Raw genomic sequence first — 57,671 nt, 5'->3', positions numbered from 1 at the left:
CAAAACCCGCCGCGTCTTCAGCGCGTTTCAGATGCACTTTCGCCCGTCGGATCACGCGGGCAACGCGGATGCAGAAAGCGACGCGATCGCCCAGGCCCTGCTCGATAAATACTTCCCACAATGAACGACTGGTTTCCGACACTGCGCGCGATCCACATGACATGCGCCGGCCTTTCCATCGCCGGATTCGTGCTGCGCTGGATCTGGATGCTGACGAATTCGCGCCTCCTCGCCGCGCGCGCGACGAAAATCCTGCCGCATATCGTCGATACGCTTTTGCTCGCGAGCGCCATCGCGCTGGTCGCGATCATCGGCTTTTCGGCGAACGCTGCGTGGCTCGGCGCGAAAATCGCGGGGCTCGTCGTCTATATCGTGCTCGGCACGTTCGCGCTCAAGCGCGGCCGCACGAAGGGCGCGCGCGCCGTTTATGGCGTGCTGGCGATCGTCGTGTTCGCGTTCATCGCGTCGGTGGCGCGCACGCACGATCCGCTCGGCTTCCTGCACGCGTTGGCATGATCCGCGAGGCCGTCGCCCGCGCTCCGATAAAATCTCAGTTTTCACCGATACAGCAGCACCGCTCCCATGACTCAAGACGAACTCAAGCAACTGGTCGGTCAGGCCGCCGCCGACTACGTGAACGCGAACGTGCCGGAAGGCGCGATCATCGGCGTCGGCACCGGATCGACGGCGAACTGCTTCATCGACGCCATCGCGAAGTCCAAGGCGCGTTATCGCGGCGCGGTGTCGAGTTCGCTCGCGACCACGGCGCGGCTCGAATCGCACGGTTTCAAGGTGTTCGATCTGAACGACATCGAAACGCTGTCCATTTACGTCGACGGCGCCGATGAAATCGACGCGAGCGGCGCGATGATCAAGGGCGGCGGCGGCGCGCTCACGCGCGAGAAAATCGTCGCGTCGGTGGCGGACGTGTTCGTGTGCATCGCCGACGCGAGCAAGCGCGTCCCGGTGATGGGCACGTTCCCGCTGCCCGTCGAAGTCGTGCCGATGGCGCGCACGGCGATCGGCCGCAAGCTCGCGGCGCTCGGCGGCGTGCCGATCGTGCGCGTGACGAAGGACGGCTCGCCGTTCATCACGGACAACGGCAACGAAATCCTCGACGTGAAGGGCCTGTCGATCACCGATCCGCGTGCGCTCGAAGCGCAGATCAACGCCTGGCCGGGCGTCGTGACGGTCGGTCTGTTCGCGGCGCGCGGCGCGAATATCTGTCTGCTCGGCACGGAGAACGGCGTCGAGCGCATCGACTACAAGTAAGTCACGCGCGCACCAAGCGAAAGGCCCGGCGATCCGAAAATCGCCGGGCCTTTCGCGTTTTTACGCCGATCAATACGCGTTGCGTCCGATGAATCCCTTGAACATCGTCATCGCGACGATCTTGATGTCGAACCAGAACGACCAGTTGTGAATGTAGAAGAGGTCGAACTTCACGCGGCTTTGCATCTTCTCGACCTTTTCCGTCGCGCCGCGATAGCCGTTCACCTGCGCCCAGCCGGTAATGCCGGGCTTGATGCGGTAGCGGAACATGTAGCCGTAGACGAGATCCTTGTACAGATCGTCGTGCTCGATCGCGTGCGGGCGCGGACCGACCACCGACATATGCCCGAACAGCACGTTCAGGAACTGCGGCAGCTCGTCGAGGCTCGTGCGCCGCAGGAACGCGCCGACCTTCGTCACGCGCGGATCGTTGCGCGTCGCCTGCGTCACTCGACCGTGCTCGCGATGCACGCCCATCGAACGGAACTTGTAGATTCGAAACGGCCGTCCGTCCGCGCCCTTGCGATGCTGCGTGAAGAACACCGGACCCTTCGAGGTCGTCTTCACGGCGATCGCGATCGCGATCATCAGCGGCGAGAGCGCGAGCAGCGCGGCCGCCGCGAACAGTCGGTCGAAGAGCATCTTCGGCCACATCTGCAGCGTGCTGATCGGAGACGTCGTCAGGTTGATGGTCGCGAGCCCGGCGACATCCGTCATCGAATGATTGAAGAGGGAAATGCTGCGCGTGTCCGGAATCAGCCGCAGATTCACGAAATCGTGCCGCAGCGCATGCACGAAGCGGTAGATCGTGTGCTCCTGCGACAGCGGCAGCGCGAGCCACACTTCGTTGATTTCCTCGGCGCGCACCTTCTCGACGAGTTCGTCGAAATCGTTCAGCACCGGCAAACGATTGCCGCCCATGCCGATCGCGGTCGTCGGCGTGGGCATGCCGCTGATGCCGCTCGCGTGCAGTTCCTCGTCGCCGGTCGTATCGAGAATGCACACCGGAGTAAAGCCCTGTTCGGGCGTGCTGCACAGGTGCGCGAGCAAGGTCCGCGAGAAACCCTGCGCGCCGACGATCGCCACGGTGCGCTGATTCAGGCCGCGGCCGCGCATCAGGCGCAAGGCCGAGTACACGATCAGCTTCGAAGCGATGATGAGCGCGCCGGAAATGAGCGTCGAATACGCGAACCAGAGTCGCGACACCGTATCCATGCGATGTAGCGTGAAGGCGAGCAGCAGGGCGCCCGCGACGACCGCCATCCACGCCAAAGTGACGCGCGCCAGCATCATGGCGAACGGCTTGCCGCGCCAGGTTTCATACACGCCGAAAGCAGGGAAGAGCAGGAGGGCGAGTGCGGAGTTGAACGCGATCAGAAGCCTTTCGATATCGCTGACGAAATCCAGCGACGAAAAGCGTACGTCATGCGCGATCAATCCGCCCGCGATGATGAGACAGACATCCAGAACACGCGCCAGCCATGAGAACAGATCGAGGTTTTTTTCTTGCATTAATCCTAGCCGTTAGACACTTGAGGCCGATATCGCCTCGGTTGCACGAAGACGCGGAAGTAGTCGGTCGAACTCCCGCTTGACGAGCCCGTAGCACTCGCATGCGCGTGCTTCCAGACCCTCGCGATCCACGACCTTGATGCAGCCGCGGCTGTGATGAATGAGACCCGCGTCGTGAAGCTTGCCCGCCGCTTCGGTCACGCCTTCGCGGCGCACGCCCAGCATGTCCGCGATCAGTTGCTGCGTGACCTGCAATTCGTTCGACGCCGTGCGATCGATTTCGATCAGCAGCCAGCGGCAAAGTTGCTTGTTCAGCGAGTGATGCCGATTGCATGCCGCCGTCTGCGCGACCTGCGTGAGCAGCGCCTGCATATAGAGCAGCATCAGGCGGCGCAGGAAGTCCGAGCGGCCGAACTGCTCGCGCAACGCTTGCGCGCTCATGCGATACGCGAAGCCCGGGCATTGCACCTGCACGCGGGTCGGCATCGTTTCGCCGCCGGTCAGAACCGGCACGCCAGTCATGCCTTCGCGTCCCACCGCGGCAATCTCGACCGAACCGCCGTCTTCCATCGTGTGCAGCAGCGAGATGATCGCCGTCGTCGGGAAGTAGACGTGGTGAATCCGTTGGCCGGAGTCGCACAGCAGTTGCTCGGTGCGCAATTGCACGAGTTCGAGATGCGGCGTGAGCGCCTGCCATTCGTGCGCAGGAAGCGCGCCAAGCAGATGATTGCCGTGCAGGTCGGACTGGAGGGTCAGCATGATTGTTCTCTCTCGTAACTTTCGCGCGTTGCGCTTCAATTTTTATTTACTGATGTGACCGTTTTCGAAGATTGCCGCTTGCGCCGGTTCCTCGAGGAAGGATGACATCAGCCCCGTAGCCGCCCGTTTCGTACTTGAATTGCTTTTGGTTGATCGCACTGGTCTGGGTTGCGTGCTTCTATTAGCGAGGACTGTGCCAATGCGGGCAATCGCAATGCTGGCGGGGCCTCATAACTCGTGCACTTTTTGTGATGCAGCGCAGCGCTGCGTTTTTGTTTCAGTCTTGAACATCGGTGGTCTTAGGAATACGTGCGTGCCCCGATGAGTTTCATCAGCGCATACCCCTCGAATGGCGGTTGAGGATTTTTTGACCACGGTGCGACAGGCCTCACGGGTCGACATCCCTTCGACATACCACCTTCTTTCGTAGGGACAATGGAAAATGATTCATCCGTGTTCCATCGGCTCCGTGGGCTGGCGAACGCGTGTTTATCCGAGCGCTGTTTGATTCCCCACGAAGCCTTGCCGGATAAGGCTTTGCCGGCATCGGGAAAAGTCTTCCGCGCGGCGTTGCGTGAAGCGGAAACGTTGCGCCCGTTGCACGAAGTGAAATCTGCGTGTGCGATTCCTCGCGCATAAGCGCCTCTTTAGCGCGGCTTTCGGCGAGGAATAGCCCACACAGGCCTTGCAGCGGCCCTCTCGCGAGTTCGGCATGCGACTAGCCGCCGTGAAACGTTTGCGCGTCATTCATCGGATTCATGGTCGGGCGCAGCGCATTTCAGTCGTGCGCGCGATGCCCTGAAATGTTTCATCGAGGACAATCTCATGCGGAACTCATTAACGCGGAGAAACCGGCGCGAAGAAATTCTCGCGGCGACATCACGAGGTCATAAAAACCCGCATAAGACGCGAAGGTAAGCGAGTGAAAAAACCCTTGAAACAAGGGTTGAAATGTGTCTTTTTAAACAGTCGCTGCCGAGATGAAAGCGCGTGCGAATCGCGGTTCGACATCAACGTTCAGCACACGATGTCCGCAAGCGGAGGAATCACGCGTTCGTACGCATCCTCGATCACGTCGAACGATGTCTCGCACAGCTCTCGTCGTCCGCGCGAAAGGGCGCGCGCGAGGCGGCACTGCATCACCATGGTTTCGCTCGCGATCTTGCGCGCGCCCGCATACGTCTGCACGGGAATGTCGAAGCCTTGTTCGCGCATCCACTGCAGATAATGCGCGAGCAATTCGAAGTTCGCGCCGAGTTGCCTCATCACGTTGAAGGCGTAATGACGCGCATACGATTCGCCGCGCGCAATCATCGTATCGAGATGCTCGGGAAACGCCGCGCGCCAACGCGTGATCGGATTGTGCATCGGACGCCGCAACAGATGCGCGCACAGCAGATCCGCCGATACTTCCGCGAGCGGCGTGCCCGACAGCGGCTCGCGCACGCGCTTGACAAACTCGACGTGCGGAAAAAGCGCCGGCTCGGGCGTCGCATTCGAGCGCAGCACGCCGTCGTAGTCTTCGCCGTCGAGAAGGTGATAACCCGTGTGATGAAAGTAGCCGAGACGCCGCGCATCGCGATCGATCACATCGATGCCGATGGTCGTCTTCGCATGTTCGCGGCGATACGAAGCCGTGCGCGTGTCCGGCAGATAGAACGCATCGACTTCGACGAGGACGATATTCGCGCGGCGCGTCTGCACGAGCGCGCGCTCTTCGAGCGAATCGAACACGGAAAGCTCCTGCACTTGCAGGCCGTAGAGTTTTTCGATGTCTTCGAACGGCAGCTTGCCGAGCGTGAACTGATCGGCTTCGAAGTCCTGAGCGACGGCGAACGCGAGCGCAGCGCGCGGTTCGAGCCCGTTGCCGTGCAGAATTTCGATCCACAGATCGACGGGCGCGACCGCTTCACGCCAGATGCGCTCGCCGCGATGCAGCGCGTGCGCGTGATGCCGCCGCGCACGCATGCGCAAGGGATCGAGTGACACGACGCGGGAACGACTTGCTCCTGAATCCGTCACACCGCTCGTATGGAACGCGCTCATGCCGTGACCTCGGGCCGGAAAGGCCGGCGTTCGATACCGCGTGCGCAATGGAGCGAATGTGCTTTTAATCGTGCGTCTCTATCGCGTTCGATGGCGGTATGCATTGTGATTTTCCCATGAAGGTGCCGTATTACGCGAGTGCTATCGACGCCATGCGACGCGCGCGCGGCAGCCCGCAACCCGGGCTGCAGCGCCGTCGCATTGATCGTCGGAAAGGCGTCTTTTTCCCCGGGACGCCTTTGTGCGTGTGGTCGAGCTTATTTGAAAGGCGCGCGCGTCATGGGTCGGTGCGATGGCGCACTGAATTCAGGCGGGTCGGCACGTAACGTTCAATCGTCGCAACGCCGGTAATTGCCGGTAAAGCATGGAGATAATCGATGAACTGGAAAACGCTGGATTTCGAACAACTCACTGCGCGGGAGCTTTATCTGATTTTGCGCGCGCGCAGTGCGGTGTTCGTCGTCGAACAGTCGCATGTCCATCTCGACCCGGATGGTCGCGATGAAACCGGCACGCACGTATTCGCCGCCGAGGACATGAGCCGTTCGATGCCCGTGCTCGCCTATGCACGCATCAACGAGGGCGACGCGGATGATCCGGAAGTCGTGGTGGACAAGATCTTGACGAGCCCGCTGCGTCGCGGCGACGGCACCGCGCACGCCCTGATCGAACGCGTGCTCGCGGTGACCGCCGAGCGTTGGCCCGGCCGCCGCGTGCGGCTGACCGCGCCGGTGAGCCTGCGCGGTTTCTACGAGGCGTTCGGCTTTCGCAAGACCGAAGGGCCGTTTCTCGAGCACGGCATGCCGTACATCGGTCTGACGAGAAAGGGCCGGCAATCGCGCGAAGCATCGGGCGCGAGCAAGGCTCCGTTCGCCGCGAGCGACAACGCCACGACGTACGAGTTGCTGTAAGCGCCACCAGAGACGCGCAGCGTGCGCCGCAACCGCGCGCGCGGCGAAAGAACCAACGCGGCAGTCAGCAGCATCGAAGGCGTGGACCGTCCGGGCATCGAGGCAATAACAAAGCGATAACAACGCGATAACAACGCGATCGGCGCGGCGCAGGCCGCTTCGAGACGCGTCCTCGAAACAATAAGATCGACGCCGCCGGCATGGGCCGGCGAGCGCACAAACAGCCTATCTCATGCGAATAGTCCATCTCGCCAATCACGCGCAGACGATCGGCAACGGCACCGTCAACATGATGGTCGATCTCGCCTGCATGCAGGCGCGCATGGGGCAGGACGTCGTGGTCGCATCGTCGGGCGGCGGCTTCGAGCCGCTTTTGCGTCGCCACGGCATCACGCATGTTTCGCTGCAGCAGTCGCGGCAACCGTGGCGCGTGCCGTCGATGATCGCGGGATTCAATCGCCTCATCGATCGTTTCGATCCCGACATCGTGCACGCGCACATGATGACCGGCGCGCTCATTTCGCGTTTCGGCAGCATGCGGCGGCGCTTCGCGCTCGTCACCACGGTGCATCACGAACTGCAGAAAAGCGCGGCGCTGGTGCGCGCGGGCGATCGCATGGTGGCCGTGAGCCGCGCGCTGGCGCTCGATCTGGAGGCGCGCGGCATCGGGCCGGCGCGGTTGTCGACCGTGCTCAACGGCGCCGTCGGCGCGCCGCGGCTCATCACGCGGCCGCCCGCGAAGCCGGTGCGGCTCAAGCATCCGAATATCGTCTGCGTGGCGGGGGTGTATCGCAGGAAAGGGATTGCGGATCTTCTGCAGGCGTTCGCGCAGGTGCGCGAGCAGTCCGCGAGCGAGCGCGAATTCATGGCGGAGCCGCATCTGTATCTCGTCGGCGAAGGCCCCGATCGCGGATCGATGGAAGCGCTGGCAGCCGAGCTCGGCATCGCGGAGAACGCGCACTTCACGGGTTTCGTCGCCGATACACGGCCGTATTTCGCGAGCGCCGATGTATTCGCGCTGCTCTCGCGCCAGGACCCGAGTCCGCTCGTGATCGCGGAGGCGCGCGAGGCCGGCTGCGCGATCGTCGCGACGCGCGTGGGCGGTATCCCCGAAATGCTCGACGACGGCGCTGCGGGTCTGCTCGTGCCCGCCGGCGACATCGGGCAGGCGGCGGCAAAACTGCGCTGGCTTCTGCTCGACCGGCAGGCGCGTGGGCAACTGGCGGCGCGCGCGCGTCACGGCCTGCACCAGCTTTCCGTCGAAAGAGTCTGCGACGAGTACCTCGCGGTGTATCAGCAAGCGCTTACGGAGCGCGAAGCACTGAAGCGCCGGCAGATCGATCTCGACGCGCGCACACCCCGAACGACAGATGGCGCGATTTAAGCATAGGGCTGACAAATCGCCCCGCTTGCACCGCGCCACGGTACTTTCGTCCAAACCATCCGATCATACAAAAGGCAAAAGCGAGCCGGCTTCCGTTCGCGTTCGCACAGAAAGCCTACGAGATGCTTGCTCAAATGGGTGCATGATCGGTCCGATGGCAACAGCGGGCCGCGAAAGAACGCACACGCCGCGACGCGACGCAGCCATTCTTCAGTTTCCCTGATGAATGCCTGCGCGCGCGCGGCGCGAGCGCAAGAGATGCACGTGAAGCGGTAAGAAGTAAAAAACGAAACAGTGACGTCGAAGCCAGAGGGATTACCCTGTCAGGAAATTCCCAACTGGCATTCGAAGCAACGAAGACGCAACGTATCAAGCACGACGAATGGACCTGTCGGGAACCCGTCGTGCCTTTCGCAGCCCGGGAAGCGAAAGCGATGCGCTCATACACACGGCTACGGAACAGGCGAGAAGGGGAGAAGCGAGATGGATGACAACAAAGAGCGATCGCTGGTGGCGAAGGTCATGGACGGACTCGTCTCAGGGATCGTCGAGCAAAAATATGGCGCGATACTGCCACCGCAGGACATCCTCTCGAAGGAGTTCGACGTGAGCCGCACCGTCATGCGCGAGGCGCTCTCGATGCTGCTCGCGCGGCACATGCTGGACGTGCGGCCGAAAACCGGCACGCGCATTCGTCCGATGAGCGACTGGCGTCTCATCGACGAGGACGTGGTGAGCTGGCGTTTTCGCGCCAAGCCGGATCAGACGTTTTTACGCGATGTAATCGAATTCCGCATGCTGATCGAGCCGCGCGCCGCAGCGCTCGCCGCCGCCCGCGCGACGCCCGACGAAATCGCCGGGATTCGCGATGCATTCGACACGCTGTCGCGTCTGCAGGTCGGCGAGCCGGAATATCAGGCGGCTGACGAAGTGCTGCATACGCGCATCGTCGCGGCGAGCGGCAACCAGTTCTTTCGTCAGATGACGGCGATCGTGCGCGGCGCGCTGGTGACGGTCAATCCGATCGTCGACGGCATCGAGTCCGTGCGCGAAGCGACGCTCGCGGCGCAGAAGAGCGTCGTCGAGGCGATCGAGGCGAAAGATCCCGCCGCCGCCGAAGCCGCGACGCGCGCGCTCGTCGACCTGGCCGCGGAAGAAGTCGGCCGCGCGTTCTCGCTGGAGCGCGTGAACAGTCAGCCTGCGTCGCCGAACGTGAACGCGTCCGCGGGGGCGTAGCGCGTCCTCGAACGCATCGGACGATCGAATGTATCGAGCCGGGACATGTCCCGGCTTTTTGCCGTCTGAGCCCGCCGCGCGCAGTCGTCATGCGACGCAATCAGGCACAATGCGTCGCACGACGAATCTGGCGCACGGAGGCAGGCTTGAGCAATACGAATATCGATGAAAAGACGATCCGCTGGGGCATCGTCGGCGCGGGACGCATCGCGCGGCGCTTCGCCGACAGTCTCACGCACGTCGAAGGCGCGCGGCTCGCGGGCGTGTGGTCGCGCCGCGAAGAACCGGCGCGCGCATTGGCCGATGCATTCGATGCCCGCGCATTCGCCGATTTCGACGCGCTGCTCGCCAACATCGACGCGCTCTACATCGCGACCTTGCAGGACAGCCATCCGGGGTACGCGTTGCGCGCGTTCGCGGCGGGCAAGCCCGTGCTGTGCGAAAAGCCCGCGGCCGTGAATGCGCGCGAGCTGCAACGCATGATCGACGCGGCGCGCGCGGCGAACGTGTTGTTCATGGAAGCGATGAAGCCGCCGTTCTATCCGCTGTATCGCCGCTTGCGCGAGCATGTGCAAAGCGATCCGATCGGTGAAATCGGTCTCGTTCGGGCCGGCTGCTCGATGGCGAACGTGCCGCTCGATCATCCGTCGTTCTCGCTGGACGCGGGCGGCGGCGCGCTGCTCGATATCGGCATTTACGAGGCGTTTCTCGCGGTCGACTGGCTCGGCGAGGCGCTCGACGTGCAGACCATCGGACGGCTCGGCGCGACCGGCGTCGACGTCTTCGCGAGCCTGAACGTGCGCCACGAACGCGGCATCGCGCAACTGTTCTGCGGACTCGATCTGCAAGGCCGCGGCGATGCGCTCATCGGCGGCACGCTCGGCACGGTGACGATCCACGAGAACTGGTGGAATCCATCGCGCGCGACGATCGCTTATACGGACGGAAGAAAGGCCGAACTCGACGAGCCGTTCTCGGGCGGCGGCCTCAACTACGAAACCGCGCATTTCTGCGAGCTGCTGCGCGCCGGCGAAACCGAGAGCCCGGTCATGCCGTACGCAACGTCGATGCGGATGATCGCGATCATCGACGCCGCGCGGCGCGATTTGAATCTCAGGTTTCCGTTCGAAACCGACTAATGCGAAAAAGCCGCTTTTCAGCGGCCTGTTTGCGATCAGTGCCGCCCCGGCAGCGCGAGACGCCGCTCGAAAATCCGCTGCACGAATTCGAGCACGCTGCAAAGAATCCAGTAGACGAACGCCGCCGCGAGATAAAGCGGCAACGGCTGATAGGTCGCCGCGATCACTTCCTGCGCGCTGCGCAACAGTTCGGTCACCGTGATGACCGACACGAGCGATGTGTCCTTGATCAGACTGATGAGACTGTTCGACAGGCTCGGCACCGCGATGCGCAGTGCCTGCGGCCCGATCACGTAACGCAGCGTCTGCGCGCGCGACAGTCCGAGGCTATAAGACGCGAGCCACTGCCCGGCGTGGATGCCGAGAATCGCGCCGCGCATGCTTTCCGACAGATACGCGGCCACGTTCGCCGACAGCGCGATCACGCCCGCGGGCGTCGGTTCGAGGGAGATGCCGAGGCTCGGCAGGCCGTAGTAGATGACGAAGATCTGCACGAGCAGCGGCGTGCCGCGCATCACGCTGACATAGCAGCGTCCGATCGCGACGAGCGCGCGGTTCTGGCTGATGCCCATCAACGCCAGTACGACGGCCGCGATGAGGCCGAAGAACATCGAGTAGAGCGCGAACTTGATCGTCAGCAGCGCGCCTTGCGCCAGCACGGGCGCCGATTGAACGAGCAGGGATGTCGTGGACATTTAAGAGACGCGTTGACTGAAACGGTGCTGAAGTGAAACAAACCGGCACATATTAAACCGAGCCGGCAAAAGAGAAGGGCGGCACCGTTACGATGCCGCCCTCGCGACGCCGGAAACGGCGCGTCTTATTTCGCCGGCTTCGTCACGTCGATGCCGAACCACTTGTCCGAAATCTTCGAGAACGTGCCATCGGCTTCGAGCTGGGTCATGGCGTCGTCGATCGCCTTGGCGAACTTCGGATTGCCCTTCTTGAACGGAATGCCGGACGGATTGCCCGCGCCGACATTCGCGCCGGTGCGCAGCGGCAATTGCGAATTCTTCAGCAAGTACGCGAGCATCAGGCGGTCGTTGAGCGCGGCGTCCAGACGCCCGGCGGCGAGATCACGCAGATACTCGGGCGCGCCCGGATACGTCTTCACGTCGATGCCCGGCACCGACTTCGCCATGTCCATATAGTTCGTGCCGAGGCCGACGCCGAGCTTCTTGCCCTTCAGTTCTTCGAGCGACTTGAACTCGCGCTTGTCGTCGCTGCGCTGGATCAGTTGCGCGTTCGAGTACGTGTAGGCGGGCGAGAAATCGAGCGTCTGCTTGCGCGCATCGGTGATGCCGACCTGGTTGACGATCACGTCGAACTTGCCCGCCTGCAGGCCCGCGATGATGCCGCTCCATTCGGTCGTGACGAACTCGGGCTTCACGCCGAGCTTGGCGGCGACGGCCTTGGCGATATCGACGTCGAAGCCGACGAGTTCACCGTTCGGCGCTTTCGAGTTGAACGGCGGGAAGGTTCCTTCGAGACCGACGCGCAGCGTGCCGCGCTGCTTGACCTGATCGAGCAGATCTTCGGCGTGGGCGGCGGTCGTGACGGCCGTGAATGCCGCGCCGATCAGGCTGGCGGCGACGAGCTTCTTGAGCGTGGACAGTTTCATCGTGTTGTTTTCCTCTTGATGGGCACAGCGTCTTTTTTCGATGCGGCGATCATAGTGAAAACGCAATCGCTGCGTAATATCGTTTGCTTATGTCTATATGCCGGATTGGGGCGTCACGCGAGCGCTTCGACGCACTCTTTCACGAGCGCGGGACCGCGATAGATCAGCCCTGTATAAATCTGCACCAGCGACGCGCCCGCCGCGAGCTTCGCGCGCGCGTCGTCGCCCGAGAAAATTCCGCCTACGCCGATGATCGGCACGTCGGTCCCGACCTCCGCGCGCAGCTTGCGGATGACCTCGTTCGACGCGTCGAAGACCGGACGCCCGGACAGGCCGCCCGCTTCGTCGCCGTGCTTCATGCCGGTCACGGCGGTGCGGGAAAGCGTGGTGTTGGTCGCGATCACGCCGTCGATCTTGTGAGCCAGCAACGTGCCCGCGATCGACTTGATCTGCTCGTCGTCGAGATCGGGTGCGATCTTCAGCGCGAGCGGCACGAGCTTGCCATGCAGATCGGACAGCCGCGCCTGCTTTTCCTTGAGCGCGCCGAGCAGCGAATCGAGTTCGCCCGCGCCCTGGAGCTGCCGCAGATTCTTCGTGTTCGGCGACGAAATGTTGATCGTCACATAGCTCGCGAACGGATAGACGCGCTCGAGGCAATACAGATAGTCCTCGGCGGCGCGTTCGATCGGCGTATCGGCGTTCTTGCCGATGTTCAGTCCCAGCACGCCGCGATAATGCGCGGCCTTGACGTTCGCGACGAACTGATCGACGCCGCGATTGTTGAAGCCCATCCGGTTGATGAGCGCGTTCGCCTCGGGCAGCCGGAAGATGCGCGGGCGCGGATTGCCCGGTTGCGCGCGCGGCGTCACGGTGCCCACTTCGATGAAGCCGAAGCCGAGCGCCGCGAGCCCGTCGATGCACGCGCCGTCTTTGTCGAGCCCCGCCGCGAGTCCGACCGGATTGCGGAACGTGATGCCCATGACGGTGCGGGGCGAATCGGGGCCGCGCTTGGCGAGCATGCCGGCGAGCCCGGTGCGGCCAGCCGCGCCGAGCATGCGCAGCGTCAGATGATGAGCGTCTTCCGCGTCCATCTTGAAGAGATGCGAACGCGCGATCGGATAGAGGGAACTGAACACGAAATGAAAGCCGGCGACGGCGAATTTTTTTAAGACCGCTATTTTAGCGGTTTCGGACGGCGTGCCGGTCCGGGCGCGCGGGAGGGACTTCGGCGGCTATTTCGGCTGGCTCGGGCCGTTGATGCGCCCGGGCATCGGCAGCGCGCCCGCGGAGTGAGTGTTCGCGGGATCGAGCAGCGTCCAGCGGCCGTCGATCAGACCTTCCAGCGGCCGGAAATTGGCCTTGTACGCCATTTTTTCGCTTTCGCGGATCCAGTAGCCGAGGTAGACGTGCGGCAAGTCGAGACTCTTCGCCTGCTCGATCTGCCAGAGGATGTTGAAGGTGCCGTAGCTCGTCTTCGGCAGATCGGGTTCGAAGAACGTGTACACGGACGACAAGCCGTCGCCGAGTATGTCGATCATGCTGATCATGCGCAGTTCGCCGGGCTCGTCCGGATGTCCCGGATGCGCGGGTTCGCGAAACTCGACGAGCCGCGAATTGATCCGGCTTTGCAGCAGGAACTGCTCGTACTGATCGCGGCTGTCGCGGTCCATGCCGCCGCCCGCGTGACGCGCCGACTGATAGCGCATGTAAAGCGCGTAATGCTCTTCGTCGTAATGCAGCGGCGCGACGCTCGCGATCAGATTGCCGTGCAGCTTCCAGACGCGCCGCTGCGCCCGGTTCGGCACGAAGCGCGCGACCGGCACGCGCACCGGCACGCAGGCGCGGCAGCCGTCGCAATACGGTCGATACGTGAAGACGCCCGAGCGCCGGAAGCCGGCCTTGACGAGTTCGGTGTAGACGTCGGAGTTGATGAGATGGCTCGGCGTGGCCACCTGCGAGCGCGCAACACGCCCTTCCAGATAACTGCAAGGGTAGGGCGCTGTTGCATAGAATTGCAGCGCGGAAAGCGGTGACAGCGGCAGCTCGTTCGGATGTGTCACGTTGGCGGCTCTCGCAGGCGTCGTCTCGTCGTTGCCGGCCGGCGCGCGAGATCGTCTTCAGGCGCGCGGCGGCTGCATTGCATGTGTCGCTCGGGCATCACGCGTGTAGCGTTTAGCGTGCCAGCACGTCGAGAAGGACGGATTTGTCGAAGCGCCAGCCGATCGCCGGTTCCGCCGTCGCCCGTCTCAGATGCGCGACGAACGCGCGGCGCGCGATCTCGCGGCCGCCCAGCGACGCCAGATGCGACGTGTTCTGCTGGCAGTCTATCATCTCAATTTGATTGCGGCGCAAGTGTCCGACGAGCGCCGCAAGCGCGATTTTCGACGCGTCGGTCTTGTGCGCGAACATCGACTCGCCGAAGAACATGCGCCCGAACGACACGCCGTACAGTCCGCCCACGCGCACGCCGTCGAACCACGTCTCGACGCTGTGCGCGTTGCCTGCGCGATGCAAGGTCGTGTAGGCATCCACGATATCCGACGTGATCCACGTTCCGCGCTGGCCGTCGCGTGGCGTGTCGGCGCAGGCGCGCATCACGGCGGGAAAATCGTCGTCGACGCGGATCTCCCAGACCGGATCGCGCACCACGCGCTTCAAGGTCTTGCGCAGCGAATCCGACACCTTGAACTCGGCCGGAAACAGCACCATGCGCGGATCGGGACTCCACCACAGCACGGGCTGGCCGTCGGAATACCACGGGAAGATGCCGCGCCCGTAAGCATCGATGAGCCGCGACGGCAGAAGATCGGCGCTCGCGGCGAGCAGGCCCGGCGCGCCGCTCGCCGCGCCGAGCGCGCGCTCGACGGGCGGGAAGGGATCGTCGTCGGCGAGCCAGGGAACCATGTTCTCGGGAGGGCGGCGTTCAGTGAGATTCGTCGGACAGCGGCGGAATCAGCCGTCGCGCAGCGTGCGGAAGATGTCGCCCGTATGCAGCGTGAAGTTGCCGGCGGCGCGATCGGCGAAGAAGAATCGCAGCGTCTGTCCGACCGTCGGAAAGGCGATCTCGTCCCACGGAATCTCGCTTTCCTCGAAGAGCTTCACTTCCAGACTCTCCTCGCCGGGATCGACTTCGATATCGAGCAGCCGCGCCAGATAGAACAGATGCACCTGATGCACGTGCGGCACGTTGAGCAGCGTGAAGAGACTCTGAATCTCCACGCGCGCGCCCGCTTCCTCGAGCGTCTCGCGCGCGGCGCCTTCGCTCGTCGTTTCCTGCATTTCCATGAAGCCCGCGGGCAGCGTCCAGTAGCCGTAACGCGGCTCGATCGCGCGACGGCACAGCAGCACCTTGTCGTCCCACACCGGCACGGTGCCCACGACATTGCGCGGATTCTGATAGTGAACGGTGCCGCAGTTGTTGCAGACGAAGCGCTCGCGGTTGTCGCCGGGCGGAATGGCGAGACCGACCTCGTGGCCGCAGAGGGAACAGAATTTCATGGAAATGGACGTGGGAAGTGTGCTGCGAGTGTATCACCGCACCGCCGCGGCTTTGAGGCGCGCGAATGGATTGCGGTATCGGTCGCGGCGCATGTCCGGCTTGCCCGGCGGCGAAGGTGCGACGCCTGCCTTCTCGCTACAATAGTTGACCGGAATTGCAATGTCCCTTTCACGATCAGGCCGCCGCGCGCGTCCCAACCGAACGCCATGTCATCCACGCCAGCCGCTTCAAGCCGTCCTCCGATGCTCGCCACCGCCGACGCGCTCGGCCGTCTGCTCGACGCCGCGCGTCAGGTCGACGCCCGCGAGCGCGTCGACACGCTCGATGCGCTGAACCGCGTGCTCGCCGCCGACGTGACCTCCCCGCTCGACGTCCCGCCGATGCACACCAGTGCGATGGATGGCTACGCGGTTCGCATCGCCGATCTCGCTGGCGCGAGCGAAGGCGCGCCGGTCACGTTGCGGGTGTCGCAGCGCATCCCGGCGGGACACGCGGCCGGGCCGCTCGCGGCGGGCGCGGCCGCGCGCATCTTCACCGGCGCGACGGTGCCCCCCGGCGCGGACGCCGTCGTCATGCAGGAAATGGCACAAGCGTCGGACGACGGGCGCGTCGCGTTCGGGCAGGCGCCCACGGCGGGCGAGTGGATCACGCAACAAGGCGCGGATATCCGGCGCGGCTCGGTGATCCTGCCCGCGGGCACACGCCTGACGCCGCAGGCGCTCGGGCTCGCGGCGTCGGTCGGATGTGCGCAGCTCGAGGTCGTGCGGCGCGTGCGCGTCGCGATCTTCTTCACCGGCGACGAACTGCGCATGCCGGGCGAGCCGCTCGAACCCGGCGCGATCTACAACTCGAACCGCTTCACGCTGCGCGCGCTGCTCGCGAAGCTCGGCTGCGAGGTGACGGATCTCGGCATCGTGCCGGACCGGCTCGATGCGACGCGCGAAACCTTGCGGCGCGCGGCGGCGGATCACGATCTCATCCTGACGTGCGGCGGCGTGTCGGTCGGCGAGGAAGATCACGTGAAGCCGGCGGTCGAGGCCGAAGGACGCATTTCGATGTGGCAGATCGCGATGAAGCCGGGCAAGCCGCTCGCGTTCGGCGCGGTGCGGCGCGGCGGTGCGGTTCGCGATGAGGCGTTTTTCATCGGCTTGCCGGGCAATCCGGTTTCGAGTTTCTGCACGTTCCTGCTGTTCGTGCGGCCGTTTCTGCTGCGGCTCGCGGGCGTGACGAACGTCGCGCCGCGCGTCTATTCGATGCGCGCCGACTTCAGCCAGAAAAAAGGCGATCGCCGCAACGAATTCCTGCGCGCGCGCGTGAACGCGTCGGGCGGCCTCGATCTCTTCGAGAATCAGAGCTCGGCCGTGCTGACATCGACCGTCTGGGGCGATGGTCTCATCGACAATCCGCCGAATCATGCGATCGGCGCGGGCGAGATCGTGCGCTTCATCCCATTTTCAGAACTGACGCGGTAGAGAAATGAAGATCGATTTGAGATTTTTTGCGAGCGTGCGCGAGGCGCTGGGCGTCGCGAACGAGACGGTCAGCGTGCCGGACACGGTGGTCAATGTCGGCGACGTGCGCGCGTGGCTGCGCATGCGCGGCGGCGTGTGGGAAGAGACGCTCGCGGAAGGCCGTGCATTGCGCATGGCCTGCAATCACGTGATGACGAGTCCGTCACAGCGCATCACCGAGGGTTGCGAAGTGGCGTTCTTTCCGCCTGTGACGGGTGGCTGAGATGAACACGCGTTCGAAAATCCGCGTGCAGGAAGCCGATTTCGACATCAGCGCGGAAGTGGCCGCGTTGCGCGCCGACAATCCGAAAGTGGGCGCGGTCGCGTGTTTCGTCGGCACGGTGCGCGATCTGAACGAAGGCAGCGCCGTCGAGACGATGGAACTCGAGCATTACCCCGGCATGACCGAAAAATCGCTCGAAACGATCGCCGATCAGGCGCGCGAGCGCTGGCGCGGCTCGGACGTGCTGATCGTGCATCGCGTGGGCAAACTCAAGCCGCTCGATCAGATCGTGCTCGTCGCGACGACGGCGATGCATCGCGCGGAGGCGTTCGAATCCTGCGCCTTCGTGATGGACTATCTCAAGACGCAGGCGCCGTTCTGGAAGAAGGAGAAGACCGAAGCGGGCGAACGCTGGGTCGACGCGCGCGAGTCCGACGATACGGCGCTCGCGCGCTGGCAGACCTGACCGGCGTCATTTTTCGTCGGCCGATTTGCCGATGAACTTCGCGGGAAACGGCTCGGCGTCGGGACGCTCGGGGAAGCGCGGCTCGGGCGCGCCGCCCGTGCGCTGCCGCTTCAGCGCCGCGAGCAGTTCCTGCTGCTCGACGGGAATCTCGTAGTCCCAGCCGAACTTGCTCAACTGCAAGCTCTGCGCGATGCGCAGCGCGGGTTCCATGAACTGCACGGCCGCAGCCGGCTCATAGCGCGACTCGACCGTGTTGAGAAACAGCGACAGCCAGCGCGCGAAGTGTTGCGGCTCGATATCGTCGATCGGGCGATGCGCTTCCTGCACGTTGCCGCGATATTGCTTCGATCCGAGCACGAGACTCGACCAGAAGGTGGTCATTTTGGAGAGATGCTCGTCCCAGCGGCCGGCGAGCGCGCGCGAAAAGATCGGCCCGAGGAGCGCATCGTCATCGACGCGCCGATAGAAGGCTTCGACCAGCGCGCGGACATTGGCTTCGCTGGGTGCGCATTCGCGCGGGGCATCGGCGGAAAGGTGTTCGGTGTTCGTCATCTTTGAAACAGTGAAGGCGGATCAGATAATTTCCGGCGAAGAATGTAAAGATGCCGCAAAATGGCGCATCCATGCGGCCGATTCGTCGACGCGCGTCTCAAGCCGTACGAAAAGCACGCTTGTACGGATTCCGTGCATTTTGGTACGACGCGGGCGAGCGGTGCGCCGATGGTAAGTCAGCCACGTCCGCTCGTGTCATCGTCCCTCGTCTTGACGCGGACTCCTTGACGATACGCGCGTTTCGTCGAAATCCCGAGGCGCTTTTGCATCCACTTTCTCCGCGCGAGATCATGCGACTCACCGATTACACCGATTATTCGCTGCGCGTCCTGCTCTATCTCTCGGTTCGACCTTCCGGCCTTTCGACGATTCAGGAAATCTCGGATGCATATGGCATTTCGAAGAACCATCTGATGAAAATCGTCCAGCAGCTTGGCGAACTCGGGTGGGTCGAGACCGTGCGCGGCCGCAACGGCGGACTGAGACTTTCATCGCGGACGAACGACCTCACGATCGGCGACATCGTGCGCAGAACCGAAAGCGATTTCGCGCTCGTGGGCTGCCTCGTGAATCAGCCGGCGGATCGGCAAGCCTCGTCGCACGCGCGCTGCGTCATTCAGCCGGCCTGCCGGTTGCGCGGCGTGCTGGCAACCGCGCGCGACGCCTTTCTCGCCGAACTCGACAAGCACACGGTCGGCGAGCTCGCTCAACCCGCGAACGATCTGGCGGCTCTGCTCGGCATCGTCAGCATCGCGCCGATTGCGGTGGGTGCGCCCGGGGCGCTTCGCGCGCCTTCGTGATTCCAGCCGGCACGCGTTGAACGAAACCCGGACGCCGTAGGTCAATTCAGAGCCTGGGCGGTTGGCTGCCGCCATTGTCGAAGAGCAAAAAGAGCACTTTCCGGCCCAAACGATGCTTGAAAGTGACAAAAAGCGCCTCATTTTGGTCGTATTCAGAATCGGAGCTTTTAAAAAATGAGAATCGACAAACTCACCACCAAATTTCAGGAAGCGCTGTCCGACGCGCAGAGCCTCGCGGTCGGGCGCGACAACCAGTACATCGAACCGGTGCATTTGCTTGCCGCGCTCATCGCGCAGCAGGACGGCTCCGCGCGCTCGCTGCTGTCGCACGCGGGCGTGCAGGTTCAGGCGCTGCAAACGGCGCTCAACGAAGCGATCAACCGTCTGCCGCAAGTCCAGGGCACCGACGGCAATGTTCAAGTCAGCCGCGAACTCGCGGGCCTGCTCAACGCCGCCGACAAGGAAGCGCAGAAGCTCAACGACACGTACATCGCGAGCGAGATGTTCCTGATCGCCGTCGCGGACGACCGTGGCGAAGCCGGCCGTCTCGCGAAGCAGCACGGCCTGACGCGCCGTGCGCTCGAAGCCGCGATCAACGCCGTGCGCGGCGGCGCGCAGGTCAATAGCCAGGACGCGGAAAGCCAGCGCGAGGCGCTCAAGAAATACACCGTCGATCTGACCGAACGCGCCCGTGCGGGCAAGCTCGATCCGGTCATCGGCCGGGACGATGAAATTCGCCGCTCGATCCAGATTCTCCAGCGCCGCACGAAGAACAATCCGGTGCTGATCGGCGAGCCGGGCGTCGGCAAGACGGCGATCGTCGAAGGACTCGCGCAGCGCATCGTCAATGGCGAAGTGCCGGAAACGCTCAAGGGCAAGCGCGTGCTCTCGCTCGACATGGCCGCGCTGCTCGCGGGCGCGAAGTATCGCGGCGAGTTCGAGGAGCGCCTGAAGGCCGTGCTGCACGACATCGCGAAGGACGAAGGGCAAACCATCGTCTTCATCGACGAAATTCACACGATGGTCGGCGCGGGCAAGGCCGAAGGCGCGATGGACGCCGGCAACATGCTCAAGCCGGCGCTCTCGCGCGGCGAGCTGCATTGCATCGGCGCGACGACGCTCGACGAATACCGCAAGTACATCGAAAAGGACGCGGCGCTCGAGCGGCGTTTCCAGAAAGTGCTCGTCGATGAACCGTCGGTCGAGGCGACCATCGCGATTCTGCGCGGCTTGCAGGAGAAGTACGAACTGCATCACGGCGTCGAGATCACCGATCCGGCTATCGTCGCGGCGGCGGAGTTGTCGCATCGCTATATCACGGACCGCTTTTTGCCCGACAAGGCCATCGATCTGATCGACGAAGCCGCGTCGCGCATCAAGATGGAAATCGATTCGAAGCCCGAAGAGATGGACAAGCTGGATCGTCGTCTCATTCAGCTGAAAATCGAGCGCGAGGCCGTGAAGAAGGAGAAGGACGAGGCGTCGCAGAAGCGTCTGCAACTCATCGAAGAGGAAATCGACCGGCTCAATCGCGAGTATTCCGATCTCGAGGAAATCTGGACTGCCGAGAAAGCGGCGGTGCAGGGCAGCGCGCAACTGAAGGAAGAAATCGAGAAAGTGCGCGCGGATATCACGCGTCTGCAGCGCGAAGGCAAGCTGGAGAAGGTCGCCGAGTTGCAGTACGGCAAGCTGCCGGAACTCGAAGCGCGACTGAAGCAGGTGACGCAGGCCGAATCGCAGGAGCAGAACAACCCGACGCGTCCGCGTCTTCTGCGCACGCAGGTCGGCGCCGAGGAAATCGCGGAAGTCGTGTCGCGTTCCACCGGCATTCCCGTTTCGCGGATGATGCAGGGCGAGCGCGAGAAGCTGCTGCAGATCGAAGCGAAGCTGCATGAGCGCGTGATCGGCCAGGACGAGGCGATCGGCGCCGTCGCGGACGCGATTCGCCGCTCGCGTGCGGGTCTCTCGGATCCGAATCGTCCGTATGGCTCGTTCCTGTTCCTCGGGCCGACGGGCGTCGGCAAGACGGAACTGTGCAAGGCGCTCGCGGCGTTCCTGTTCGATTCGGAAGATCATCTGATCCGCATCGACATGAGTGAGTTCATGGAGAAGCACAGCGTCGCGCGTCTGATCGGCGCGCCGCCGGGATACGTCGGTTATGAGGAAGGCGGCTATTTGACCGAGGCCGTGCGCCGCAAGCCGTACAGCGTGATTCTGCTCGATGAAATCGAGAAGGCGCATCCGGACGTGTTCAACGTGCTGCTGCAAGTGCTCGACGACGGGCGCATGACGGACGGTCAAGGCCGCACCGTGGACTTCAAGAACACGGTGATCGTGATGACGTCGAACCTCGGCTCGCAGGTCATTCAGGGCATGGTCGGCGAGCCGCAGGAAAGGGTGAAGGACGCCGTGTGGGAAGAAGTGAAGCTGCACTTCCGGCCGGAATTCCTGAACCGTATCGACGATGTCGTCGTGTTCCATGCGCTCGATCGCACGAACATCGAGTCCATCGCGAAGATTCAGCTGGCGCGTCTGCACGAGCGGCTCGCCAAGCTCGATATGGACCTCGACGTCTCCGATGCGGCGCTCGCGCAGATCGGCAAGGTCGGGTACGACCCGCTGTTCGGCGCGCGTCCGCTGAAGCGCGCGATCCAGCAGGAGATCGAGAATCCGGTCGCCAAGCTGATTCTCGCGGGACGGTTCGGGCCGAAGGACGTCATTCCCGTCGATGTGCGGGAAGGCCAGTTCGTGTTCGATCGCGTGGTGCATTGAGGGCGGTTCGGTCGTCGCGGTAGCGCGGCGGCCGTCGGGCGAAAAAGGCAACGGAGCGATTCGTTGCCTTTTTTGTTTCTATAATCTGTGCCATCGCACGGATTCCCGCGCGGAGCACGTGCGATGAATGAAAATCCATTCGATTGCATGGATTATCGTGATCTCATACAATGATTCGGTTTTATCCCTGCAATCGCACGGATTCAAATCATGGAAATCGATATTCGAACGGCGAGCGAAATCGGCGTCGCAGTGCGTGCGGCGCGCAAAGCGCAACGGCTTCGCCAGGACGATGCGGCCGGCAGCATCGGCGTCAGCGAGAGCTTTCTCGGCAAGGTCGAGAAGGGCGCTGAGAGCGTGCATTGGGGCAAGCTGTTCCAAGTGCTCGAAGGCTTGGGCGTGCGCGTGACGGTCGATATCCCGGACGAAGCGGGTGAGCTTTTCGCGGGAGAGGCGGTCAAGCGTTACGCCCGCGTCGAGCGCGCCGAGAAACGTCGTCGCGCACGAGAGGACGCGGATGAGTCCTGAGACCATCGCGACGCTCGAAGGCCGCCGCAATCTGATCGCGAGCATCAACGACGTCGAAGTGGGTGTGCTCAACGCCGACGACGACATCTGGTCTTTCTCCTATCTGCCGGCGTGGCGCGACAGCGTGGACGGTTATCCGCTGAGTCCGGCGCTGCCGCTGCAACCGAACGCGTTGCGCGACGGCAGCACGCGCCGCTCGGTGCAGTGGTACTTCGACAACCTCCTTCCGGAAGAAGGCCAACGCACGCTGCTCGCGCGCGACGCGGCCATTCGCAACGAAGCCGATGCCTTCGCGCTGCTCGCGCACTACGGTGCCGAATCGGCGGGTTCGGTGACGCTGCGTCCACCCGGTGCAAGCGACGAGCAACCGCCCGCCGAGCGCTTGCTGCCCGACGAAGCGTTGCAGGCGCGGATCGACGCGTTGCCCCGCCTGCCGCTCACGCACGACGCACTCAAACGCATGTCGCTCGCCGGCGCGCAGCACAAGCTGGCGGTGGTGTTGCGCGACGACGCGTTGTTCGAGCCGGCAGGCCGCACACCGTCGACGCATATCCTCAAGCCGAATCATCAGGACACCGATGACTATCCGCACTCGGTCATCAACGAATGGTTCGTGATGAAGCTCGCCGACAAGCTGCGCCTCGGCGTTCCGGGCGTGCATCGGCGCTACGTGCCTTCTCCCGTGTATCTCGTGGATCGCTTCGACCGCGAGTCGCGGGCGGGACAATGGCGCCGGCTGCATAGCATCGACGCTTGCCAGTTGCTCGACCTCGCGCGTACGTTCAAGTACGAGCAGGGCAGCGTCGAGCAACTCGCGACACTGGCCGCGCGTTGCCGGAATCAGGCGTCCGCACGCACGCGGCTCTTTTCGTGGCTCGTGTTCAATGTGCTGGTGGGCAATTCGGACGCGCATCTGAAAAACCTGAGTTTCCTCGTCTCGCGCCAAGGTATTCAGCTTGCGCCGTTCTACGACCTGCTGAGCGTAGCCGCATACGCGACGCCGTCGTATCAAAAGGACGCATGGCCGAAGCGGGCATCGTTCGCGTGGGACATCCTCGGCGCGCGCTACTACGACGACTTCGATCGCGCGTTGATGCTGCGGGCGGGCGAAGTGCTCGGTATCGCCAGGACGACGGCCGAACGGCTGCTGGATGCGCTCGCAGGTTCGATCGTGCGCGCGGCCGCCGATCTGTACGCGCGCGTCGAAGAGAAAAACGCGGCGTTGCTCGCCGAGCGGCCGGGACTCGCTGCGACGCTCGGCGGCGAGCTGATGTGTCTGCGTGTGATCCGCTACACGATCATCGAGGACATGACACGCAAGCTTGCAGCCGCCTGAAACACAAAAGCCCCGCTCGGCTCAACGCCGGCGGGGCTTTCGATTCAATGCGTGAAAGCGCGTTCAGCCTTGCTTGGGCTCTTCGCTCTTGCCGAAAAGACCTGCGAGGCCGCCAAGCGAGCCCAGAACGCCGGTCAGATCGAGCTGGCCTTCGGGCGGCACCTCACCGTTCGGCGTTGCGCGATCGACGATATGCGGCAGCACCGCCGCGAGCATGCCGGACAGTTGGTCGCCGGAGACGCCTGCTTTCTGCGCGAGCGCGCCGACGTTGTCCTGCCCGAGCACGTTCGTGAGCGTGTCGGGGCTGATGGGCTTGTTCTCGCCCGTGCCGATCCACGACTGGACCACGTCGCCCGCGCCGTGTTGCTGGAAGCGCTGGATCAGGCCCATGAGGCCGCCGGGCTGGCTGTTGACGAAAGCGAGCGCCGCTGCGATCAGCGCGGCCTGGCCGGACTGAGCCGGTTGGCCGCCCGGTTGTTGCGACGAATTGCCGAGGGTGGAGGCGAGGATATCGAGTAGGCTCATGACGGTCTCACTACGAGAGGTTGCGGGGTGGGTTCGCCTGTGCCGCCGCATTCGGCTCGGAACCGGTCGCGGCGGCGCGGGCATCGGCCGCGAGCGGCCGTTCGACGATGGTCATACGAAGGCAAGTTTCCTTCGACAAGGTTCCCCGAAGAATCACTGACTGGCAGCCGCGGCGCTGGCGGCCTTATCTTTCTTGCTGCGTTTCGATTTTGCGGGCTTCGCTTCGCTCGCGGCGGAAGGGCTCGACGCACTCGCTGCTGCCGACGCTGCGCTGTCCTTTTTCGATTTTTTCGACGCCTTCGTTCCCGATGCGGGCGTGGCAGGCGTCGTGGCCGGCGTCTGCGCCGTCGTGGCTGCGGGCGATGTCGCGCCGGTGGCCGCGGTCGACGACTTGACCGTCGAGTTCGGCGCGGCGCTGCCGCCTTGCGTCGACGGCGTCGCGGGCTTCGACGGTTTGCCTGTCGGCGGCAGCGACGAGCCGCCGATCGTCAGCCCATTCTGTTCCAGATTCGTCACGGATTTGGCGCCGAGACCCTTGACGCGAGTCGCGAGATCGTCGGCGTCCTTGAAGGGGCCGTTCTTCGTGCGCTCGTCGATGATCGCCTTCGACTTCACCGGCCCCAGACCCTTCACCGATTCCAGCGCGGCTTGATCGGCGGTATTGACATCGACCGCGGCGAACGCCGCTCCCATCGACAGCACGAACGCAAAGCACAGCATCAGCAGCTTTTTCAGCATGACGGCACTCCAGGCTTGAGAGAAAGGATGAATCGATAAGTTCGGGCCAATCGGGAAGATGCCGTTAAGGATAGGGCAAAAAACCGTCCCGAACGATGGCGCCCGCATTGTGCACGACCCCGCCGCGCGCACCGCGCCCGCGCACAATCTTTAACGTTGCAAAACGCTGCACGGATGACGTCGCTGTTTTAGCGGGCGTGCGCGCATCACTTCGATGTGCGCGCGGACGTCTTCGCGAAAGCGCCGCGGACCTCGAAGCCGACTTTATCGACGACTTCGCCTTTTGCATCGACCAGTTCGAGCACATGTCGGCCCGGCCACGGCAGCCATGCCGCTCGGGCGTCGTGACCGTAGGGTTTGCCGTCGAGCCGCCACGCGAGGCGCGCGCTGCCGTCCACGCGGGTGAACCACACGCGCTGACGCGCCGGCGGAATGTCAGGGTCGAGCGCGAAGATCGTGCCGTCCGTCGGTGCGCCGATGCGTGCGGCCCGCGCGTCGGCGTTCGCGCCGCGTGCCGCCTGCGCCGCGTTCGCCGTGAGGCCGATGGTGCTCATCTGCGTGCCGCGCACGAACCACTCGCTGCGCGCCGGTTCGATGTCGTTCTGATACGTGACGCGCGTCGTCACGACGCCCGATGGCGCTTGCGGCGCGCGGCTATCCGATCGCCGGTTCAGATAGTTGACGATCGCGTTCCACGCCGGCGCCGCGCCCGTCACGCCCGAAACGTCCCACATCGGCGCGCCGTCGGCATTGCCGACCCAGACGCCCACGGTGTAGCGCGATGTGAAACCGATCGCCCAGTTGTCGCGCATGTCCTTGCTGGTGCCGGTTTTCACGGCGCTGAAGGTGCGCGTGGCGAGCACGCTGTCGAAGCCGAACGTGCGCGTGCGTGCGTTGTTGTCCGCGAGGATGTCGGTGACGATGAAGCTCGCTTCCGGGCTGAAGACGCGCGTGCCCGCCTGCGCCGGCCGATGGTCCGCGAGATCGAAGAAGGGCTGTGCGACGCCGCCGTTCGCGAACGTGCGATACGCGTTGGCGAGCGTCGCCAGCGTCACGTCCGCGCTGCCGAGCGCGAGGGAAAAGCCATAGTAATCGCCAGCTTGCGACAAAGGCAGCCCGAGCGCGACGAGCGTCTTCGCGAAGCGATGCGGCGTGACCATTACGAGCGTACGCACCGCCGGCACGTTGAGCGACGAGCCGAGCGCGGTTCGCACGCTTACCCAGCCCTTGAAGTCGTGATCGTAGTTTTGCGGAATGTAGAGGCCGCCGCCGGTCGCGAGATCGAGCGGCGCGTCGTCGAGCAGCGTGGCGGCGGTGACGCGCTTTTCGTCGATCGCCTGCGCATACAGAAAGGGCTTGAGCGTCGAGCCGGCCTGACGTGCCGAGAGCACGGCGTCGACTTCCGGCGCGTTCGACAGGCCGCCCGCCGAGCCGACCCACGCGAGCACGTCCCCCGAACGGTTGTCGATCACGATGGCCGCCGCGTCGTGCACATTGCGCGGATGCGGGCGCGCGTTCAGTTCGGCGAGCGTGCGGGCGAGCGTATCGCGGGCGAAGCGTTGCAGGCGCGCGTCGAGCGTGGAGCGCACGCGCGCGCCGGCCTTCGGATGCACTTCGCCCGCGATGCGTCGCGCGAGATGCGGCGCGAGTGCGTCGTCGCCCTGAGCGAAGGCGGGCGCGGACGCGGTGCGGGTCAACGTGAGCTGCACGTAGCTGTCGAGATTGATGCACGGATCGACGCTCTGCGCGACGCCGTGCAGCGTCTGCATGTCGCGCAGAATCACGCACGCGCGCGCGGCGACCTTCGCAAAGGGCGCGTTCGGCGCGCGCACCAGCGCGGCGGCGAGCGCCGACTCGCGTTCGTCGAGACCGGAAGGGGCCTTGCCGAACAGCGTCTGCGATAGCGCCGACAACCCGACGATCTCGCCGCGAAACGGCACGAGATTCAGATACGCCTCGAGAATCTGATCCTTGCGCCAGGTGCGTTCGAGCCACAGCGCGCCGATTGTCTGCCCGGCCTTTTCGCCGATCGAACGGCGGCCGGCGCGCTTGCCGTCATCGTCGATGAGACCGGTGAGTTGCATCGTCACCGTCGATGCACCGCGCGTACGCGTGTTCCACAAATTGCCCCACGCGGCTGCCGCGGCGCCGCGCCAGTCGACGCCCGCGTGCTCGTAGAAACGCCTGTCCTCCGATACGACGATCGCTTCGCGCAAGGCGGGCGACACGTCGGACAGCGCGATCCAGTCGCCGCGCCGTGCGCTCTTGTCGACGCGCGTGCGCGCGAGCGGCTCGCCGTCGCGCGAGAGCAGCACCCAGTCGGAGCTGCGCCAGTTCGCGCGCACTTCGTCGAAGCCCGGCTGCGCCTGCGCCGGCATCGATAGCGCGCATGCGACCAGAAGGCAGGCGGCGCGTTTCATCGGATCACTTCGCGGCGAGCGGCTTGACGACCACCGGCGCATTCGGCAGCGCGCCGAACGCCGACGGCGCGTAGAGCGCTTCGACGCGCGTCGGCGGCAGGCCGAACGTGCCCGGATTGTTCAGGCGCATCGTGTATTCGACGCTCAGCTTGCCCTTCGGCAGATAGTCGTAATACGCGCGATAACCATCGAAGCCACGCTCGACGAACGCGGGCCACGCGCCGTCATCCCGCTTCTCGCCTTCGGTCGCCGCAGCCGAATCGCGTCCGAGACCGGAGCCGAGGATCGTCGCGCCCGCGGGAATCGGATCGTTGACGACGACCCACGTCATGTCGCTTTGCGCGTCGATGTCGAGATGCACGCGGACGATATCGCCGCGCGAAAGCACGCCTTTCACGGCGGGATCGATCGGCGTGACGGTTTTCGCGATGCGATAGCCCGCCGCGAACGGCGCCTTCAACGCGACAGCCGCGAGACTTTCGATCGTCGCCCACGGCTTGCCCGTGCCGTCCTGCGAGAGCGTGAGCGAACCGCTGCTCCACGGCAGCATCACGCTGCGCGCGTTCGCGTTCTTCGTCGCGGGCGTGGCCGAGGCGGGCGCGGGCGTGGACATGACAGCGGCGCTCCAATTCACGCTTTGCGCCGATGCGCCCAGCTGGATCGACGCGTGACCCGTCACCGGCGTGCTCTCGAAGAGTTGCGAGAATCGGCCGACGGCGAGCGCGCCCCACAGATTGGCGGTTGTCGTTTGCCACGCGCCGTGCTTCTGCAACGCGAGCAGGCCCGCGACGACGCGCGGCATCTCGTCCTTCCAGCCAGGCGCATCCGCGAAGATGAGCGCGGTGCGCGCGGCGTTGGTTTCCGTGCCGGTCATGAGCCACCAGAGATCGTCGTCGCGCTCGGTCGAGAACGTGAGTCGCGTGCCCTGATACGTCAGACGCGCGCGAATGATCTGCTCCGCCTGCGCACGCTTCTCGTCGCGATTCGGAATGCCGTCGACGCGCGACAGGATTGCGTAGTAGTCCAGCACCGCGGATGTCGGCCACTGATCCGGCGCGACCGTGATCGAGCCGAGCATGCGCGGCTGTGCAAGGCCATAGCGCGAGAGCGCTTCGATCGCGGCGAGCTTCCTATCGTCGAGATCGTTGCGCGGCGCCCAGAACTTGCGCTCGAGCTTGCCGTCGACGAAATTCGCGAGGCCCGCCGCCATCTGATTGCGCAAATCGTCGGGCAGCGCGAAACGGCGATCCTGCTTCGCGGCTTCATCGGTGACGGCGAGCAGATAGGCCGTGAGGGCGGGGCTGCCGGTCGGGCGCTCGTCGTCGGCGGGCGGGAAGTAGTTCGCGAGGCCGTCGCGATCGAGATACGACGGCATCCGCGCGAGCACGCCTTGCCAAAGCGCTGCGTCCATCAGGCCGAGCGCGCGCGAAGTCTGCTGTTCGAGGCAACTGTACGGATAGCGCTCGAACCAGCGACGCACGCCGGGCAGTCCTTCGGCGAGCTTCGATTGCAACGACACCGCGATGCCGCCGCGCACGGCGCCGTCGCTCGACTTGATTGCATCGGCGGGCGGCGCGACGGGCAGCGTGAGCGTGCCGTCGACTTGCGCGAGGGTCGCCTGCTGGACATTGACGGGAATCGCCGCGACGACTTTCTGCGTCAGTTTGACGGCATCGCTCGCCCTGGGTCCGGCCTGTTCGGACGCGGTCACGTTCCATTCCAACGCTGCGGATGAATTCGCGCCGAGCACATCGGGCGTCGTGACCTCCCACGCGACTTCCTGCGACGATTCCGGCGCAAGCTCGACCGTGCGCGCATCGAGCGCCAGCGCGCCGGCATGCGGCGTGATGAAGACGCGCATCGTCCGCGCGGTCGTGTTGCGCAGCGTGAACTGCGCGCGGAACGAATCGCCGACACGCACGAGCGGCGGCAATCCCGATATCAGTTGCAAGTCCTGCGTGCTCTGAATCGATGCGCTGCCGGTGCCGAACTGTCCCGCGCCGACCGCCGCCACCGCGACGATGCGAAAGCGCGTGAGCGCGTCGTTCAGCGGAACGTCGATGGTCGCTTCGCCTTTGGCATCGAGCGTGACGCGCGGATTCCACAGCAGCAGCGTGTCGAACAGTTCGCGCGTCGCGCTGTGTCCGCCGCCGCCGCCCGCAGGCACCGCCTTGCGCCCGAAGTGCCGCCGCCCGACGATCTCCATCTGCGCGGTCGCCGTCTGGACGCCGTACGCGCGCCGTTCGAGCATCGCGTCGAGCACGTCCCAGCTTCGATTCGGCATCAGTTCGAGCAAGGCTTCATCGACGGCCGCGACGGCGATCTGCGTGCCCGCGGGCGCGGGCTTGCCATCGGGCAGCGCGACTTTCACCTTGACGTGCGCCTTGCCTCGCACGGTGTACGACTTCGCATCCGGGCTCACGCTGACCGCGAGCCTGTGCGCCGCCGTGCCGACCTTGATCGACGCCAGCCCGTAGCGGAACGCGGGCTTGCTCAAATCGACGAGCGGCGTCGGCGCCTGATACTGACGGCCTTCGTACCAGAACGCGCGCGCCCATTCGACCGGCGCCTTCCATCCCCAAGTGAAGAAGGAATACCACGGCACTTCGCGGATGCGTCCGCGCAACGCGAGCACCGACACGTACACGTTCGGCGCCCACGACGCTTCGATTTTGAGCTCGACGCTCGGATCGGTGCCGTTCAGTTCGACGACGCGCGTCTCGACGATGCCCTCGCGCTCGACGGCGACGAGCGCCGTCGCGGAGCGGAACGGCATGCGGACCTGGAAGCGCGCGGTTTCGCCGGGCTCGTAACTCGTCTTTTCCGGCAGCACGTCGATGCGGTCGGTGTTCTCGCCGCCGAACCACAGCTCGTCCGCGCGCGTGACCCACACGGACGTACTCGCGTTGGCCGCGCGGCCGTCGCCGTCTTTCGCGATCGCGATGACATCGACGTTGCCGGCATCCTTCAGCTTCGCATCGCACGAGACGATGCCGTGATCGTCGCTCTTGCCGCTGCACAGCGTGCCGAGATCCTTGATCTCCGTGTGGTTGTCGTAAGCGTAGAAGCCGCCGACCATGCGCTTTCTCGAGCTCGACATCACGCGAGCGACGGCCTTGATCTCCACCGACACGCCCGCGCGCGGCTTGCCCTGCAGATCGAGCGCGATCGCCTGCACCGGCAGCGCGCCGCCGACCGATACCCAATGTCCCGCTTTCACGCCGACCGCGACGTCGGCGGGCCACAGCGTCGTGCCGCCGCTGATCGTCTGAATCTCGCCGTTCGGATCGGCGAAGCTCGCTTCGAGCGTGAGACGCTTCGGCGATTCGAGCGCCGGCAGCGGCTTGATCGTGACCTTGCCGGCGCCTTCGCGATCGAGCGTGACGCGCAGCTTGTCGGCGACGAGCTTCGTCGTCGCGTGGTCTTCCTGCTCGCTGTCTTCGTCTTCGTCTTCGGCCGGCGCGCTCGCGCCGTCGTCCGTCGGCTTGCGGTAAGGCGCGAAAGTGAACGCTTCGTATTGCGAAGCGAAGGGCGGCGCGGCATCGCGCACGAGCGCGGAAACCTGCACCGGCAGATTCGATGCCGGTCCGCCCTGCACGTATTCGAGCCGCACCGCGACCGGCGCTTCCTGCGCCGCGACGAGACCGGACGCTTTGGCCTCGCCGGCCGTGATCGAGCCTTTGAACACCGGCAGGCGGAATTCCTCCACGCGGAAGCTGCCGGATTCGTACGACTGCGTCACCGGGTTGTCGTTGTCGTTGGCGTTGCCGCTATCGTCGTCGGATGAAGCTGTGCCGTTGTCGAGCGACACGCTGTATTCGCCGAGCTTCGCGGCGGCGGGCACGGCGAAGGTCGAATCGGCGCTGTGATCGGCGGCCCATTTGAGCGGCAAATGCCACGTCTGTCCGCTGCCGACGTGCCGGATCGTCACGCGCGTTGGATAGCTCTTCGGAAACGCGAAGCCGCCGAGCGTTTGCACGCGCAGCAGGTGCTTCATGGATACGGTTTCGCCCGCGCGCAGCAGCGTGCGGTCGAACACCGTATGCGCGCGCGTCGTGCGCGCCGCGCTCATGTCGGTCGGCACGTTGAAGCGCCACGATTCGATGCCGCGATCCCAGTCCGATGTCACGAACGCCATGTCCGGACCGCTCACGGGATCGTTCACGCGCGCGGACACGAAAAAGCCGCCCCACGCGAGACTGCGCTCGTTGCATCGGCGCACGGACGCGAGCGGCTTGCCGATTTTCGCGATGCCTTGCGCATCGGTTTTCGCGGTGGCGATTTCATCGCCGTTGCAGTCGGTGACGCGCACGTCGGCGTTCGCGACGGGCTTGCCCTTGTCGAGCGTCGTGACCCAGACGACGCTGTTCTCGCGTCCCTCTTTGAAATGCACGCCGAGATTGGTGACGAGCACCGACGTTCGCACGTACATCGCCTGATTCTTGTCGAGCAGCGATGCGCCGAGCGCCGGCGAACTCAGTTCGACGACATAGAAGCCCGGCTTTGTCAGCGGAATGCCGACGACTTCGAACGGACGCAGCGCTTTCGGATCGGCGGCGGGCAAGGCGAGGGTTTCGACGCCGCGCTGTTTCGCGAGCATCGACAGCGAACGAATGTCGATTTGCGGATCGTTCGACACCGAGCCGTCGCTGTTCGGGATGATGACCGGCTCGATACCGTTGTTCAGCATCGCGGGCATGAGCTTTTCGATGGACGAGCGCGACATCGAGACGCCGTCGAACATGTCGACGGCGCGCATCCACTCGCGGATGTCCGTGTCGGCGTCGAGCTTGAGCTTCGTGATCTGCGACGTGCCCGAATGGAGCCCTTGCACATGCAGGTCCGCTTCGACATGACGCAGCGTGACCGGCAGCATCGCCGGCATGCCGGGTTCCGCGAATCGCTCGATGATGCCGAACGTGCCCGACGAGAATTTCGCGAGCGGCGGCATCGCGGCGGTCGCGGTCTTGAGCGGGAAAAGGTCGGCGTTGGCGAGCGTGCGGCCGCTCACGTCTTTCAGATTCGCGGGCGCCTCGATGGTGAGACTGGCGCGCTCGGGCAGCGGCGCGGCGAACTCGATGCCGCTGACTTCCGCATCTTTATCGCTAGGATCGAAGTGAGGCGCGGCGCTTCCTTTCGGACCGCGCAGTGCGAACTTCTGCGCATCGGCGCGGCTGATCGGCGCGGAGAACGTGAGGCGCATCGGCCGCAGCGGCGTGCACGGTGCGTTGGCGTTTTCGCGCTCGCAGGAGAAACCGGCGGTGAAGGGCTTGCGCACGTCGAAGTTGAAGCGCTTCTCGACGTCATTGGCGATGCCGCTCGGTCCCGTCACGCCCGTGCCGTACACGAGCTGCATTTTCGTCGCGGACGGCAACGTTTGCTGGCACGCGAGCGTCAGTACGCGATCGCTCTCTTTCTCCAGGCGGAAGTGTTTGAGCAGCGCGGCGCGCGTGGCGTCGTCGACGGCGCGGACCGGAATGCGATTGCCGAGCGCGCTCGATTCGCACCAGACATGCTGCAGCACGGACGCCTGCGTCGCCGGGCCGTTCAGACGCAGCACGAAGGCCTGATTTTCTTCGATGTCGCCGTAGCCCGGCATGATGCGTGTGACGAACGGTCCGCCCGTCTGGAACGCGAAGTGGCGCGGGCCGGAAAGCGCGTTGCCGGCCGTGGATTTGAGGGTGTCCGAGAGATCGAGCGCGCAGCGCACGCCGGGCGGCAGATCGTGCTCGAAGTCGAAGGCCCAGGTCTTGGCGTCGATCCAGCGGCCCGAGCCCGCGGTAGCCGATGCGCCCGCGCCGCTACAGGCGATCTTGCCGGGCGCGGCGGCGGCCGCATTGCCGAAGGCGATCATCGGTTCGTCGAACTTGGCGACGACCTGCCGCACTTGCGCGACCTTGCCTTGCGGCGACACGCTCCTGATACGCGCGGCATCGGCCCGATGAAGCGCGGCGCTTAATCCCAACGCGGCGATCAGCGTGGTTGCGGCCAGAATCCATTTTTTTTGTGACGTTGTTATGCGGCTCATCCACTCGCTCCGAGTTTTCCTCGACGCGAAATTCTACTGGAGCCTTACGTCGATCTTTCGTCGGCTGCGCTCGGGCGACGCTTTTTAACGGAAGATCAATCTGCGTTCACGTTCGGCAGATGCCGCGAACTCACGCGCCGCCAATACACGAACAAGCCGACGCCCGCGACGCCGAGGCTCGCCGAATTCGCGATCCAGAAGCCGCGCGCGCCCTGCAGCCATTCGGGCACGCCGCCGCCGACATCGAAGCCGAGCAGATAACCGCCGCCTAGCCCGATGCCCCATAGCGCGATCGCGTAGATCACGGTCGGCACGAGCGTCACCTTGTACGCGCGCAGGATGAACGCGGTGGTGATCTGCAGCGCATCGCAGAAGTGATAGAAGAAGATGATGAGCACGAGCGGCATCGCGGCCGCGATCACGTTCGCATCGGGTGTGTACGCCGCGATCACGAGCGGACGCGCCGCGAGCAGGAGCACGCCGTACACGAGCGCGAGCACGCACGCCATGCCGATGCCGTGACGCGAGATCGAGCGGGCGTCGTCGTAGCGTTGCGCGCCGAGCGCCTGCGACACGAGCGTCGACGACGCGATGCCGATCGCGAGCGGCGTCATGTACAGCACCGCGCCGAGATTGCCCGCGATCTGATGACCGGCGAGCGTCGTCGTGCCGAAGCGCGAGATAAAGAGCGCCATGAACGTGTACGACGTGACTTCGATCAGATACGAGAGGCCCATCGGAATGCCGAGCCGCAGAAGCGCGAGCTGACGCCGCCAGACCGGCCAGCAGAAGTGCGAGAAGATGGCGAACGGGCGGAAGAACTCGACCTTGAGGAGCACCGTCATGCCGACCGCCGCCAGCACCCAGTTGATGAGCGTGCTCGCGAGCGCGCAACCCGGACCGCCCAGCGCCGGCACGCCGAATCCGCCGAAGATGAACCACGTGTTGAGTGGAAACTTGAGCAGCAGGCCGCCGACCTGCAGGAACATCACGAGGCGCGGCTTGCCGACCGCGTTCGTGAGCGAGCTATAGACGCGAAACGCGAGGCTCGCGGGCAGGCCGAACGACAGAATGCGCAGATAGTCGACGGTGCGGTCGTGCAGCGCGGGCGGCGTCTTGGCGAGCGACAGAAGCGGCTCGGGATGGAACAGCAGCACGAAGCCGATCACGGCGAGCGCGGCGGCGAGCCAGAACGCCTGACGCGTCTCTTCGCCGATTTCGCTTTCGCGGCCCGCGCCGAAGAGCTGGCCGGCGATCGGCTGCAGTGCGACGAGAATGCCCGTCAGGCCGATATACACCGAGATATAGACGGAACCGCCGAGACCGAGCGCGGCGAGATCGGTGGCGGAGAAGCGGCCGACCATCGCGGTGTCGATCACGCCGAACGCGATCACCGCGAGCTGGCCGATCAGCACCGGCCAGGCGAGCGCGGCGATCTTGCGCACATCGCTCAGCATGCCGGTCGTACTCGCGGAAGTCGGTATCGCGCGCATCGTATTACTGCGCGCGGCGCAGGCTCTTCGGGCGCAGCGGTTTCTTCGCCGGCGGCACGGGACGCTCGATGCGCACGTAGAGACGGAACCGCTCGTCGCGGTCGGCGACGCGCCGGCCTTCCCAGACGAGCTTCCACTGGAACGCCGACATCGACGACGGCTCGCCGTAATCGGCCGGATCCTGGCGCAGGATCACATCGCAATCCTCATCAAACGCGAAATGCATGCCGCCGAAATACGCGAAGGTGGCGATCTGCGCGTCGCCGAGGCGTACGGGCGAGATGCAGGTGTAGTCGGGCGGCAGATGATCGGCGATTTGCTCGGCCACGTCGCGATACGTCCGGCTGTAGTTCACGACCGGCAGCCACAGCGTCATGAGCAGGACCCACATGAGCGTGGTGCCCGCACTCGACAGCACGACGCTGCGCCACAGCACCTTCGGATGACGGGCGAGCCGCCAGCGCGCGAGCAGGAACCAGCAGACGGTCACGGCCACCGCGCACACAAAGGAAATCAGCTTGAACTCGGGATGGAAACCCGGAGCGAGACGCGCGAGATTGCGGGCCATCGCCGAGGGGAAGCCGAACATGCCGGCGGTCCACACGAGCCACACCAGCGAGCCGATGATCGTGAAACTCAGCATCGCGAACCAGTCGATCGCGTTGATCGCGCCGCGCTTGAGGGTAGGCAGCGCGAACGTCGCGAGCACCGAAAGCGGCGGCAGAAGCAGCATGAAGAGCCGGTTGGTCTCGTGCGCCTGCAGCACGACCAGCACGAGCAGCGGCCCGATGATCGACAGCGGCACGCCGACGTGCGGCGAGCGGCGCAGTCCGCCCCAACTGACGAACGCCCACACCGCGAGCGGCCACGCGGGCCACGTGAAGAGCGGCAGGTTCTTGATCGCGTAGCCGAATATCGAACCGGGCGTGCCGGAGAAGAACGAGAAGCTGTTGCGCCACCATTGGCGCAGCCACCATTCGCCGTCATCCGGGAAGTAATGCAGTGTCGGCAGCACCCATGCGCCGATCAGCAGGATCGCGACCGGCAGCCCGAAGATCAGGAGCGGCGCGGAGCGGATTTGTTTGACGACGATCGTCATCGCGAGCGTGCAGAGCAACAGCGCGAAGACGAGCACCGGCGAGCTCGACAGGCCGACTACGCCAAGCGCCGCGCCCCACACGAGACCGCCGTGGATCGGCTTGTCGAGGCTGCGCACGAGGCCGTAGAGGAGCATCGCGGTGCCGGCGAACTGCGCAAGCTGCGGCGTGGTCTCGTGGCCGCGCTCGGCGAGTCCGAAGCACGCGAGCAGAATCAGCAGCGCGCCATCGGCGAGCGTGCGGCCGTAGTCGCGCGGCTCCGGTTCGCCGCCGAACGCATATTTGAAGGGCTGGGCCTCGTCGCGCCGGCCGAGCAGATAGGCCGAATACCAGACGAACGCGCAGGCGAGACAGAAGAGCAGGCCCGTGACCACGCGCGATGCGTTGCTCGCATCGACCCACGGACTCAAAAGCCGAATCGCCGATGCGCCGAGCCAGTACATCAGCGGGCCGTCGGCGGTCGGCGCCTTGCCGACCAGGTTAGGCAGCAGCCAGTCGCGCGCGTCGCCATTTGCCATCGTCCACATGACGCCGAAGCCGCCCGCATCTTCGTTCTTCCACGGATCGCGGCCGAACAGTCCGAACGACGCATAGGTGATGCAGATGGCGAGCAGAAGCCAGCGCGGCAGGGCGCTGGTGGCGGAGGCGGTCAGACGAACGACAGATCGCATGCGTGAAGGCTTGATGGAGAGCGGCCCGCTGATTCGCGCTGGATGCGCGACGGGGCCAAAGCAACCGGCATTGTAGTCGCGCGGCGGCGTAAAGGGCGGTTCATCGAAGCTCGCCGTAACCCCGCGCAACAATGCACGTCGGATGCGGCAAGGGCGGTGCCGTGGCATGCGCCAAGCTGCCGGCGACAAAAAAGGGCAGCCGAAGCTGCCCTTTTCGCTGAAGCCGAAGCCCGACTTACTTCTTGGTGGAGAAGCGCGCGAACTTGTTGTTGAACTTCTCGACGCGGCCCGCCGTGTCCATGATCTTTTGCTGACCGGTGTAGAACGGGTGCGATTCCGACGACACTTCGATCTTCGCGAGCGGGTAGGTCTTGCCGTTGAATTCGGCGGTTTCGCGCGTCTGGATGGTCGAGCGGGTCACGAACTTGAAGTCGTTCGACATGTCGACGAACAGGACTTCGCGGTAATCCGGGTGAATGCCTTCTTTCATGGTCTTTCCTGGTATCTGGCGGTAGCCAACCCGTTGCACTCGTTTTTTAGTGCCGCGCGAGTCACTTGCCTAGGGTCGAAAAACGGCGATTATGCCAGAAAATCAGTCGGTTGACATCTTTTTCGGAGGCCGCGGCGCAACTCATGCAGCCGGCGCGACGAGCGCCCCAACGCCCGCCGGGTCTTGCCGGTAATAGCGCGCGAGCAGCCGGTAAAGCTCGGGATATTCGGCTTCGAACAGCTTCGGCGTCACGAAAAGCGCCTCGCTGCACACCGCGAAGAATTCCGACGGATGATCGGTCGCGTAAGGATCGATCAGCGAGTCGCGTTCGAACCGCGCCCAGCGGCGCTCCGGCACGGCATCGACGCGTGCGCAGAACTGGTCATAGGCGTTGTCAAAAATATCGGACCACGCGGTCGAATCGAGCGGCGCGTGCCAGCGCCGATAAAGCGGCGGATGACCGTCGGCCTCGCCCGTCACCATGTCGATCTTGTGCGCGAATTCGTGGATGACGACGTTGTAGGCGTCCGATCCGTCGGCCATCTGCGCGTCTTCCCACGACAGGACGACCGGGCCGCCTTCCCACGCTTCGCCGCTCGCATCGTGCTCGACTTCGTGCACGACGCCGTCTTCGTCCTCCACGGTTTTGCGGATGATGAACTCGCCCGGATACACGATCACACCGACCCAGCCGCGATACAAATCGAGATCGAGATTGAGCACCGGCAGACAGGCCTGCGCGGCGATCGATACGATCATCTGATCCGTCAGTTCGAGATCGTGCGCCGTCGAGAATTCCTTCTGCGCGATGAAAAGGCTCGCGGTTTCGCGCAGACGCGCGAGGTCGCTGGCGTCCAGATGTCCGAAGCACGGATACGTGTCGAGCGTGCGTTGCCAGAGCGCGTCGTCGATCGCGTATTTGCGCAGCGCGCGCTCGCGGCGTTGCGCGCCGAACCAGCGGGAGAAGAGGTTGGCCATGCGTTGAATCGGAAGACTGAACTAGTTGCGGATTGTACGCACGGCCCCAATAAAAAACCGCCTGACGATGCAGGCGGTTTTCTGTTCCGAAGCAGCGAAGCGGGACGGAGATCAGCCTCCGCCGCGGCGCATCATGTCGAAGAACTCGGCGTTGTTCTTCGTCTGACGGATCTTGTCGAGCAGGAATTCCATCGCTTCGACTTCGTCCATGTCGTGAATGAACTTGCGCAGCACCCAAACCTTCTGCAGCAGATCGGGCTTGATGAGCAATTCCTCGCGACGCGTGCCCGACTTGTTCAGATTGATCGACGGATAGACGCGCTTTTCCGCGAGGCGGCGCTCGAGGTGCACTTCCATGTTGCCGGTGCCCTTGAACTCTTCGTAGATCACGTCGTCCATGCGGCTGCCCGTTTCGATGAGCGCCGTGCCGATGATCGTGAGCGAGCCGCCTTCCTCGATGTTGCGCGCGGCGCCGAAGAAGCGCTTCGGACGCTGCAGCGCGTTGGCGTCGACACCGCCCGTCAGCACCTTGCCCGATGCCGGCACGACCGTGTTGTAGGCGCGCGCGAGACGCGTGATCGAGTCGAGCAGAATCACGACGTCATGCTTCATTTCGACGAGACGCTTCGCCTTCTCGATGACCATTTCGGCCACTTGAACGTGACGCGCGGCCGGTTCGTCGAATGTCGATGCGATGACTTCGCCGCGCACCGAGCGCTGCATTTCAGTGACTTCTTCCGGGCGTTCGTCGATGAGCAGCACGAACAGGATGACGTCCGGATGATTCGCCTTCACCGCATGCGCGATGTGCTGCAGCATCACGGTTTTACCCGACTTCGGCGATGCGACGAGCAGGCCGCGCTGGCCCTTGCCGATCGGCGAGATCATGTCGATGATCCGGCCCGTGACGTTTTCCTCGCCGCGCATTTCGCGTTCGAGCGGCAGCGGCTTGTTCGGATGCAGCGGCGTGAGGTTCTCGAACATGATCTTGTGTTTCGAGGCCTCGGGCGGCTGCCCGTTGACTTTGTCCACCTTCACGAGCGCGAAATAGCGCTCGCCGTCCTTCGGCGTGCGGACTTCGCCTTCGATCGTGTCGCCGGTGTGCAGATTGAAGCGGCGGATTTGCGACGGGCTGATATAGATGTCGTCCGTGCTCGCGAGATACGACGTCTCGGGCGAGCGCAGAAAGCCGAAGCCGTCGGGCAGCACTTCGAGCGTGCCGTCGCCGAAAATCGTGTCGCCGCCCTTGGCGCGCTTTTTAAGAATCGCGAACATCAATTCCTGCTTGCGCAGGCGGTTCGCATTTTCGATTTCGAGGCCGTTGGCCATCTCGATCAGTGCGGAGACGTGCTGAGACTTGAGCTCGGATAAATGCATACGGATTTCCCGCCGGGGAGAGAGGTGCGACAGAAAGATTTGGGAGAAGAGGTGAGCGGAACCGCTCGAGACTTAATACTTCTTGAACGCTTGTGATTCTAGCATAGCACACGCCACAGCGGCCTCGGGTGGGCTTTGGGCGGGGCTTGTCGGCCGATGTTGTCGCGTGACAACATCGGCTGCATCGGCACCACGCCTTGGCGTGTCGTCGATGCAGACGCGAGCGACGGGAGATGCCGCCGCTCGCCGGTGATGCCGTTACAGGTTGCTGTCGAGGAACGCGGTCAGTTGCGACTTGGACAATGCGCCGACTTTCTGCGCGGCCACTGCGCCGTTCTTGAAGAGAATCAGCGTGGGAATGCCGCGCACGCCGAACTTCACGGGCGTCGACTGATGTTCGTCCACGTTGATCTTCGCGATCTGCAGGCGATCGCCGTAATCCTTCGCGACTTCGTCGAGGATCGGGGCAATCATCTTGCACGGACCGCACCACTCAGCCCAGAAATCGAGCAGGACAGGTTTATCCGACTTGACGACATCCTGTTCGAAAGAAGCGTCGCTGATGTGCTTGATTGATTCGCTCATTGTCTGAATACCTCTATTGAATCGAGGCCCGCGTTTGAATGCTCGCCACGATACACCAAAACCGAAAAAATTTTCGTCACCAACGGGCCGGACTTCGGCCCGCGCGCCGTGCGCCAGAATGAACCGCGAACGGCGGCGAATGATCCGCGGAAGGGCGAAAGGCACCACTTCCAAGTAATTCACGTGTCATCTTAGCCTAATTCGCTATCCGTTGCCGGATGCTGATAGGGCGCATCTGAGGCCGAAAATACGAAGCACAAGAGGGGCTCGGAAGGGCGTGCGTTTCGCCGACGCCTTCCGGCTGCGCCCGACCCCGTGGTACAATTCAACGTGACGGGCCTCCTCGCATGGTGGCGCGGTCAACCTGGTCAGGTCGGGAACGAAGCAGCCACAGCCGCTTTCCACCAGTGCCGAGGGTCGGGCTCGTCACCTTCCGCTTTTCTTCCGTAGGTCTCCCTGCTGGTTTTCCTGACTTATTCGTGTTCCGCACGCCATGGCGCGTGGCGCGTTCGTGCGCCCGATCACCCCGCTGGAGCGGCGTTTGCGCAAGGTCGTTGCTGATACAATTTCGCGCATGACCTATCAAGTTCTCGCACGCAAATGGCGACCGAAATCATTCGAGTCGCTCGTCGGCCAGGAGCACGTCGTCCGTGCGCTCACGCACGCGCTCGACGGCGGCCGCCTGCATCACGCGTATCTTTTCACGGGCACGCGCGGCGTCGGCAAGACGACGCTCTCGCGCATCTTCGCGAAGGCGCTCAATTGTGAAACCGGCGTGACCTCGAAGCCGTGCGGCGTGTGCCGTGCGTGCCGGGAAATCGATGAAGGCCGCTTCGTCGATTACGTCGAGATGGATGCGGCGAGCAATCGCGGCGTCGACGAAATGGCGGCGCTGCTCGAGCGCGCCGTGTACGCGCCCGTCGATGCCCGCTTCAAGGTCTACATGATCGACGAAGTGCACATGCTCACGAACCACGCCTTCAACGCAATGCTGAAGACGCTGGAAGAGCCGCCGCCGCACGTGAAGTTCATTCTCGCGACGACCGATCCGCAGAAGATTCCGGTCACCGTGCTCTCGCGTTGCCTCCAGTTCAATCTGAAGCAGATGCCGGCGGGGCACATCGTCTCGCATCTGGAGAACATTCTTCAGCAGGAGAACATCCCGTTCGAGCCGCAGGCACTGCGTCTCTTGTCGCGCGCGGCGGACGGCTCCATGCGCGACGCGCTTTCGCTGACCGATCAGGCCATCGCGTATTCGGCGAACGAAGTCACCGAGGATGCCGTGCGCGGCATGCTCGGCGCGCTCGATCAAAGCTACCTGATCCGTCTCATCGACGCGCTCGCCGGCGGCGACGGCCCCGGCGTGCTCGCGATCGCCGACGAAATGGCGCTGCGCAGTTTGTCGTTCTCGACAGCGCTGCAGGATCTGGCGAGTCTTCTGCATCGGATCGGATGGGCGCAGTTCGCACCGACGTCGGTGCTGGACGAATGGCCTGAAGCCGCGGACATCCGCCGCTTCGCCGAGATGCTGTCGGCCGAGCAGGTTCAGCTTTTCTATCAGATCGCCACGGTCGGGCGCAGCGAGCTCGGTCTCGCGCCGGACGAGTACGCCGGCTTCACGATGACGCTCCTGCGCATGCTCGCGTTCGAGCCGGCGGGCGGATCGGGCGGCGGCGTCGCCGTGGGTGCGCCTTCGGGCGCGAAGCCCGCGCGCAGCGCCGCGCTCGTGGGTGCGATGGCCGAGCGCGCCGTCGCGCCTGCGCCTGCGTCGGCGTCGGTTGCGAAAGCGCCGGCGCCCGCCGTCGAGACGGTGGTCGTGAAGGCGGTCGAAGAACCCGTCGTCGAAAAGAGCGAGCCCGTGCCGGTGAAAGCCGCGCCGATGCCGAGCGCCGCGCGACAGGCCGTCGATGAAGCCGCGCCTGCCGCGCCGAGCACGTCCGACGAAGCCGCGACATCGCGCGCGGCAAGCGGCGCGAGCGCGGCGCTTGAAGTCTTGCGCAGCGCGGGCATGCGCCTGTCGTCCGATCGGGGCGCGCGTGGCGCGTCTGCGCAGACGGCGGCTCCCGCTGCGCCCAAGCCCGTCGCGAAACCGGCCGAGCAAGTTCCGGTGCCGACGCCGCGCCGCGCCCCGGCTGCCGCATCCGCCGCGCCCGAGCCGAAGCCCGAGCCGAAGCCCGCGGCCGGCAACGCGAGCAAGTCGAACGTCGTGCCGCCGTGGGAAGAGATGCCGCCCGACGACTACGCGCCGGCCGGATCCGAAGACGCTTACTTCATGCCGCCCGACGACGGCTTCGTGCCAGCCTTCGACAGCGGCCCGGACGACATGCGCTTCAACGCCGAGCCCGCCGCGAAACCGGCGCCCGTCATCGACACGGCGCCGTTGCCGCCCGCCGTGCCGCTCGATGTGCTCGGCGTGTCGATCGAATGGGCGGCGCTCGCCGTCGATCTTCCGCTGAAGGGCGTTGCGTATCAGCTTGCGTTCAACAGCGAGCTCACCGCCTGCGATGCGAATTCCGTGACGCTTGCGGTTCCGGTCCAGATGTACACCGACGCCACGCATGTCGGCAAACTCAAGGCCGCGCTCGCCGAAAAGCTCGGCCGTGCGATCGAAGTCAGCGTGAACGTCGCGCCCGCGCGGCGCACCGCTGCCGCGCTCGACGCCGCCGAACGCGCCCGCCGTCAGCAGGAAGCCGAGCAGGAGATCAAGCAGGATCCGTTCGTGCAATCGCTGATCCGCGATTTCGGCGCGAGCATCGTGCAGGGTTCGATCAAGCCGATTGCCGCATCGGGCGCGAATCCATCGTGAACTGAAGCGCGCGGCGCGGTTTTCGACTTCGCGCCGCCGCACCGAATATCGGGCGCGCGCATCGCGCGTGCTTTTGCCACACGTTTTCCAGTAAGGAGCCGAACCATGATGAAGAACCAACTCGCCGGGCTGATGAAACAGGCTCAGCAGATGCAGGAAAACATGAAGAAGATGCAGGATCAGCTCGCGCAGATCGAGGTCGAGGGCCAGTCCGGCGCCGGTCTCGTGAAGGTGACGATGACCTGCAAGAACGACGTTCGCCGCGTGCAGATCGACCCGAGCCTGCTCGCCGACGACAAGGACATGCTGGAAGACCTCGTCGCCGCCGCGTTCAACGACGCCGTGCGCAAGGCGGAAGCCACCACGCAAGAGAAGATGAGCGGCATGACCGCCGGCATGCCGATGCCGCCGGGTTTCAAGCTGCCGTTCTGATCGCGCGCGCCGGAGCGGATTCGGCGCGCTTCGATGTCAAATGAAGGACACATGAAACAACCTTCCGCCCTGTCGGCGCTCGTCGAAGCGCTGCGCGCGCTGCCCGGCGTCGGACCGAAGTCGGCGCAGCGCATGGCGTATCACCTGATGCAGCACGATCGCAAAGGCGCCGAAAAGCTCGGCAATTCGCTGCTGTTCGCCACCGAGAATCTGAAGCACTGCGAGAAGTGCAACACGTTCACGGAAAGCGATATCTGCGAAGTCTGCAGCGACGAAGAGCGCGATCCGGCTTTGCTGTGCGTCGTCGAGACGCCTGCCGACCAGATCATGCTCGAACAGACGCTCACGTATCGCGGGCTCTATTTCGTACTGATGGGACGGCTCAGCCCGCTCGACGGCATCGGTCCGAAGGAGATTCACTTCGAGCGGCTCATCAATCGCGCGCTCGACGGCGTTGTGCGGGAAGTGGTGCTCGCCACCAACTTCACCAACGAAGGCGAAGCGACCGCGCACTATCTCGCGCAAACGCTCAAGAGCAAAGGGCTCAAGGTGACGCGGCTCGCGCGCGGCGTGCCGGTCGGCGGCGAGCTCGAATATGTCGATGCCGGCACGATCGCGCGCGCGATGCTCGATCGCCGTTCCGTATGAAAGGACTCCAATCGATGACAGAAACCGAAGCGCTCGCGCTCGCGACGCATCGTCACTACAAGGGCGGGCTGTATCGCGTGATCGGCGTCGCGCGGCACTCGGAAACCGAGGAAGCGATGATCGTCTACGAGCATCTGTGGCCGCATGAACGCGGCTTGTGGGTGCGCCCCGCGGCGATGTTCAGCGAGACGCTCGCCGACGGCACGCCGCGCTTCAAGCCGCTCGATATTCCGCTCTGAGAAAACACACGAAGGAGACACGACCATGAGCGCAACGACGGGACCACTCGCGGGCGTGAAGGTACTGGAACTGGGCACGCTCATCGCCGGCCCGTTCGCCGCGCGCTTCATGGGCGAGTTCGGCGCCGACGTCATCAAGATCGAGGATCCGAACGGCGGCGACCCGCTGCGCAAGTGGCGCAAGCTCTATCCGGAAGTGGGCGGCACGTCGCTCTGGTGGGCCGTGCAGGCGCGCAACAAAAAATCCGTGACGATCAATCTCAAGGCCGACGAGGGCAAGGAGATCGTGCGGCGGCTCGCGAAGGAAGCCGATATCGTCGTCGAGAATTTCCGGCCCGGCTTGCTGGAGAAACTCGGGCTCGGTTACGAGGTGCTGTCCGCCGACAATCCCGCTCTCGTGATGGTGCGCCTTTCCGGTTACGGTCAGACCGGTCCGTATCGCGATCGTCCGGGCTTCGGCGCAATCGCGGAATCGATGGGCGGTTTGCGTCATATCACCGGTTATCCGGATTTGCCGCCGCCGCGCATCGGCATTTCGATCGGCGATTCGATCGCCGCGCTGCACGGCGTGATCGGCGCGCTGATGGCGCTGCATCATCGCCAAGTGAACGGCGGCAAAGGCCAGGTCGTCGACGTCGCGCTCTATGAAGCCGTCTTCAACATGATGGAAAGCGTCGTGCCGGAATACGGCGTGTACGGCATGGTGCGCGAGCGCACGGGCGCGTCGCTGCCGGGCATCGTGCCGTCGAACACGTATCCGTGCCGCGATGGCAGCATCGTGATCGGCGGCAACAGCGATCCGATCTTCAAGCGCCTGATGAACGCGATCGATCGCGCGGATCTCGCGGACGATCCCGCGCTCGCGTCGAACGACGGACGCGTGCCGCGCACGCAGGAAATCGACGACGCTATCGCCGCTTGGCTCTCGACGCGCAGCATCGACGAGGCGCTCGCTGTGTTGAACGCCGCCGACGTGCCGGCCGGGCGCATCTACAGCGTCGCCGACATGTTCACCGATCCGCAATACCTCGCGCGTCAGATGCTGCAGCGTTTCCCGTGGCAGGACGGCCGCGAGATCACGCTGCCGAACGTGACGCCGAAGCTCTCCGAAACGCCGGGGGAAACGCGCTGGCTCGGGCCGCAACTCGGTGAACACACGGATGAAGTACTTCAAACGCTCGGGTATGATGCCGACGATATTGCGCGGCTGCGCGCGGCCAAGGTGATCTGAGCCTCGAGCCGAACAGCGCCGACAACGATAAAACCAGGAGACAGACAACGATGAAACGCAGAACGTTCATCGCGAGCGGCGCCGCGCTCGCGGGCGGGGCAATCTCGGGCATGCCGCTCGCATTCGCACAGAACAAGCTGGAGCAGAGCAAGGTATCGGTCGCGGTCGGCGGCAAGAATCTCTTCTACTATCTGCCGCTCACGATCGCCGAGCGTCGCAACTACTTCAAGGACGAAGGGCTCGACGTCGAAATCGCCGATTTCGCGGGCGGCGCGAAGGCGCTTCAGGCGGCGGTCGGCGGCAGCGCGGATGTCGTATCCGGCGCGTTCGAGCACACGTTGCTGCTGCAGGCGAAGAATCAGTACTTCCGCGAATTCGTGCTGCAAGGGCGCGCGCCGCAGATCGTGCTCGCCGTGTCCAAGAAGGCGATGCCGAACTACAAGTCCGTCGCCGATTTGAAGGGCAAGAAAATCGGCGTGACGGCGCCGGGCTCGTCGACGGCGATCATGGCGAGCTTCGTGCTCGCGCAAGCGGGGCTGAAGGCGACCGACGTGTCGTTCATCGGCGTCGGCGCGGGCGCGGGCGCGATCGCCGCGCTGCAATCCGGCCAGATCGACGCCATCGCCAACCTCGATCCGGTGATGACCAAGCTCGATCGCGCGGGCGATATCCGCATCGTGTCGGACACGCGCACGCTCGCGGACACCGTCAAGGTGTTCGGCGGCAACATGCCGGCGGGTTGCCTGTACGCGTCGCAGAGCTTCATCACGAAGAATCCGAACACGACGCAGGCGCTCACCAACGCGATGGTACGCGCGCTGAAGTGGCTGCAGACGGCCTCGGGCAAGGATCTCATCTCGACGGTGCCGGAAAGCTATCTGCTCGGCGATCGCGCGCTGTATCTCGATTCGTGGCAGCACGTGAAGGAAGCGCTGTCGCCGGACGGCCTGATGCCCGCCGACGGTCCCGCGACCTCGCTCAAGACGCTGCAAGCCTTCGACGAAACCGTGAAGGGCAAGCCGATCGACCTGTCGAAGACCTGGACCAACGATTTCGTCAAGAAGGCGCTCGCGAGCGTCAAGGTCTGACCGATGTCGTCGCCATCGAACCATGCGCTCGCGCTCGAGGACGTCACCTGCACGTTCGCGTCGCGCGAGAGTCGCCGTGATCGCTACACGGCGGTCCGCGATACGAGCCTCGCGATCGCGCCAGGAGAATTCGTGTCCGTCGTCGGGCCGACCGGCTGCGGAAAATCGACATTGCTCAACGTGTCGGCGGGATTGCTGGAGCCTTCGTCGGGCACCGTGAGCGTGTTCGGCGAAAAGCTGAAGGGCATCAACCGGCGCGCGGGCTACATGTTCCAGGCCGATGCGCTGATGCCGTGGCGCTCCGCGCTCGACAACGTCACGGCCGGCCTCGCGTTTCAGGGCGTGCCGAAGGCCGAAGCCGACAAGCGCGGCGAGGAATGGCTGAAGCGCGTGGGCCTCGGCGGTTTCGGCGACCGTTATCCGCATCAGTTGTCGGGCGGCATGCGTAAGCGCGTCGCGATGGCGCAGACGCTCATCCTCGATCCCGACATCATCCTCATGGACGAGCCGTTCTCCGCGCTCGACATCCAGACGCGCCAGCTCATGGAAAACGAGTTGCTCGATCTGTGGGCCGCGAAACGCAAGGCCGTGCTTTTCATCACGCACGATCTGGACGAGGCGATCTCGATGTCCGATCGCGTCGTCGTGCTGGCGGCGGGGCCGGGCACGCATCCGATCGGCGAATTCGCGATCGATCTGCCGCGCCCGCGCGATGTCGCCGAGATCCGCTCGCATCCGCGCTTCGTCGAACTGCACGCGCAGATTTGGGGCGTGCTGCGCGAAGAAGTGCTGAAGGGTTATCAGCAGCAGCTGAAGCCCGCCGCCGAATAAGACGATACGACCATGTGGAACAAGCTGCGCCCGAATCGGGCGAATCTCATCGTGTGGCAGTGGCTGTTGCTGCTCGCGTGCTTCGTGCTGTGGTACATGCTGACGAGCCCGACGCTCTTGCCGCCTTTCTATTTCGACGACGCGAACAAGGCCGCCTTTTTCTTCGGCGAGCCGCAGAAGGTGCTCATACGCATCTGGGAATGGTTCACGAGCGGCGAGATTTACATCCATCTGTGGGTGACGCTGATCGAAACGGTGCTGGCGTTCGTCATCGGCACGGTGACGGGACTCGGCGTCGGTCTCTGGCTCGCGCTCGCGCCGATGACGAGCGCGCTCCTCGATCCCTACATCAAGGCCGCCAATTCGATGCCGCGCGTGATCCTGGCGCCGATCTTCGCGGTGTGGTTCGGTCTCGGCATCTGGTCAAAGGTCGCGCTTGGCGTGACGCTCGTGTTCTTCATCGTGTTCTTCAACGTGTATCAGGGCGTGAAGGAAGTGAGCCCGGTCGTGCTCGCGAATGCGCGCATGCTCGGCGCGAATCGCAAGCAGTTGCTGCGGTATGTCTATCTGCCGAGCGCGACCAGCTGGGTGTTTTCGAGCCTGCACACGTCGGTGGGGCTCGCGTTCGTCGGCTCGGTGGTCGGCGAATATCTCGGCTCGGCGCGCGGTGTCGGTTATCTGATCCTGCAGGCCGAAGGCACCTTCGACATCAACACGGTGTTCGCGGGGATTCTCGTGCTGACCGCGTTCGCGCTGGTGCTCGACGGTCTCGTCGCGCTGGTCGAGCGCCGGCTCATGAAATGGCAGCCGAAGAGCGGAGAAACCGAGAAGCTTTGACGCCCCGGTTGTGCGCGTGCCAACACGCCGTCAACGAAGCCGACCGTTTTCGGAATGCCCGTCATGGCACGACACGGTCGACATCGCTATCATGCTGTCCTGGACAGGCCGTTGCACGACGTCCGTCGTGCGATCCCGCGGGACCAACAATGAAACTGCGAACTGACGGTTCGATTGCGGTGGTATTGCCATCGCCGATCGGCGACAGCCTCATCGGGCTCGTTCTCGTCGACAATCTCATCCGCAACGGATATCGCCCCGTCGTGTTCGGCTGGGTCGTGGAGCAACTCGCCGACTGGTTTCCCCATGTGACGGTAGGGCGTCGCGACGCCTGGCAGGGCGCGTTCGACACCGTGATCGAGCTTCGCCCGACCGACTACGCATCGACGCTGAGCCGCTCGGGCCAGACCATCTGTCTCGCCACGCTGCCGGAATACGGCGGCTCGAAGCACATGGTCGACCGCATCGTCGATATCGCGAAGAACGTGCTCGGTCTCGCCGACGTGACGCGCGCGAACGGTCTCGTCGTGCCGTCCGGCGTCATGCGCGGGCGCTTCGCGAATCGCGTCGTCATTCATCCGACCGGCAGTCATCCTGAAAAGATGTGGGGCCGCGAGAAGTTTCTTGCGCTCTCGCGTGCGCTGACGCGGCGGAGATTGCGGCCGAGCTTTCTCGTCGCGCCTGCGGAGTTCGGCGTCTGGGGCGATATCGCTGAAGAAGGGTGCGAGGTCAATGCGCTGCCGCAACTGGGCGAAGTCGCGGCATGGATCGCCGAATCGTCGTGGTTCATCGGCAACGATTCGGGGCTCGGGCATCTCGCGTCCTGCATCGGCGTGCCGACGCTCTCTCTCTTTATGCGCCAGGGCCTTGCGCGCTCGTGGCGTCCGGGCTGGGGCCCGGGCGCGGTCGTGGTGCCGCCGTCCTTTCTGCCTTTCGGCGGGCTTCGCGAACGCTTGTGGCAACGCCTGCTCACCGTGCGTCGCGTGACATCCGCGTTCAGGACGTTGCACGGCAACCATGCGCGCGCGGCGCAACACTACGCGATGGCCGATTTCGCCGACGCCAAAGCGGCTCAGCCGACCCAAGCAACGCGCATCGGCATGCTGCCGCGCGCGCAATCGCGACGCCTATAAGCGGACGCCTTCACGCCGCGAAGCGCGAATAGACGCGCCAGCAGCGAAGCGCGCGCCACACTTCGCTCGCATTGGTCGCGCCCTTCAGCATCGCGCGAACATACCCCGACTGCAGAAACTGCCGCGCGAAAGGCTTGCGCAGTTCGTCGTCGGTCAGGCGCTTTCTGAGCACATGCAGGAGATGACCGCTTTCGCGGTTGGCTTGGCGTAGCAGAATCCGGCTGAGACTTCGGTCGGTTTGCGGATCGAGCGCGGCGGTCACGAGCGCGTCGATCACGCGCAGATAACCCGCCGCGCGGCGCGCGACAGCGGCCGGCGAGGGCGAGTTCGTGATCGATTCCGGATTGCGTCGATAGCCGTACAACGGTTCGCGCACGAAACCGACGCGCTGTGCGTAAAGCCCGAGCTGCAACGCCCAGATGATGTCCTCGTGCACCACGCCTTCCTCGAAACGCAGGCCGTGTCTCACGACGAGATCGCGCCGCACGCATTGCAGCCACACGCAGACGACCCAGTCGTCGTTCGGCACGGTCCGTTTGAGCCACGCCGTGCCGTCGCAGATGTCGCCCCACGGCTGGCCTTCGTACATCGGTCGAGGATCGGCGGGCGGCGGCAAGTCCTCGAAGCTGAATCCGTTGCCGATCACGACATCAAGCCGATGCTGGCGGCCGTGTTCGATCCACGTGCGCAACGCGCCGGGCTTCATCCAGTCGTCGCCGTCCGCGAACGCGATCCACTCGCCGCGCGCGAGCGTCAGCCCGACATTGCGCGACGCCGATACGCCGCGATTTTCCTGCGCTACCACACGGATGCGCGCATCGGCCGCCGCCATCGTTTCGAGCATGGCGAGACTGTCGTCTGTCGCGCCGTCACAGATCGCGATGACTTCGAGATCGACGCCTTGCTGATCGAGCACCGAGCGCAGCAGCGCTTCGAGCCAGGCTTCGCAGTTGTAGACCGGCACGATGACGCTGACATCGGGGCATAGACTCGCCATGGCTCTTCGCGGAGTGCGTGAAAGCGCGCAATGGTAGCAGTGCGCGCGTTATGGCTCGATCACGATCTTGCCCGTCACGCGCCGGTTCATCATGTCGTCCAGCGCTTGCGGCGTTTCGTCGAGCGAGTAGCGTTTCGTGACGACAGGGCGCAGCTTGCCCGCTTTGATCCACTCGACCATCGTCGCGAATTCCCGATCGGCGAGCGCGTGTTCGCGCTGCATGTGACCGCCCCAGAACACGCCGACGATGCTCGCGCCTTTCAGCAGCGCCAGATTGAACGGCAGCTTCGGAATCTCGCCGTTCGCGAAGCCGACGACGAGATACCGTCCGCGCCAGCCGATGCTGCGAAACGCGGGTTCGGCATACGTTCCGCCGACCGGATCGAAGATCACATCCGGCCCGTTGCCGTCCGTCAGCGCCTTGATACGTTCGCGCAAGTCTTCGTGCGCGTAATCGATGACCTCGTCCGCGCCATGTTCGCGACAGAACGCGAGCTTCTCCGCGCTCGATGCCGCCGCGATCACGCGCGCACCGACGATCTTGCCGATCTGGATCGCCGCGATGCCGACGCCGCCGGCCGCGCCCAGCACGAGCAGCGTGTCGCCGGCCTTGAGCTCGCCGCGATCGACGAGCGCGTGATACGACGTGCCGTAGGCGAGCGAGAACGCGGCGGCCTCGGCGAGATCGACGTCATCGGGCAAGACGATGCAATCGGCGGCTTTCGCGCGCGCCTGTTCGGCGAACGCGCCTTGCGCGGTGTAGGCGGCCACGCGCATGCCGGGCGCGAGATGCGTGACGCCCGCGCCGGCTTCGCGCACGATGCCCGCGAACTCCGCGCCGGGCGTGAACGGCAGCGGCGGCTTGAACTGGTATTTGTTCTGGATGATGAGCACGTCGGGAAAGTTCACGCTCGCCGCTTTCACGTCAATGACGACTTCGCCTGCTTCCGGATGCAGGTCGGGCAGCGTTTCGATCGAAAGCGTGTGGGGCAATCCGTGTTCGTTGCATCGTACGGCGCGCATGTTTTCTCCTGGTTGAACTGGGCTCAGTGTATGGCAGTTCGAGTCGTCGTCGCGCCACTTTCCTCGGTTACAATCGTCGGATGCGAATCCTACTCAGCAACGACGACGGTTATCTGGCGCGCGGCATCAATGTGCTGCACGATGTCCTGCAGCCGCTCGGCGAAGTGACGGTGATGGCGCCGGAGCAGAACTGCAGCGGCTCGTCCAACTCGCTTACGCTGTCGCGGCCCTTGAGCGTTCATCAGGCGCCGAACGGTTTCAACTTCGTGAACGGTACGCCGACCGATTCCGTGCACATCGCGCTCACGGGCATGCTCGACGAGCAGCCTGATCTCGTCGTGTCGGGCATCAACAACGGGCAGAACGTCGGCGAGGACACGCTGTACTCGGGCACCGTGGCGGCCGCCACCGAAGGCTTCATGTTCGGCATTCCGGCGATCGCATTCTCGCTCGTCGGCCGCGACTGGCTTCATCTCGACGACGCCGCGCGCGTGGCGGCCGAGATCGTCGCTCATTTCCTCGAACATCCGATGCCGGGTCATCCGTTGCTGAACGTGAACATTCCGAGCCTGCCTTACGATCAGTTGCGCGAATGGAAAGTGACGCGCCTCGGCAAGCGTCATCCTTCGCAGCCGGTGATCCGCCAGACCGATCCGCGCGGCAACCCCATCTACTGGATCGGCCCGTCAGGCGATGCGCTCGACGCGAGCGAAGGCACCGATTTCCACGCGGTCGCGAACGGCTTCGTGTCGATCACGCCGCTGCAACTCGATCTCACTCATACGAAGCTCATGGCGGAGACGCGCGAATGGGCGCGCGCCGGGAGCGCTCGCACATGAGCGACGAGCGCGCCAAGCGCTTTCCGCTGGCGCTCGCGGATCTCGTTCGCGAGCCGCGCAAACCCGTGGCCCGTCCGCAAGATTCGCGCGGCAAGCCAGCCGCCGCTTCCGCGCTGAAGCCGACGCCGACGCCGACGCAGCCGGCAAGGCCTGGACAATCGCGCGCGGCGAACGCGACGATGAAAAATCCCGCGACGGCAGCGGCGTCCGCGAAGCCGGCCACGTCCGTTTTTCCCGTGCGTTCGGGCGCGAAGACCGCAATTGGCGGGGCGAAACCGGTTCCGTCGGCGAGCAAGAGCGCGGCGCAGACGCATCATTCGGCTCATCCGGCGCGCGCGAATTCACTGCGTCCGGCGCCGCGGCCCGGCGAGCGCGACCTGAACGCCGCCGCGATCGCGATGAAAAAAGGCGCGCCCAATGTTGCGCTGGCAAGCACGCAGACACTCACATCGGAACGGGTGCGCGAGCGCATGGTCGAACGCCTGCGCTCGAACGGCGTGACCGATCCGCGCGTGCTCAATGCGATGTCGGTCGTGCCGCGCCACATGTTCGTCGATCCGGGGCTCGCGGCGCAGGCTTACGAAGACGCCGCGCTGCCGATCGGCCATCACCAGACCATCTCGAAGCCGTCGGTCGTCGCGCGCATGATCGAACTGGTCGCGACCGGGCGCGCGTTGAACAAGGTGCTGGAGATCGGCACCGGTTGCGGTTATCAGGCGGCCGTGCTGTCGCAAGTCGCCACTGAGGTTTATTCGATCGAACGCGTGCGTCCGTTGTCGGAGCGCGCGAAGCTCAATCTTCGGCCGTTGCGCGTGCCGAATATCCGGCTGCATTACGGCGATGGCCGCCTCGGCTTGCCCGCGGCCGCGCCGTTCGACGCGATCGTCATCGCGTGCGCCGGCCTCGACGTGCCGCAGGCCTTGCTCGATCAACTGGCGGTCGGCGGCAAGCTCGTCGCGCCGGTCGGATCGCAGGCCGCGCAGTCGCAGGTGCTGACGCTCGTCACGCGCGTGTCGGCAAGCCAATGGCGGGAAGAGCAGCTCGATCGCGTTTTCTTTGTACCCTTAAAATCCGGAGTGATTTGACACCGATGAGTATCCTGCGTGCTTTGCGAGAAGGAAGTGCGGACCAAGCCTTAAGCGCGGCGCAGCGCGGCGTGTGCGTGCTGGCGTTGTCCGCGCTGGCGGCGTGTTCGACGCGCATGGACATGGCGCCGGTCGTCGACAGAACGGGCGCGCCCATCGGCACGACGGCAGCGCAGACGCCGGACAACGGCCCGCCGCCGCCGGGCTATTACCGTGTGAAGCCGGGCGACACCCTATATCGGATCGCACTGGAAAACGGTCAGAATTATCACGACATCGCAGCGTGGAACAACCTGACCAACCCGAACCAGATCGAAGTCGGCCAGCTGATGCGCGTGGCGCCTCCGGGCGCGAATGTCGCGGCGGCGACGCCCGGTGTGGCGACCGCGCCGATCGTGGGCGGCGGCGTGCAGACGCAGCCGTTGAATGGCGCGAACGCGTACGCGAGCCCGCAGCCGGGTGCGACCGCGCAGCCGCCGTATTACGGCGCCAACTCGGGTATGGGCGCGGCGCCGGGAACGGCCGGCGCGGCGGGCATGGCATCGGCGCCTGGCGTGCCGGGCGCGGATGCGAACGCGGCAGCGCCAGCGGCCCAGCCGGCGTTCATCTGGCCGGCGCGCGGTCCGATTCTCGGCACATTCAACGAAGCGAGCAACAAAGGTTTGAACATTGGCGGTGCGGCGGGAGATCCGGTCAACGCGTCGGCGGATGGCCGAGTGGTTTACTCCGGAAATGGGCTGCGCGGCTACGGCAATCTCATTATCATCAAACACGACGCAACTTTTCTGACAGCGTACGCACATAACCGTGCTTTGATGGTAAAAGAGGGAGACGCGGTAACTAAAGGGCAGAAGATCGCTGAGATGGGGAACAGCGATTCGGACCGCGTGATGTTGCATTTCGAAGTTCGCCGGCAGGGAAAACCTGTTGACCCACTGAAGTATTTGCCGCCGCAATAAAGCGAAACCATCATGCCAAAAACGAAGCGCCGCCTGCCGCAAGCCGAGACTGAGACGATCAGCCGACCTTTGCAAGTGTCGGTGGAAGACGGTGCTTCGACTCAAGACGAGGACATCGACAATGTCGATGTCGACGTCGATTCGGACGAAGAAGGCAACAGCCGCGGAAAAAGCAGCGACGAAGCAGCGGAAGGCGCAAACGATTCCGCGCCCGACGCCGACGATTTCCGCTCGCTTTTGCAGGCCGAGCTCACCGCCGACACGATCCAGCATTACCTGAACCGCATCAGCGTGAAGCCGCTCCTGACCGTCGAGGAAGAGCAGCGCTATTCGCGACTCGCGAAAGCCGGCGAATTCGACGCGCGCCAGGTGATGATCGAGCGCAATCTGCGGCTCGTCGTCAGTATCGCGAAGGGATATCTCAATCGCGGCGTGCCGTTGCTCGACCTGATCGAGGAAGGCAATCTCGGCCTCATGCACGCAATCGAGAAATTCGATCCGACGCGCGGTTTCCGGTTTTCGACCTATGCCACTTGGTGGATCCGCCAGAGCATCGAGCGCGCGATCATGAACCAGGCGCGCACCGTGCGTCTGCCGGTTCACGTCATCCGCGAGTTGAACCAGGTGCTGCGCGCGAAGCGCCATCTGGAAAAAAATTCCGCCAATTCCAATGACAGCGTTGCGCCCGAACGCCGCGACGCGAGCATCGACGATATTGCGTATCTCACCGGCAAGACGCCCGAGGAAGTCACCGATATCCTCGCGCTCAACGAACACACGGCTTCGCTCGACGCGCCGCTCGACCTCGATCCGGGCAGCAGCCTGCTCGATCTCCTTTCCGACGATCAGAGCCAGTCGCCGGACGCGGAAGTGCAGCATCGCGAACTCGAATCGCTCACGCGGTTGTGGCTCTCGCGTCTGTCCGACAAACACCGGCACGTGATCGAACGGCGTTTCGGGCTGAACCACATCGAGCCCGCGACGCTCGAAGAACTCGCCGACGAAATGGGCCTCACGCGCGAGCGCGTGCGCCAGATCCAGCAAGAGGCGCTCGTGCGTCTCAAGCGCTTTTTCGCATCCAACGGCGTTCGCAAGGACGCCGTGCTTTAACGCTTCGGCGACGCCCTTCGGCTTGGGGCGTGGCGCTCCAGGATTCAATGACACCGATTCTCGTTTTCGACATCGAGACAATCCCCGATGTCGACGGCATTCGCCGTCTCGAAGATTTGCCCGACGATCTCTCCGACCGCGAGGTCGCCGAACATGCGTTCGAAGCGCGCCGCGAGCGCGTCGGCAATGATTTCTTGCCGCATCATCTGCAGCGTGTCGCGGCGATTTCGTGCGTGTTTCGCGACAACAACGGCTTTCGCGTGCGCTCGCTCGGCACGACGGCCGACGGCGAGGCCGCGCTCATCCAGTCGTTCTATCGCGTGATCGAGAAATACACGCCTCAGCTCGTGTCGTGGAACGGCGGCGGCTTCGATCTGCCCGTGCTCCACTACCGCGCGCTCGTGCACGGCATCGCCGCGCCGCGCTACTGGGATCTCGGTCAGGACGACCGCGAGTTCAAGTTCAACAACTACATCAGCCGCTATCACATGCGGCACATCGACCTGATGGACGTGCTCGCGATGTATCAGGCGCGCGCCAATGCGCCGCTCGATGCGCTCGCGAAGCTATGCGGCTTTCCCGGCAAGCTCGGCATGGACGGCGGCAAGGTCTGGGAAGCGTATCGCGACGGCCATATCGACGAAATCCGCAACTATTGCGAGACCGATGTCGTCAACACGTATCTGATGTACTGTCGTTTTCAGATGATGCGCGGCGGCTTCACGCCCGATGAGTACGCGGACGAAATCAACTTCGTCAAGAATGCGCTCGCGCAGGAGACTTCGCCGCACTGGGCGGAGTATCTGGCGGCGTTCGTCGAATGAGAGCGTGACGTTCGTCTACAATCTCGCCTTTGCCCCACGATAAGTCAGGAAGTACGCAGGTGTCCGAAGCCGCTCGAAAAACCCAGCATCGCCGCCGCGCCGCGCCGGCGAAATCCGTCACGCCCGATCCGAACTTCGTCGCGCCCGAAATCGAAATCGAGTCGCTCGACATGGAAGCGCGCGGCGTCGGTCGCACGGTCAACGAAAACGGAGAGCCGGGCAAGGTCATCTTCGTCGAAGGCGCGTTGCCGGGCGAACGTGTCAGCTATTCGAGCTACCGCAAAAAGCCGAGCTTCGAGCAGGCGCAAGTGGTGAGCGTGCTGCGCGAGAGCGTGATTCGCGCGAAGCCGAAGTGCCAGTTTTTCGGCATTTGCGGCGGCTGCTCGATGCAGCATCTAGATGTTCGCGCGCAAATCGCCGTGAAGCAGCGCGTGCTCGAAGACAACCTGCAACATCTGTCCAAACTGCGCGCCGAAACCATGTTCCGGCCGATTCACGGGCCGTCGTGGGGATATCGCTATCGCGCGCGCCTGACCGTGCGGCACGTTGAAAAGAAGGGTGGCGTGCTGGTCGGCTTTCACGAGCGCAAGAGCAGTTACGTCGCCGACATGACGAGCTGCGAAGTGCTGCCGCCGCATGTTTCCGCGATGCTCGTGCCGCTGCGCCATCTGGTGGCGGGCCTGTCGATTCGCGATCGCATGCCGCAGATCGAGCTCGCGGTCGGATCGGACGTCACGGCGCTCGTGCTGCGCATTCTGGAGCCGCTGACCGAAGCCGACGAAGGGCTGCTGCGCACTTTCGCCGATGAGCACGGCGTCCAATGGTGGCTCCAGCCCAAAGGACCGGACACGGTTTATCAGTTCTATCCGCTCGATAGCGAGCTCGCTTACACGCTGCCGGAATTCGATATCCGCATGCCGTTCAAGCCGACCGACTTCACGCAGGTGAATCACCAGATCAATCGCGTGCTGGTGAGCCGGGCGCTCAGCCTGCTTGCTCCGGAGAAGTCCGATCGCGTGCTCGACCTTTTCTGCGGCATCGGCAATTTCACGCTGCCGCTCGCGCGGGTGTCGCGTGAGGTTGTCGGGATCGAAGGCAGCGAAGCGCTGACGGCCCGCGCGTTGGAGAACGCGAAGGCGAATGGCGTCGATGGCCACACGTCGTTCGCGTGCCGAAATCTCTTCGAAGTGACCGCCGACGACCTGCGCGCGCTTGGCCGCTTCGACAAGTTTCTCATCGATCCGCCGCGCGAAGGCGCGCTCGCCGTGTCGAAGGCGCTCGCGGACATCGCCCAGAGCGGCGAGGGACCGTTGCCCGAGCGCATCGTCTATGTGTCGTGCAATCCGGCGACGCTCGCGCGCGACGCCGGCCTGCTCGTGCACGAAGCGGGTTATCGGATGAAGGGCGCGGGCGTCGTGAACATGTTCCCGCACACGTCGCACGTCGAATCGATTGCGTTGTTCGAGCGCGACTGATCCGGCTGCGGCGCTTCGCAGGCACAAAAAAACCGGCCCGAAGGCCTAATGCCGTTCAGTTAAGGTCTTTTCTTAGATAGCGAACGGTGTACCGTTTAGGGCGGGATTTGACGACCCGGTCGCATGTGCGTCCGGGTCGTTTTTC

At 64.4% G+C, this 57,671-nt stretch carries 51 protein-coding genes and 1 other RNA gene (1 of these 52 only partly in view); 30 read left to right on the top strand and 22 right to left on the bottom strand.

The features are described from left to right. From QCE49_RS07670 to rpiA, 3 genes are all read left to right on the top strand, one after another. Nucleotides 1-124 carry the end of an N-acetylmuramoyl-L-alanine amidase gene (locus QCE49_RS07670; RefSeq protein WP_250457760.1) on the top strand. 644 nt of this gene lie to the left of the window's left edge, so 124 of the gene's 768 nt are visible here — the last part of the coding sequence; its start codon lies beyond the left edge, outside the window; its stop codon occupies nt 122-124. Then, a complete protein-coding gene (locus QCE49_RS07665; protein WP_008349269.1) occupies nt 121-516 on the top strand; it encodes a SirB2 family protein in 396 nt (131 codons plus the stop codon). The genes QCE49_RS07670 and QCE49_RS07665 overlap by 4 nt, the downstream gene beginning before the upstream one ends. A gap of 66 nt (nt 517-582) precedes the next feature. Further along, a complete protein-coding gene (rpiA, locus tag QCE49_RS07660) occupies nt 583-1,272 on the top strand; it encodes a ribose-5-phosphate isomerase RpiA (RefSeq protein ID WP_008349271.1) in 690 nt (229 codons plus the stop codon). Nucleotides 1,273-1,341: 69 nt separating this feature from the next. On the opposite strand, the gene QCE49_RS07655 is transcribed toward rpiA, so the two are convergent. The 3 genes from QCE49_RS07655 to QCE49_RS07645 form a co-directional block, all read right to left on the bottom strand. Then, nucleotides 1,342-2,763 (bottom strand): undecaprenyl-phosphate glucose phosphotransferase, encoded by a 1,422-nt coding sequence (locus tag QCE49_RS07655; protein WP_033536392.1) that lies wholly within the window; start codon nt 2,761-2,763, stop codon nt 1,342-1,344. 33 nt (nt 2,764-2,796) lie between these two features. Continuing rightward, the gene (locus tag QCE49_RS07650; RefSeq protein ID WP_008349275.1) at nt 2,797-3,543 is read right to left on the bottom strand and encodes a Crp/Fnr family transcriptional regulator; all 747 of its coding nucleotides are present in this window, start codon (nt 3,541-3,543) and stop codon (nt 2,797-2,799) included. A gap of 1,017 nt (nt 3,544-4,560) precedes the next feature. Next, nucleotides 4,561-5,589 (bottom strand): DUF1839 family protein, encoded by a 1,029-nt coding sequence (locus QCE49_RS07645; protein WP_051079023.1) that lies wholly within the window; start codon nt 5,587-5,589, stop codon nt 4,561-4,563. 377 nt (nt 5,590-5,966) lie between these two features. Here QCE49_RS07645 and QCE49_RS07640 point away from each other — a divergent pair, with 377 nt between their 5' ends. From QCE49_RS07640 to QCE49_RS07625, 4 genes are all read left to right on the top strand, one after another. Beyond that, nucleotides 5,967-6,500 (top strand): GNAT family N-acetyltransferase, encoded by a 534-nt coding sequence (locus QCE49_RS07640; RefSeq protein WP_008349278.1) that lies wholly within the window; start codon nt 5,967-5,969, stop codon nt 6,498-6,500. A 232-nt stretch (nt 6,501-6,732) separates the two neighbouring features. Further along, nucleotides 6,733-7,884, top strand: a complete 1,152-nt coding sequence (locus QCE49_RS07635; RefSeq protein ID WP_250457741.1) for a glycosyltransferase family 4 protein — start codon at nt 6,733-6,735, stop codon at nt 7,882-7,884. A 483-nt stretch (nt 7,885-8,367) separates the two neighbouring features. Next, nucleotides 8,368-9,120 carry a FadR/GntR family transcriptional regulator gene (locus QCE49_RS07630; RefSeq protein WP_008349281.1) on the top strand — a complete coding sequence of 251 codons (753 nt, stop codon included), beginning with the start codon at nt 8,368-8,370 and terminating at the stop codon, nt 9,118-9,120. Between the two features lie 146 nt (nt 9,121-9,266). Beyond that, nucleotides 9,267-10,259 (top strand): Gfo/Idh/MocA family protein, encoded by a 993-nt coding sequence (locus QCE49_RS07625; protein WP_250457742.1) that lies wholly within the window; start codon nt 9,267-9,269, stop codon nt 10,257-10,259. Between the two features lie 35 nt (nt 10,260-10,294). On the opposite strand, the gene QCE49_RS07620 is transcribed toward QCE49_RS07625, so the two are convergent. The 6 genes from QCE49_RS07620 to QCE49_RS07595 form a co-directional block, all read right to left on the bottom strand. Continuing rightward, nucleotides 10,295-10,954 (bottom strand): amino acid ABC transporter permease, encoded by a 660-nt coding sequence (locus QCE49_RS07620; protein WP_034473185.1) that lies wholly within the window; start codon nt 10,952-10,954, stop codon nt 10,295-10,297. Between the two features lie 125 nt (nt 10,955-11,079). Beyond that, on the bottom strand, nt 11,080-11,880 hold the full coding sequence (locus QCE49_RS07615) for a cystine ABC transporter substrate-binding protein (RefSeq protein WP_008349288.1): 801 nt from the start codon (nt 11,878-11,880) through the stop codon (nt 11,080-11,082). 113 nt (nt 11,881-11,993) lie between these two features. Next, on the bottom strand, nt 11,994-13,016 hold the full coding sequence (locus tag QCE49_RS07610; protein WP_008349289.1) for a quinone-dependent dihydroorotate dehydrogenase: 1,023 nt from the start codon (nt 13,014-13,016) through the stop codon (nt 11,994-11,996). 96 nt (nt 13,017-13,112) lie between these two features. Continuing rightward, nucleotides 13,113-13,940, bottom strand: a complete 828-nt coding sequence (locus tag QCE49_RS07605; RefSeq protein WP_033536383.1) for an arginyltransferase — start codon at nt 13,938-13,940, stop codon at nt 13,113-13,115. 112 nt (nt 13,941-14,052) lie between these two features. Continuing rightward, the gene (gene aat / locus QCE49_RS07600; RefSeq protein WP_008349292.1) at nt 14,053-14,784 is read right to left on the bottom strand and encodes a leucyl/phenylalanyl-tRNA--protein transferase; all 732 of its coding nucleotides are present in this window, start codon (nt 14,782-14,784) and stop codon (nt 14,053-14,055) included. A gap of 48 nt (nt 14,785-14,832) precedes the next feature. After that, entirely contained in the window at nt 14,833-15,378 is a 546-nt protein-coding gene (locus QCE49_RS07595) for an NUDIX hydrolase (protein WP_008349294.1), read from the bottom strand. A 243-nt stretch (nt 15,379-15,621) separates the two neighbouring features. On the opposite strand from QCE49_RS07595, the gene glp reads away from it, so the two are divergent. The 3 genes from glp to moaE are packed head-to-tail and all read left to right on the top strand — an operon-like array spanning nt 15,622 to nt 17,579. Next, on the top strand, nt 15,622-16,851 hold the full coding sequence (glp, locus tag QCE49_RS07590) for a gephyrin-like molybdotransferase Glp (RefSeq protein WP_350029565.1): 1,230 nt from the start codon (nt 15,622-15,624) through the stop codon (nt 16,849-16,851). Between the two features lie 4 nt (nt 16,852-16,855). Beyond that, nucleotides 16,856-17,113, top strand: a complete 258-nt coding sequence (moaD, locus tag QCE49_RS07585) for a molybdopterin converting factor subunit 1 (protein WP_034473180.1) — start codon at nt 16,856-16,858, stop codon at nt 17,111-17,113. Between the two features lies 1 nt (nt 17,114). After that, the gene (gene moaE, locus QCE49_RS07580; RefSeq protein WP_008349299.1) at nt 17,115-17,579 is read left to right on the top strand and encodes a molybdopterin synthase catalytic subunit MoaE; all 465 of its coding nucleotides are present in this window, start codon (nt 17,115-17,117) and stop codon (nt 17,577-17,579) included. Nucleotides 17,580-17,585: 6 nt separating this feature from the next. Here the strand turns inward: moaE and QCE49_RS07575 are convergent, their stop codons facing one another. After that, complete coding sequence (locus tag QCE49_RS07575) at nt 17,586-18,131, bottom strand: group III truncated hemoglobin (RefSeq protein WP_250457744.1); 546 nt, start codon at nt 18,129-18,131, stop codon at nt 17,586-17,588. Nucleotides 18,132-18,421: 290 nt separating this feature from the next. Between QCE49_RS07575 and QCE49_RS07570 the strand changes: the two genes are divergently transcribed. The 4 genes from QCE49_RS07570 (at nt 18,422) to QCE49_RS07555 (ending at nt 23,567) form a co-directional block, all read left to right on the top strand. Next, on the top strand, nt 18,422-18,931 hold the full coding sequence (locus tag QCE49_RS07570) for an Rrf2 family transcriptional regulator (RefSeq protein ID WP_008349304.1): 510 nt from the start codon (nt 18,422-18,424) through the stop codon (nt 18,929-18,931). Between the two features lie 174 nt (nt 18,932-19,105). After that, a complete protein-coding gene (clpB, locus tag QCE49_RS07565) occupies nt 19,106-21,703 on the top strand; it encodes an ATP-dependent chaperone ClpB (protein ID WP_008349306.1) in 2,598 nt (865 codons plus the stop codon). A gap of 210 nt (nt 21,704-21,913) precedes the next feature. After that, nucleotides 21,914-22,231, top strand: a complete 318-nt coding sequence (locus QCE49_RS07560; protein ID WP_175982273.1) for a helix-turn-helix domain-containing protein — start codon at nt 21,914-21,916, stop codon at nt 22,229-22,231. Continuing rightward, nucleotides 22,221-23,567, top strand: a complete 1,347-nt coding sequence (locus tag QCE49_RS07555) for a HipA domain-containing protein (protein WP_008349309.1) — start codon at nt 22,221-22,223, stop codon at nt 23,565-23,567. The genes QCE49_RS07560 and QCE49_RS07555 overlap by 11 nt, the downstream gene beginning before the upstream one ends. Before the next feature lie 63 nt (nt 23,568-23,630). Here QCE49_RS07555 and QCE49_RS07550 read toward each other — a convergent pair whose 3' ends face one another. From QCE49_RS07550 to trxA, 10 genes are all read right to left on the bottom strand, one after another. Next, a complete protein-coding gene (locus tag QCE49_RS07550) occupies nt 23,631-24,092 on the bottom strand; it encodes a YidB family protein (protein WP_008349311.1) in 462 nt (153 codons plus the stop codon). A gap of 153 nt (nt 24,093-24,245) precedes the next feature. Next, the gene (locus QCE49_RS07545) at nt 24,246-24,830 is read right to left on the bottom strand and encodes a helix-hairpin-helix domain-containing protein (RefSeq protein ID WP_250457745.1); all 585 of its coding nucleotides are present in this window, start codon (nt 24,828-24,830) and stop codon (nt 24,246-24,248) included. A 206-nt stretch (nt 24,831-25,036) separates the two neighbouring features. Then, nucleotides 25,037-27,250: a penicillin-binding protein 1C gene (gene pbpC, locus QCE49_RS07540; protein WP_250457746.1), complete on the bottom strand. Its 2,214-nt coding sequence runs from the start codon at nt 27,248-27,250 to the stop codon at nt 25,037-25,039. Between the two features lie 4 nt (nt 27,251-27,254). Continuing rightward, entirely contained in the window at nt 27,255-33,278 is a 6,024-nt protein-coding gene (locus QCE49_RS07535; protein WP_250457747.1) for an alpha-2-macroglobulin, read from the bottom strand. Between the two features lie 95 nt (nt 33,279-33,373). Then, nucleotides 33,374-34,735 (bottom strand): MATE family efflux transporter, encoded by a 1,362-nt coding sequence (locus QCE49_RS07530; RefSeq protein WP_250434835.1) that lies wholly within the window; start codon nt 34,733-34,735, stop codon nt 33,374-33,376. Between the two features lie 40 nt (nt 34,736-34,775). Next, complete coding sequence (locus QCE49_RS07525) at nt 34,776-36,539, bottom strand: glycosyltransferase family 39 protein (RefSeq protein ID WP_008349322.1); 1,764 nt, start codon at nt 36,537-36,539, stop codon at nt 34,776-34,778. A gap of 235 nt (nt 36,540-36,774) precedes the next feature. Further along, entirely contained in the window at nt 36,775-37,029 is a 255-nt protein-coding gene (locus tag QCE49_RS07520) for a type B 50S ribosomal protein L31 (RefSeq protein WP_008349325.1), read from the bottom strand. A gap of 141 nt (nt 37,030-37,170) precedes the next feature. Then, nucleotides 37,171-38,007 carry a M90 family metallopeptidase gene (locus QCE49_RS07515; RefSeq protein WP_250457748.1) on the bottom strand — a complete coding sequence of 279 codons (837 nt, stop codon included), beginning with the start codon at nt 38,005-38,007 and terminating at the stop codon, nt 37,171-37,173. 111 nt (nt 38,008-38,118) lie between these two features. After that, on the bottom strand, nt 38,119-39,384 hold the full coding sequence (gene rho, locus QCE49_RS07510) for a transcription termination factor Rho (protein ID WP_008349328.1): 1,266 nt from the start codon (nt 39,382-39,384) through the stop codon (nt 38,119-38,121). A 258-nt stretch (nt 39,385-39,642) separates the two neighbouring features. Then, the gene (gene trxA / locus QCE49_RS07505; protein ID WP_008349330.1) at nt 39,643-39,969 is read right to left on the bottom strand and encodes a thioredoxin TrxA; all 327 of its coding nucleotides are present in this window, start codon (nt 39,967-39,969) and stop codon (nt 39,643-39,645) included. Nucleotides 39,970-40,301: 332 nt separating this feature from the next. Between trxA and ffs the strand changes: the two genes are divergently transcribed. The 10 genes from ffs (at nt 40,302) to QCE49_RS07455 (ending at nt 49,214) form a co-directional block, all read left to right on the top strand. After that, nucleotides 40,302-40,400, top strand: an RNA gene (gene ffs, locus QCE49_RS07500) — signal recognition particle sRNA small type. A 143-nt stretch (nt 40,401-40,543) separates the two neighbouring features. Further along, nucleotides 40,544-42,775, top strand: coding sequence for a DNA polymerase III subunit gamma/tau (locus tag QCE49_RS07495; RefSeq protein WP_250457749.1), 2,232 nt, complete (start codon nt 40,544-40,546; stop codon nt 42,773-42,775). Between the two features lie 105 nt (nt 42,776-42,880). Then, a complete protein-coding gene (locus QCE49_RS07490) occupies nt 42,881-43,207 on the top strand; it encodes a YbaB/EbfC family nucleoid-associated protein (RefSeq protein ID WP_008349334.1) in 327 nt (108 codons plus the stop codon). Between the two features lie 51 nt (nt 43,208-43,258). Beyond that, entirely contained in the window at nt 43,259-43,855 is a 597-nt protein-coding gene (gene recR / locus QCE49_RS07485; protein WP_034473726.1) for a recombination mediator RecR, read from the top strand. A gap of 14 nt (nt 43,856-43,869) precedes the next feature. Beyond that, entirely contained in the window at nt 43,870-44,094 is a 225-nt protein-coding gene (locus tag QCE49_RS07480) for a DUF1653 domain-containing protein (RefSeq protein ID WP_008349339.1), read from the top strand. 25 nt (nt 44,095-44,119) lie between these two features. After that, nucleotides 44,120-45,325 carry a CaiB/BaiF CoA-transferase family protein gene (locus QCE49_RS07475; protein WP_250457750.1) on the top strand — a complete coding sequence of 402 codons (1,206 nt, stop codon included), beginning with the start codon at nt 44,120-44,122 and terminating at the stop codon, nt 45,323-45,325. 50 nt (nt 45,326-45,375) lie between these two features. Further along, the gene (locus QCE49_RS07470; protein ID WP_250434830.1) at nt 45,376-46,413 is read left to right on the top strand and encodes an ABC transporter substrate-binding protein; all 1,038 of its coding nucleotides are present in this window, start codon (nt 45,376-45,378) and stop codon (nt 46,411-46,413) included. 3 nt (nt 46,414-46,416) lie between these two features. Continuing rightward, complete coding sequence (locus tag QCE49_RS07465) at nt 46,417-47,244, top strand: ABC transporter ATP-binding protein (RefSeq protein WP_250457751.1); 828 nt, start codon at nt 46,417-46,419, stop codon at nt 47,242-47,244. Nucleotides 47,245-47,256: 12 nt separating this feature from the next. Beyond that, complete coding sequence (locus tag QCE49_RS07460) at nt 47,257-48,081, top strand: ABC transporter permease (RefSeq protein WP_034473729.1); 825 nt, start codon at nt 47,257-47,259, stop codon at nt 48,079-48,081. A gap of 149 nt (nt 48,082-48,230) precedes the next feature. Next, complete coding sequence (locus tag QCE49_RS07455; RefSeq protein WP_008349351.1) at nt 48,231-49,214, top strand: glycosyltransferase family 9 protein; 984 nt, start codon at nt 48,231-48,233, stop codon at nt 49,212-49,214. 10 nt (nt 49,215-49,224) lie between these two features. Here QCE49_RS07455 and QCE49_RS07450 read toward each other — a convergent pair whose 3' ends face one another. After that, a complete protein-coding gene (locus tag QCE49_RS07450) occupies nt 49,225-50,211 on the bottom strand; it encodes a glycosyltransferase (RefSeq protein WP_250457752.1) in 987 nt (328 codons plus the stop codon). 48 nt (nt 50,212-50,259) lie between these two features. Next, a complete protein-coding gene (locus tag QCE49_RS07445) occupies nt 50,260-51,234 on the bottom strand; it encodes an NADPH:quinone oxidoreductase family protein (RefSeq protein ID WP_008349355.1) in 975 nt (324 codons plus the stop codon). A gap of 80 nt (nt 51,235-51,314) precedes the next feature. Between QCE49_RS07445 and surE the strand changes: the two genes are divergently transcribed. From surE to rlmD, 6 genes are read left to right on the top strand one after another with little or no spacing between them, the layout of a single operon-like run. After that, nucleotides 51,315-52,073 (top strand): 5'/3'-nucleotidase SurE, encoded by a 759-nt coding sequence (surE, locus tag QCE49_RS07440; RefSeq protein WP_008349357.1) that lies wholly within the window; start codon nt 51,315-51,317, stop codon nt 52,071-52,073. Further along, the gene (locus tag QCE49_RS07435; protein ID WP_250457753.1) at nt 52,070-53,158 is read left to right on the top strand and encodes a protein-L-isoaspartate(D-aspartate) O-methyltransferase; all 1,089 of its coding nucleotides are present in this window, start codon (nt 52,070-52,072) and stop codon (nt 53,156-53,158) included. Before surE ends, QCE49_RS07435 begins: the two co-directional genes overlap by 4 nt. A gap of 5 nt (nt 53,159-53,163) precedes the next feature. Beyond that, a complete protein-coding gene (locus QCE49_RS07430) occupies nt 53,164-54,117 on the top strand; it encodes a peptidoglycan DD-metalloendopeptidase family protein (RefSeq protein WP_250457761.1) in 954 nt (317 codons plus the stop codon). A 12-nt stretch (nt 54,118-54,129) separates the two neighbouring features. Next, the gene (gene rpoS, locus QCE49_RS07425; RefSeq protein ID WP_008349362.1) at nt 54,130-55,227 is read left to right on the top strand and encodes an RNA polymerase sigma factor RpoS; all 1,098 of its coding nucleotides are present in this window, start codon (nt 54,130-54,132) and stop codon (nt 55,225-55,227) included. Nucleotides 55,228-55,274: 47 nt separating this feature from the next. Further along, nucleotides 55,275-56,051: a 3'-5' exonuclease gene (locus QCE49_RS07420; RefSeq protein WP_250457754.1), complete on the top strand. Its 777-nt coding sequence runs from the start codon at nt 55,275-55,277 to the stop codon at nt 56,049-56,051. Between the two features lie 20 nt (nt 56,052-56,071). Further along, nucleotides 56,072-57,526, top strand: coding sequence for a 23S rRNA (uracil(1939)-C(5))-methyltransferase RlmD (gene rlmD, locus QCE49_RS07415; RefSeq protein WP_409017208.1), 1,455 nt, complete (start codon nt 56,072-56,074; stop codon nt 57,524-57,526). Nucleotides 57,527-57,671 lie beyond the last annotated feature (145 nt).

It is taken from the genome of Caballeronia sp. LZ008, assembly GCF_031451435.1.
GTDB lineage: Bacteria > Pseudomonadota > Gammaproteobacteria > Burkholderiales > Burkholderiaceae > Caballeronia > Caballeronia zhejiangensis.
This window is presented reverse-complemented; position numbering and strand designations above follow the sequence as displayed.

Excerpts from the sequence above, each read along its gene's own strand:
- QCE49_RS07665 (WP_008349269.1), top strand. The coding sequence starts at position 121 with ATGAACGACTGGTTTCCGACACTGCGCGCGATCCACATGACATGCGCC.
- rpiA (WP_008349271.1), top strand. The coding sequence starts at position 583 with ATGACTCAAGACGAACTCAAGCAACTGGTCGGTCAGGCCGCCGCCGAC.
- QCE49_RS07650 (WP_008349275.1), bottom strand. The coding sequence starts at position 3,543 with ATGCTGACCCTCCAGTCCGACCTGCACGGCAATCATCTGCTTGGCGCG.
- QCE49_RS07645 (WP_051079023.1), bottom strand. The coding sequence starts at position 5,589 with ATGAGCGCGTTCCATACGAGCGGTGTGACGGATTCAGGAGCAAGTCGT.
- QCE49_RS07640 (WP_008349278.1), top strand. The coding sequence starts at position 5,967 with ATGAACTGGAAAACGCTGGATTTCGAACAACTCACTGCGCGGGAGCTT.
- QCE49_RS07635 (WP_250457741.1), top strand. The coding sequence starts at position 6,733 with ATGCGAATAGTCCATCTCGCCAATCACGCGCAGACGATCGGCAACGGC.
- QCE49_RS07630 (WP_008349281.1), top strand. The coding sequence starts at position 8,368 with ATGGATGACAACAAAGAGCGATCGCTGGTGGCGAAGGTCATGGACGGA.
- QCE49_RS07620 (WP_034473185.1), bottom strand. The coding sequence starts at position 10,954 with ATGTCCACGACATCCCTGCTCGTTCAATCGGCGCCCGTGCTGGCGCAA.
- QCE49_RS07615 (WP_008349288.1), bottom strand. The coding sequence starts at position 11,880 with ATGAAACTGTCCACGCTCAAGAAGCTCGTCGCCGCCAGCCTGATCGGC.
- aat (WP_008349292.1), bottom strand. The coding sequence starts at position 14,784 with ATGGTTCCCTGGCTCGCCGACGACGATCCCTTCCCGCCCGTCGAGCGC.
- QCE49_RS07595 (WP_008349294.1), bottom strand. The coding sequence starts at position 15,378 with ATGAAATTCTGTTCCCTCTGCGGCCACGAGGTCGGTCTCGCCATTCCG.
- glp (WP_350029565.1), top strand. The coding sequence starts at position 15,622 with ATGCTCGCCACCGCCGACGCGCTCGGCCGTCTGCTCGACGCCGCGCGT.
- moaD (WP_034473180.1), top strand. The coding sequence starts at position 16,856 with ATGAAGATCGATTTGAGATTTTTTGCGAGCGTGCGCGAGGCGCTGGGC.
- moaE (WP_008349299.1), top strand. The coding sequence starts at position 17,115 with ATGAACACGCGTTCGAAAATCCGCGTGCAGGAAGCCGATTTCGACATC.
- QCE49_RS07575 (WP_250457744.1), bottom strand. The coding sequence starts at position 18,131 with ATGACGAACACCGAACACCTTTCCGCCGATGCCCCGCGCGAATGCGCA.
- QCE49_RS07570 (WP_008349304.1), top strand. The coding sequence starts at position 18,422 with ATGCGACTCACCGATTACACCGATTATTCGCTGCGCGTCCTGCTCTAT.
- clpB (WP_008349306.1), top strand. The coding sequence starts at position 19,106 with ATGAGAATCGACAAACTCACCACCAAATTTCAGGAAGCGCTGTCCGAC.
- QCE49_RS07560 (WP_175982273.1), top strand. The coding sequence starts at position 21,914 with ATGGAAATCGATATTCGAACGGCGAGCGAAATCGGCGTCGCAGTGCGT.
- QCE49_RS07555 (WP_008349309.1), top strand. The coding sequence starts at position 22,221 with ATGAGTCCTGAGACCATCGCGACGCTCGAAGGCCGCCGCAATCTGATC.
- QCE49_RS07550 (WP_008349311.1), bottom strand. The coding sequence starts at position 24,092 with ATGAGCCTACTCGATATCCTCGCCTCCACCCTCGGCAATTCGTCGCAA.
- QCE49_RS07545 (WP_250457745.1), bottom strand. The coding sequence starts at position 24,830 with ATGCTGAAAAAGCTGCTGATGCTGTGCTTTGCGTTCGTGCTGTCGATG.
- pbpC (WP_250457746.1), bottom strand. The coding sequence starts at position 27,250 with ATGAAACGCGCCGCCTGCCTTCTGGTCGCATGCGCGCTATCGATGCCG.
- QCE49_RS07535 (WP_250457747.1), bottom strand. The coding sequence starts at position 33,278 with ATGAGCCGCATAACAACGTCACAAAAAAAATGGATTCTGGCCGCAACC.
- QCE49_RS07530 (WP_250434835.1), bottom strand. The coding sequence starts at position 34,735 with ATGCTGAGCGATGTGCGCAAGATCGCCGCGCTCGCCTGGCCGGTGCTG.
- QCE49_RS07525 (WP_008349322.1), bottom strand. The coding sequence starts at position 36,539 with ATGCGATCTGTCGTTCGTCTGACCGCCTCCGCCACCAGCGCCCTGCCG.
- QCE49_RS07520 (WP_008349325.1), bottom strand. The coding sequence starts at position 37,029 with ATGAAAGAAGGCATTCACCCGGATTACCGCGAAGTCCTGTTCGTCGAC.
- QCE49_RS07515 (WP_250457748.1), bottom strand. The coding sequence starts at position 38,007 with ATGGCCAACCTCTTCTCCCGCTGGTTCGGCGCGCAACGCCGCGAGCGC.
- rho (WP_008349328.1), bottom strand. The coding sequence starts at position 39,384 with ATGCATTTATCCGAGCTCAAGTCTCAGCACGTCTCCGCACTGATCGAG.
- trxA (WP_008349330.1), bottom strand. The coding sequence starts at position 39,969 with ATGAGCGAATCAATCAAGCACATCAGCGACGCTTCTTTCGAACAGGAT.
- QCE49_RS07495 (WP_250457749.1), top strand. The coding sequence starts at position 40,544 with ATGACCTATCAAGTTCTCGCACGCAAATGGCGACCGAAATCATTCGAG.
- QCE49_RS07490 (WP_008349334.1), top strand. The coding sequence starts at position 42,881 with ATGATGAAGAACCAACTCGCCGGGCTGATGAAACAGGCTCAGCAGATG.
- recR (WP_034473726.1), top strand. The coding sequence starts at position 43,259 with ATGAAACAACCTTCCGCCCTGTCGGCGCTCGTCGAAGCGCTGCGCGCG.
- QCE49_RS07480 (WP_008349339.1), top strand. The coding sequence starts at position 43,870 with ATGACAGAAACCGAAGCGCTCGCGCTCGCGACGCATCGTCACTACAAG.
- QCE49_RS07475 (WP_250457750.1), top strand. The coding sequence starts at position 44,120 with ATGAGCGCAACGACGGGACCACTCGCGGGCGTGAAGGTACTGGAACTG.
- QCE49_RS07470 (WP_250434830.1), top strand. The coding sequence starts at position 45,376 with ATGAAACGCAGAACGTTCATCGCGAGCGGCGCCGCGCTCGCGGGCGGG.
- QCE49_RS07465 (WP_250457751.1), top strand. The coding sequence starts at position 46,417 with ATGTCGTCGCCATCGAACCATGCGCTCGCGCTCGAGGACGTCACCTGC.
- QCE49_RS07460 (WP_034473729.1), top strand. The coding sequence starts at position 47,257 with ATGTGGAACAAGCTGCGCCCGAATCGGGCGAATCTCATCGTGTGGCAG.
- QCE49_RS07455 (WP_008349351.1), top strand. The coding sequence starts at position 48,231 with ATGAAACTGCGAACTGACGGTTCGATTGCGGTGGTATTGCCATCGCCG.
- QCE49_RS07450 (WP_250457752.1), bottom strand. The coding sequence starts at position 50,211 with ATGGCGAGTCTATGCCCCGATGTCAGCGTCATCGTGCCGGTCTACAAC.
- QCE49_RS07445 (WP_008349355.1), bottom strand. The coding sequence starts at position 51,234 with ATGCGCGCCGTACGATGCAACGAACACGGATTGCCCCACACGCTTTCG.
- surE (WP_008349357.1), top strand. The coding sequence starts at position 51,315 with ATGCGAATCCTACTCAGCAACGACGACGGTTATCTGGCGCGCGGCATC.
- QCE49_RS07435 (WP_250457753.1), top strand. The coding sequence starts at position 52,070 with ATGAGCGACGAGCGCGCCAAGCGCTTTCCGCTGGCGCTCGCGGATCTC.
- QCE49_RS07430 (WP_250457761.1), top strand. The coding sequence starts at position 53,164 with ATGAGTATCCTGCGTGCTTTGCGAGAAGGAAGTGCGGACCAAGCCTTA.
- rpoS (WP_008349362.1), top strand. The coding sequence starts at position 54,130 with ATGCCAAAAACGAAGCGCCGCCTGCCGCAAGCCGAGACTGAGACGATC.
- QCE49_RS07420 (WP_250457754.1), top strand. The coding sequence starts at position 55,275 with ATGACACCGATTCTCGTTTTCGACATCGAGACAATCCCCGATGTCGAC.